At 59.7% G+C, this 43,003-nt stretch carries 36 protein-coding genes, 2 tRNA genes and 1 pseudogene; 23 read left to right on the forward strand and 16 right to left on the reverse strand.

The window, feature by feature from the left end:
• Positions 1 to 141: 141 nt before the first annotated feature.
• From HF327_RS19710 to HF327_RS19720, 3 genes are all read left to right on the forward strand, one after another.
• Positions 142 to 855 (forward strand): hypothetical protein, encoded by a 714-nt coding sequence (locus tag HF327_RS19710; protein WP_198462082.1) that lies wholly within the window; start codon positions 142 to 144, stop codon positions 853 to 855.
• Positions 856 to 1,100: 245 nt separating this feature from the next.
• A tRNA-OTHER gene (locus HF327_RS19715) sits at positions 1,101 to 1,206 on the forward strand.
• A 116-nt stretch (positions 1,207 to 1,322) separates the two neighbouring features.
• Positions 1,323 to 1,399, forward strand: a tRNA-Arg gene (locus tag HF327_RS19720).
• Positions 1,400 to 1,469: 70 nt separating this feature from the next.
• Here the strand turns inward: HF327_RS19720 and HF327_RS22215 are convergent.
• The 6 genes from HF327_RS22215 to HF327_RS19745 form a co-directional block, all read right to left on the reverse strand.
• On the reverse strand, positions 1,470 to 2,234 hold the full coding sequence (locus HF327_RS22215) for a sensor histidine kinase (RefSeq protein ID WP_236024304.1): 765 nt from the start codon (positions 2,232 to 2,234) through the stop codon (positions 1,470 to 1,472).
• The gene (locus tag HF327_RS19725) at positions 2,186 to 3,832 is read right to left on the reverse strand and encodes a CHASE2 domain-containing protein (protein WP_236024305.1); all 1,647 of its coding nucleotides are present in this window, start codon (positions 3,830 to 3,832) and stop codon (positions 2,186 to 2,188) included. The genes HF327_RS22215 and HF327_RS19725 overlap by 49 nt, the downstream gene beginning before the upstream one ends.
• 116 nt (positions 3,833 to 3,948) lie before the next feature.
• Complete coding sequence (locus HF327_RS19730; protein WP_198462083.1) at positions 3,949 to 5,712, reverse strand: FecR family protein; 1,764 nt, start codon at positions 5,710 to 5,712, stop codon at positions 3,949 to 3,951.
• Positions 5,713 to 5,748: 36 nt separating this feature from the next.
• Positions 5,749 to 6,462: a response regulator transcription factor gene (locus HF327_RS19735; protein ID WP_198462084.1), complete on the reverse strand. Its 714-nt coding sequence runs from the start codon at positions 6,460 to 6,462 to the stop codon at positions 5,749 to 5,751.
• A gap of 83 nt (positions 6,463 to 6,545) precedes the next feature.
• Positions 6,546 to 7,847 carry a tryptophan--tRNA ligase gene (locus tag HF327_RS19740; protein ID WP_198462085.1) on the reverse strand — a complete coding sequence of 434 codons (1,302 nt, stop codon included), beginning with the start codon at positions 7,845 to 7,847 and terminating at the stop codon, positions 6,546 to 6,548.
• 43 nt (positions 7,848 to 7,890) lie between these two features.
• Entirely contained in the window at positions 7,891 to 8,559 is a 669-nt protein-coding gene (locus HF327_RS19745) for a site-2 protease family protein (protein ID WP_198462086.1), read from the reverse strand.
• A gap of 231 nt (positions 8,560 to 8,790) precedes the next feature.
• Here HF327_RS19745 and HF327_RS19750 point away from each other — a divergent pair, with 231 nt between their 5' ends.
• The gene (locus HF327_RS19750; protein ID WP_198462111.1) at positions 8,791 to 10,044 is read left to right on the forward strand and encodes a methyl-accepting chemotaxis protein; all 1,254 of its coding nucleotides are present in this window, start codon (positions 8,791 to 8,793) and stop codon (positions 10,042 to 10,044) included.
• A 111-nt stretch (positions 10,045 to 10,155) separates the two neighbouring features.
• Here HF327_RS19750 and HF327_RS19755 read toward each other — a convergent pair whose 3' ends face one another.
• The gene (locus tag HF327_RS19755; protein ID WP_099738426.1) at positions 10,156 to 10,800 is read right to left on the reverse strand and encodes an L-threonylcarbamoyladenylate synthase; all 645 of its coding nucleotides are present in this window, start codon (positions 10,798 to 10,800) and stop codon (positions 10,156 to 10,158) included.
• Between the two features lie 18 nt (positions 10,801 to 10,818).
• A complete protein-coding gene (locus HF327_RS19760; RefSeq protein ID WP_198462087.1) occupies positions 10,819 to 11,721 on the reverse strand; it encodes a 3',5'-nucleoside bisphosphate phosphatase in 903 nt (300 codons plus the stop codon).
• Positions 11,722 to 11,925: 204 nt separating this feature from the next.
• Between HF327_RS19760 and HF327_RS19765 the strand changes: the two genes are divergently transcribed.
• The gene (locus HF327_RS19765; protein WP_198462088.1) at positions 11,926 to 13,662 is read left to right on the forward strand and encodes a methyl-accepting chemotaxis protein; all 1,737 of its coding nucleotides are present in this window, start codon (positions 11,926 to 11,928) and stop codon (positions 13,660 to 13,662) included.
• A gap of 309 nt (positions 13,663 to 13,971) precedes the next feature.
• The gene (locus tag HF327_RS19770) at positions 13,972 to 15,714 is read left to right on the forward strand and encodes a methyl-accepting chemotaxis protein (protein WP_198462089.1); all 1,743 of its coding nucleotides are present in this window, start codon (positions 13,972 to 13,974) and stop codon (positions 15,712 to 15,714) included.
• An 81-nt stretch (positions 15,715 to 15,795) separates the two neighbouring features.
• Here the strand turns inward: HF327_RS19770 and recJ are convergent, their stop codons facing one another.
• Complete coding sequence (gene recJ / locus HF327_RS19775) at positions 15,796 to 17,535, reverse strand: single-stranded-DNA-specific exonuclease RecJ (protein WP_198462090.1); 1,740 nt, start codon at positions 17,533 to 17,535, stop codon at positions 15,796 to 15,798.
• Positions 17,536 to 17,578: 43 nt separating this feature from the next.
• Positions 17,579 to 18,550 carry a phosphoglycerate mutase gene (locus HF327_RS19780; protein ID WP_198462091.1) on the reverse strand — a complete coding sequence of 324 codons (972 nt, stop codon included), beginning with the start codon at positions 18,548 to 18,550 and terminating at the stop codon, positions 17,579 to 17,581.
• Between the two features lie 128 nt (positions 18,551 to 18,678).
• On the opposite strand from HF327_RS19780, the gene HF327_RS19785 reads away from it, so the two are divergent.
• Both HF327_RS19785 and lolD read left to right on the forward strand, forming a co-directional pair.
• Positions 18,679 to 19,932, forward strand: a complete 1,254-nt coding sequence (locus HF327_RS19785) for a lipoprotein-releasing ABC transporter permease subunit (protein ID WP_099739083.1) — start codon at positions 18,679 to 18,681, stop codon at positions 19,930 to 19,932.
• Positions 19,925 to 20,614, forward strand: coding sequence for a lipoprotein-releasing ABC transporter ATP-binding protein LolD (gene lolD, locus HF327_RS19790; protein ID WP_198462092.1), 690 nt, complete (start codon positions 19,925 to 19,927; stop codon positions 20,612 to 20,614). The genes HF327_RS19785 and lolD overlap by 8 nt, the downstream gene beginning before the upstream one ends.
• Positions 20,615 to 20,684: 70 nt before the next feature.
• Here lolD and HF327_RS19795 read toward each other — a convergent pair whose 3' ends face one another.
• Positions 20,685 to 22,109 carry a methyl-accepting chemotaxis protein gene (locus HF327_RS19795; RefSeq protein ID WP_198462093.1) on the reverse strand — a complete coding sequence of 475 codons (1,425 nt, stop codon included), beginning with the start codon at positions 22,107 to 22,109 and terminating at the stop codon, positions 20,685 to 20,687.
• A gap of 169 nt (positions 22,110 to 22,278) precedes the next feature.
• Here HF327_RS19795 and HF327_RS19800 point away from each other — a divergent pair, with 169 nt between their 5' ends.
• The 9 genes from HF327_RS19800 to HF327_RS19840 all read left to right on the forward strand — a co-directional run bounded on the left by HF327_RS19800 (position 22,279) and on the right by HF327_RS19840 (position 31,668).
• Complete coding sequence (locus HF327_RS19800; RefSeq protein ID WP_198462094.1) at positions 22,279 to 23,100, forward strand: TatD family hydrolase; 822 nt, start codon at positions 22,279 to 22,281, stop codon at positions 23,098 to 23,100.
• A 105-nt stretch (positions 23,101 to 23,205) separates the two neighbouring features.
• Positions 23,206 to 23,736, forward strand: a complete 531-nt coding sequence (locus tag HF327_RS19805; protein WP_198462095.1) for a DNA-deoxyinosine glycosylase — start codon at positions 23,206 to 23,208, stop codon at positions 23,734 to 23,736.
• Positions 23,737 to 23,751: 15 nt separating this feature from the next.
• On the forward strand, positions 23,752 to 24,606 hold the full coding sequence (locus HF327_RS19810; protein ID WP_198462096.1) for a class I SAM-dependent methyltransferase: 855 nt from the start codon (positions 23,752 to 23,754) through the stop codon (positions 24,604 to 24,606).
• A gap of 68 nt (positions 24,607 to 24,674) precedes the next feature.
• A complete protein-coding gene (locus tag HF327_RS19815; RefSeq protein ID WP_198462097.1) occupies positions 24,675 to 25,028 on the forward strand; it encodes a FlxA-like family protein in 354 nt (117 codons plus the stop codon).
• A gap of 106 nt (positions 25,029 to 25,134) precedes the next feature.
• Positions 25,135 to 26,937 carry a GspE/PulE family protein gene (locus tag HF327_RS19820; protein ID WP_198462098.1) on the forward strand — a complete coding sequence of 601 codons (1,803 nt, stop codon included), beginning with the start codon at positions 25,135 to 25,137 and terminating at the stop codon, positions 26,935 to 26,937.
• Positions 26,938 to 27,318: 381 nt separating this feature from the next.
• Positions 27,319 to 27,807 (forward strand): tripartite tricarboxylate transporter TctB family protein, encoded by a 489-nt coding sequence (locus HF327_RS19825; protein ID WP_198462099.1) that lies wholly within the window; start codon positions 27,319 to 27,321, stop codon positions 27,805 to 27,807.
• 15 nt (positions 27,808 to 27,822) lie between these two features.
• Complete coding sequence (locus tag HF327_RS19830) at positions 27,823 to 29,334, forward strand: tripartite tricarboxylate transporter permease (protein ID WP_198462100.1); 1,512 nt, start codon at positions 27,823 to 27,825, stop codon at positions 29,332 to 29,334.
• A 126-nt stretch (positions 29,335 to 29,460) separates the two neighbouring features.
• On the forward strand, positions 29,461 to 30,768 hold the full coding sequence (locus HF327_RS19835) for a DUF3422 family protein (RefSeq protein ID WP_198462101.1): 1,308 nt from the start codon (positions 29,461 to 29,463) through the stop codon (positions 30,766 to 30,768).
• A 102-nt stretch (positions 30,769 to 30,870) separates the two neighbouring features.
• A complete protein-coding gene (locus HF327_RS19840; RefSeq protein WP_099738400.1) occupies positions 30,871 to 31,668 on the forward strand; it encodes an SDR family oxidoreductase in 798 nt (265 codons plus the stop codon).
• Between the two features lie 61 nt (positions 31,669 to 31,729).
• On the opposite strand, the gene HF327_RS19845 is transcribed toward HF327_RS19840, so the two are convergent.
• Positions 31,730 to 32,629, reverse strand: coding sequence for a DMT family transporter (locus HF327_RS19845; protein WP_198462102.1), 900 nt, complete (start codon positions 32,627 to 32,629; stop codon positions 31,730 to 31,732).
• 151 nt (positions 32,630 to 32,780) lie between these two features.
• Between HF327_RS19845 and HF327_RS19850 the strand changes: the two genes are divergently transcribed.
• The 3 genes from HF327_RS19850 (at position 32,781) to HF327_RS19860 (ending at position 34,507) form a co-directional block, all read left to right on the forward strand.
• The gene (locus HF327_RS19850; protein ID WP_198462103.1) at positions 32,781 to 33,584 is read left to right on the forward strand and encodes an NUDIX hydrolase; all 804 of its coding nucleotides are present in this window, start codon (positions 32,781 to 32,783) and stop codon (positions 33,582 to 33,584) included.
• A gap of 57 nt (positions 33,585 to 33,641) precedes the next feature.
• Complete coding sequence (locus tag HF327_RS19855) at positions 33,642 to 34,196, forward strand: DUF5672 family protein (RefSeq protein WP_198462104.1); 555 nt, start codon at positions 33,642 to 33,644, stop codon at positions 34,194 to 34,196.
• Positions 34,197 to 34,309: 113 nt separating this feature from the next.
• Positions 34,310 to 34,507, forward strand: coding sequence for a hypothetical protein (locus HF327_RS19860; protein WP_198462105.1), 198 nt, complete (start codon positions 34,310 to 34,312; stop codon positions 34,505 to 34,507).
• On the opposite strand, the gene HF327_RS19865 is transcribed toward HF327_RS19860, so the two are convergent.
• On the reverse strand, positions 34,504 to 36,168 hold the full coding sequence (locus tag HF327_RS19865; RefSeq protein WP_198462106.1) for a Na/Pi cotransporter family protein: 1,665 nt from the start codon (positions 36,166 to 36,168) through the stop codon (positions 34,504 to 34,506). The two genes, HF327_RS19860 and HF327_RS19865, sit on opposite strands and share 4 nt — an antisense overlap.
• Positions 36,169 to 36,540: 372 nt before the next feature.
• Here HF327_RS19865 and HF327_RS19870 point away from each other — a divergent pair, with 372 nt between their 5' ends.
• Positions 36,541 to 37,101 (forward strand): hypothetical protein, encoded by a 561-nt coding sequence (locus HF327_RS19870; RefSeq protein ID WP_236024306.1) that lies wholly within the window; start codon positions 36,541 to 36,543, stop codon positions 37,099 to 37,101.
• A 77-nt stretch (positions 37,102 to 37,178) separates the two neighbouring features.
• Here the strand turns inward: HF327_RS19870 and lspA are convergent, their stop codons facing one another.
• From lspA to HF327_RS19885, 3 genes are all read right to left on the reverse strand, one after another.
• Positions 37,179 to 37,691 (reverse strand): signal peptidase II, encoded by a 513-nt coding sequence (gene lspA / locus HF327_RS19875; RefSeq protein WP_198462107.1) that lies wholly within the window; start codon positions 37,689 to 37,691, stop codon positions 37,179 to 37,181.
• Positions 37,692 to 37,808: 117 nt separating this feature from the next.
• Complete coding sequence (ileS, locus tag HF327_RS19880; protein ID WP_198462108.1) at positions 37,809 to 40,664, reverse strand: isoleucine--tRNA ligase; 2,856 nt, start codon at positions 40,662 to 40,664, stop codon at positions 37,809 to 37,811.
• Between the two features lie 106 nt (positions 40,665 to 40,770).
• On the reverse strand, positions 40,771 to 41,832 hold the full coding sequence (locus tag HF327_RS19885; protein WP_198462109.1) for a bifunctional riboflavin kinase/FAD synthetase: 1,062 nt from the start codon (positions 41,830 to 41,832) through the stop codon (positions 40,771 to 40,773).
• Between the two features lie 180 nt (positions 41,833 to 42,012).
• Between HF327_RS19885 and HF327_RS19890 the strand changes: the two genes are divergently transcribed.
• The gene (locus HF327_RS19890) at positions 42,013 to 42,570 is read left to right on the forward strand and encodes an HNH endonuclease (RefSeq protein WP_198462110.1); all 558 of its coding nucleotides are present in this window, start codon (positions 42,013 to 42,015) and stop codon (positions 42,568 to 42,570) included.
• Positions 42,571 to 42,653: 83 nt separating this feature from the next.
• Positions 42,654 to 43,003: pseudogene (locus tag HF327_RS19895) on the forward strand (bestrophin family protein); the annotation flags it as partial.

The raw sequence follows: 43,003 nt of genomic DNA on the forward strand, positions 1-43,003 counted from the left end.
TGTGTAGTCTAGAGATGAGGCGGACAGGGATGATCAGTGCTGGCGAGCATGTGGTTCACAAGTCCCCTTTCTTGACACTTTTTTCCTGTAATTTCGAGTAAATAATTCCTTAGTTGCAAAAAATTACGTTTAGGAGGAAAAATGACCGCTGTCGAATTAGTTGGACTGATCGCGTCAATCGTTTCATTGGTTCTTGCGATCGGTGCAATTTGGCTATCTGTTGTCTTCTTTAATATGTCCAACGAGGCAGCAAAATCTACGACTGAGGCTGCCAAAGGGATTGATGCAAGCGTGAAGCGTCTAGAGAACTTGTTTGACAAGCTCTATTCAGACACTTTCTCCATGATGAAGGACACAGTTTCAGATATGCGGAAACACATATGGAATGGTGATGAGTCGAAGCAAACTGAAAACAAGGAATCTATTCTTGAAGAGGCAGATAAGAAAGCCGAAGAAAAGGTAGCTGAAGTTAAAGAAGCGATGGACAGGCAGCTTGCAGAAATACTAGCTACTCAAAGAGCATCGGACGGAAACCTAAGTGATGTTAAGAGGGCGATGGAACGCCTCTTGGAGAACGCTATTCAGACATCTCGTCAGATCGATAGCGAAGCGAGAGAGGAAACGCTCAGAGGGCACTTACAAATCGAACTACGTAAAGCGTTGAGGCGTAATAAGGTGGTGACAGCAGCAGAACTTGTAGATTCACTATCTGAATTTCCTCGCCATAGAGTGTTAGGTGAGTTACAGAAGATGAAGGCACGTGGTCTGGTGGTTTTTGAAGATGATGCCTTGATGCCGGATTCTGCAATTCGCCTCCCGACTATTCGAGAAAGAACCACGAAGGTTGAGGGCTAACAGTTCATGCAGGCTGACAGTGCTTTGTGGCACGGTTTGGTTTTGGCGTGAGTGTCTGTTTTTCGTAGAGCACAACTTTGCGATTGTTTATTGCAGTCGGGTTAGCAGCGGCATCGCGACGTGTGAGAGCCATAGGAGCGCCAGCCCATTCTGAGCAGAGCAGGTGTTTAGATCACTGCGTTGCTTCTGAAGTGACGACAGACTGTCAACGGTATAGCGGTCTAATGGGCATGCAAAGCGGGTTCAGAGCGTGCTAAGTGGTTGAAGTGATGGATAAAGGTGGATAAAGCGGTCTCGTTGACGATACTCATAATCCTTTGGTCGACAGTTCAAGTCTGTCACGCCCTACCAAATATGTATCAAGCCTGTCATCTTCTTCGATGACAGGCTTTTTCTTTGCTCGATTGCGAAAAAATTGCTGATTTGGTCTGAGAGGCGTTTTTTCACCGCTAGAATACAACCCTGTTGCGGCTGTAGCTCAGCTGGATAGAGTACTTGGCTACGAACCAAGGGGTCGTGGGTTCGATTCCTGCCAGCCGCACCAAAAACGTCTAGCCTCAGAACTGAAAAGTTCTGAGGCTTTTTCGTTTCTGATGCTCAGGTGTGTTCTTGCTTCAGGCCTTGGGGATATGCAGAGTGAACGTGCTGCCATCGCCCAGGCTGCTGCTGATCTGCAGGTTGCCGCCGTGGCGCTGTGCCACGGTGCGCGTAAAGGCCAGGCCCAGGCCCACTCCATCCATGCGCTCATGCTGCCGCAGGCGCTCAAAGGGCTGGCTGAGTGTGGTCAGCGAGGCTTCATCCATGCCGGGGCCGTGATCGCGCACGGCAATGCCCCAGCTCTGTGCGTCTTCCACAATGCTGCATTCGACAATGGAGCCCTGATCGCTGTCCTGCGGCTTGCCGTATTTGATGGCATTGGTCAGCAGGTTGATGACGGCGCGGTGCAGCAGGCCGGGGTCGCCGTGGACACTGGCTTCGGTCTCTGGCAGTTCAAACACCAACTGCACGTTTTGCTGCTGGGCTTGTGTCCAGCAGTCAGAAACGGCTTGATCGGCCAGCAGGCCCAGATCCAGCCGTTCGCTGCGGTAGGTTTGCTCCTGTGCTCTGGCCAAGTGTACAAAATCGTCCGCCAGTTGGAGCGATGACTGAGCGTAGCTTTCAATGCGGGAAAACAAAACCTCTTCAGACTCGATGCGCTTGCTGGTGCGCTGCATCTCCAGCAGCGTGATGATGGAGCCGACTGGCGCGCGTATGTCGTGTGAGATGAATTGCATGGCCTGATCGCGCTGGGCTTGTGCGCTGCGCAGGTCGCTGATATCGACCAGAGTGATCAGCCAGCCGGATGTGGGTGGTGCCTCGAACACCTGGCTGAGCAGCATGAGATAGCGGCCCTGTGTGTCGCGCCCTTCGCTTTGGCGCGGCAGGGTGGCTTTCTGGAGGGCGTTGCGGTTGAGCAGTGGTGCGCTGCTGGCGGGCAGGCTGAGCGATAGTCGTGGCTGGTGGCGTTGTGCAAGCCGGCCAGCAGGGTAATCAAATCATCGCCTTGCTTGAGGCGGGTGCCCAGACTTTCAATGTAGCGGTAGGCGGCGGTGTTCGCCAGCAGCACCATTCCATCGTGGTCACAGACAAAGGTGGCGGATGGTAGCTGGCGCAGGCTTTCGCTCACAAAGTGGTGCAGGGCACGCAGCTGGCGGGAGGCTTGCTCGACGGCGGCAATGCGCTGGTCGAGTGCATCACCTTTGAGAGCGCTGGTGCTGATCACCGGCAGGCCTTGACCTTGCAAGTCTTGCAGTTCCAGCGCCAGAAAGCGGGTGGCGGCTCTCAGGCGTAGCCAGCTCCACAGCGGGTAGGCGAGTGCGAGGCCCAATAGCGCCGCAGCCGGTGCAGTCTGCACATGGCCCCAGCGCGGAGCAAGCCCGGCGATCAGCAGGCTGAGCAGTGCCAGCAGCGCGCTGGCAATCAAACCACCAGAGGGGCCGCCCCATGCCAGCGCGAGCAGGCCCAGCAGCACGGTCAGGAGATTGAGAGCGCGGTTGAGGGAGGGGGAGGCCGCTTCCAGATGCGTATCGAGCAAGATGCCGTTGAGCACATGGCCCAGCATTTCTACATTGGAGATCAGGCGTGCATCAAAGCCGATCGGTGCGGTGAATTTTTCTCCGAGCCCCGTGGCGGTAGCGCCAATCAGCACGTATTTGCCGCGAAACGCTGCGGGGGGAATGTTGCCGCGCAGAACGTCGATATAGGAATAGGTGGTGAATGGAGACTGATGGCTTTGCTGCTTGTCTTGCGCTGCGCTGGCAAAGGCGATGAACCGGGGCTGCAGGCGTTGCCATGTCGTTCCGGGCTTGGCTGGGGGCTGAGTCGTTTCAGTGGGCGGGCAGGGCTGAGTGGTTTCGCCCACGCAGTGCAGGCTCAAAGTCATATGCCACCAGAGCTGGCCGGGTCGCCCTTCTTGTGCGTAAAAGCGGCGCACTACGCCATCGGCATCCATGGGCATTTGCGTGTGGCCCAAGGCTGCGGCCACGCTGGAAAGGCCCTGTAGCGGTGGTGTGGCTTCACCTTGCTCGGCGCGGGTGATGGGCAGAACCACTTTGCCGCTTTTTTGCAGCGAGAGTTGCAGCAGCAGGTCATCACCGGGATAGTCCCAGTCTTCTTCGCTGAAGACGATATCCATTCCAATGGCGCGAGGCTGGCCTTGCTGAATGCGTTCCAGTGCAGCAGAGTGCAGGGCGCGGCGCCAGGGCCAGCGGCCAATGCTGTCAATGCTGTCGTCATCAATGGCGACAATGACGATATCGGCTGATGCGGGGCGCTGGTGCAGCCAGGCCGAGGTGTCTTGAATGATGCCGTTGACGCGCACCAACTGATTGCTGCCGCTGAGCCAGTACGTCAGGCCGAGCAAAAAGGCGCTGAGCAGCAGCCAGCTGAGGCGCAGGTCTTGCAAGCGGCTTTTGCGTGTGGGGGGGGCTTCAGTCATGCCGAGAGTGCGGTGAGGCAGTCATAAAACAATAGCTGGTAGCGATTGTCAAATCACGGTTTAAGGCATGAAACCCATGAAGTTCCATTGAAATCATGGGCTGGAAGCTACTGTTTTTACTGGCGTGTCAGGCGGGAGCCATCGCCAGAGGTCAGGGTCTGGCCCTCGGCCGAAGTGACCCAGTTGCCGGTCTGGAACTGGCGTGCTGGCGAGAAATTGCTGCGCAGGCCGTTGCGGTCTTCCACCTGCATCTGCAGGTAGTAAGCGCCGGCGGGAAGGTCTTGCGTGCCCCATTGGGGTTGAGTTAGCCAGGTGTCGACCACTGGCTTGGCAAAGCTGGGCTCGCTGGCCACGATGATGTGGTAGCGCTGGCCTTCTTCACCGGCCCAGCGAATGTTGCGGCTGCCTTCACCAGCGCTGCCATCCAGTTGCAGGTCTGGCGATTTGGGGGCTTGAGCCAGTGTCATCTTCTGAGGAGCGGCGAAGGGGCCGGCATCCCGTTGACCATTGCTGAGCGTGCGAATGCTGGCAGCGCGCCACTGGTAATCGCCCACGGGCAGTTTGGCCAGGGCATCGGCGGGCAGTGTGCAATCTTTGAGGTCGTTCGCATCAAGCAGAGGTTGTGCGAAGTTGCCAGCGGCATTGGCCACCTGAATGCGATAGGCGGAGGCCTCCGTCACCTTGGTGCATTGCAGGCCGCGCTGGCCCAGACCGACGGTGGCATCCGGTTCGGGCGATTCGTAGTGCGGAGGTACGGGGTGGGCCTTGACGCGCAGAGCCTGCAGGCTGCGAGTGCCGGGAATGCCATTGGTATCAATGGCGCGAATGGCGGCGATGTAGTTGCCGTCTTCTACGCCCGTCAGGCGGGCAGGCGATTGAGTGAACATGCCGCCGCGCACGATCTGGGTGAATTCTTTGTCTTTGGCCAGTTGCACCTGATAGCGCACCGCTCCGGGCATGGTGGGCAGTGGCAGGCTGACCCAGTTGGCGTCTTCTGCCAGTGCGGGCCACGCTGCAATATCAGGCGCTGCCAGCATGGCTGAAGGCTTGCTCAACTGGCCGTTGGCGGATACGGCAAGGCCCTGGCCGGGCTTGAGCAGGACAGAGGGCTGGCCAGCCTGAACGGCGACCGAACCTTCATCCACGGCTGCAGCGGTCTGGCCTGCGGCATCGGTCAGCACCAGAAACTGGGTGCCGCGCACGCTGGTGGAGGCCGCCAGTGTGCGCACTTCAAAGCGGCGCTCACCATTGATCTGCTTGGGCACAGAGGCCTCAACCCTGCCTTCGCGCAGGTCAATGACGGACTGCAAGCTTCCGGCGCGGCCCTTGCGGCGCATCTGGCGCAGCTCTACATCAGACTCTGACTGCACGCGCACCAGCGACCCATCAGCCAGCCGCACCGACACAAAGGCGTTGGCCGGAACCTTGAGCGAGTCACCTTCCTGCAGCAACTGGCCTTTTTGCACAGCTTGCGAAGTGGCACTACCCATATTGGCGGTATCTGCGAGATGGTTCAAAGAGCGTGAGCTGCGTACATCACCCTGCACAAACTCTACCGATGCCGTGGCTGCGCGCAGCAGATGCGTCGGAATTTCAAGTACCGAGCCGGGGCGCAGCTGAAAGGGGTTATCCACGCGATTGTGGCTTTGCAGGGCGGCCCAGTGTGTGCGGTCTCCCAGAAAGCGTGCGGCCAGCATTTCCAGTGTGTCGCCAGCCACCACGCGGTGGGCGATAAAGTCGCCGCCGCGTTGCTTGGGTGTGATCTGGGCGTTGACTGCTTGGGTCCCCATCAGCCCTGCCAATGCCACCCAGAGCGCGCCTGAGCCAAGGCCATATAGCGAGGCATGGGTTGCAAAGCGGGGCAGAGTGCGAATAGGCATGCGGTGAGGGCGAGGTGTGGGGGGTGCTATTAAAAATCAGGCAGCGCTAGGCTCTTCGGCCTCGGCGGTTTCGGGGGCATCCAGGCGGTAGCCATAGCCGTAAATCGCGGAAATGGCATAGGGCTGGCCAGCACGCAGATTAAGCAGATTGCGCAGGCGCGAGACATGGGTGTCCAGTGAGCGCGATTGCACCTCGGCGTTATGACCCCAGACCACTTCACGCAAATGATCGCGCGAGAGCAGGCGGCCCCGGTTCTGGAACAGCGTCAGCGCCAGCGTGTATTCGCGGTGTGTGACTTCTACGGGCTTGCCATCCATCTCAATGCCGTTGGTGGCGGTGAGAAAGCGGTAAGGCCCGAAAGTCAGAACGCTTTGCGCAGCCAGCGGGTAGGCACGGCGCAGCAAGGAAGAGATGCGCGCGCGCAACTCACCCGCCCGGATGGGCTTGATCATGAAATCATCAGCACCGCTGGCCAGGCCTTCAATAATGTCGGCCTCTTCGCTGCGGTGGGTGATGAAGATGATGGGCACATCTTTGCTGATCTGCTCGCGCACCCAGCGCACGACATCGGGGCCTTTGGTGTCAGGCAGTTCCCAGTCGATCAGCAAGAGATCAAAGCTCTCGCGGCGCAACTCTTGCTGCAGCGCTGCGCCTTTGAGGAAGGTGTGGCAACTGTGGCCTGCTTCTGTGGCGACTTGGCGCAACATTTCTAATTGCAAAGGATCGTCATCCAGGGCGGCAATGCGCATTTCTCATCCCTTTCGTGCGAAGGATTGAAGCTCCACTGCCCGGCAATGGGCGCGGGCAGCTCTCTCCAGGATTCGAGGACAGTTTACTGCTCTGCGGCTTCTCGCAACTGCTCAAGCGCCTGAACCACTTGTTCGTCACGGATGCCGTCAAGTGGCTGCAGGCGAGGCTTGATCGCTTCCAGAGCTGCAGCGCCTTCACGCTGCAACTGGGCAATGCTCTGGCCTGCTTCCTTGGGGGCGGTAAAGCCCTGGCTTTGCAGCAGCAGCAGGCCATCGGCGGCCACCAGCTTGAAGTAGAACTGGCCATCCGCTTCGCGGTACTGCTTGAACTGGGGCAGGGCGGCTTTGGTCGTCTTGGCCTTGGCTTTGCTCGTCTGCGCCAGATTGCGAATGCCCACGGCGCTGCGCAGCTGCTGCAGCAAGGGAGTGGCCAGTTTGCGGGCCTTGATGCCACCGGCTTGCAGAATTTCTTCCAGTTCGGCGGGGTGGGCCATCAGGTATTCATAGCGCTCGCGCATGGGGGCGATCTCGCGGTCGATGCGCTCGAACAGAGCCTGCTTGGCATCGCCCCAGGCAATGCCTGCAGCGTATTGCTGGCGCAGGGCCTCGGTTTCTTCGGCGCTGGCAAAGGCCTGATAGATCTGGAACAAGGCCGAGCCTTCGACTTCCTTGGGCTCGCCGGGCGCGCGCGAGTCTGTGGTGATGCCGTTGATCAGCTTTTTGAGCTGCTCACGCGGGGCAAACAGCGGAATCGTGTTGTTGTAGCTCTTGCTCATCTTGCGGCCATCAAGGCCGGGCAAGGTGGCAACGCTTTCTTCCACCACGGCTTCGGGCAGGGAAAAGTATTCGCCGCCGTAGATGTGATTGAAGCTGGAAGCCATGTCGCGCGCCATCTCCAGATGCTGGACCTGATCGCGACCTACGGGCACTTTGTTGGCGTTGAAGACCAAGATGTCTGCGCCCATCAGCACGGGGTACATGAAGAGGCCTGCGGTCACGCCGTCATCAGGCTCGGTGCCCGCAGCGTTGTTTTTGTCTACGGATGCTTTGTAGGCATGGGCGCGGTTGAGCAGGCCTTTGCCGGTCACACAGGTCAGGAACCAGGTCAGCTCGGGAATCTCGGGGATGTCCGACTGGCGGTAGAAGGTGACGTGCTCTGGGTCCAGACCGGCGGCCAGCCAGCTGGCGGCAATCTCGATGGTGGAGCGCTGCACGCGCTCGGGGTCCTGGCACTTGATGAGGGCGTGGTAGTCGGCCAGAAAGTAGAAGTTCTCTACGTTCTTGTTCCGGCTGGCCTCGATGGCGGGGCGCATCATGCCTGCGTAGTTGCCCAGGTGGGGCGTGCCGCTGGGGGTGATGCCGGTCAGGAAACGGGTAGTGCTCATAGGAATCAACAGCAAAAATCGATAGCAGTCTGCCGCGCCTGTGTCAGCGCAGCAAGGCCATGAAGGGGGAGAGGATCAGGTCGATGGCCGAGTAGCCCAGACTCATCAGCGGACGTAACCAGTAGCTGCCGACCACGCCGAGCAGAACCAGGCCCATGACGATGAAAAAGCCATAGGGCTCAACACGGGCCACGGCCTGTGCCTGCTTCCAGGGCAGCAGGCCCACCAGGATGCGGCCGCCATCGAGCGGTGGCAACGGAAAGAGGTTGAAGGCCCACATCACAAGGTTGACCGTGATGCCGGCGCGGCACATCTCCAGAAAGAAGCGCTCGTTCTGCCCCAGTCCGACCAGCAGCACCAATACCAGTGCCCAGAAAATGGCCTGTACAAAGTTGGATGCCGGGCCAGCCAGTGCCACCCAGATCATGTCGCGCTTGGGATTGCGCAACTGGTCAAAGCGCACGGGAACCGGCTTGGCGTAGCCAAACAGAAAAGCCCCCGATGTGGCGAAGTACAGCATCAGCGGCATCAGGATGGTCCCGACGGGGTCGATGTGCTTGATGGGATTGAGTGTGATGCGCCCCATCATAGCAGCGGTGTTGTCGCCAAAATGACGCGCCGCATAGCCGTGCGCCGCCTCATGAATGGTGATGGCGAACAGCACAGGCAGTGCGTAGATTAGGACGGTTTGGATAAGTTGGGTGAGTTCCACCCGGTGATTGTCTCAGACGCCGCGCCTTGGCGCTGTTTCGCTCCCGCACAAGTCAGTTTCCGGCTCTGAAATTCGGGTTGCACATAATTGCCAGATCAAGTAAGTGTTGCAAAATGCAACCCGCATGCAGCTTCAGTTCAGCGCTTGGCCGCTGCTCAGGTCGCATGCGAGGCAGATAAATCCATCAATAACAAAGTGTTCGGCAAAGCAGGGCTGGGCAAGGGGATCAATATGACGGTGAGCAATCGACTGGTGATTGCGTTTGTCAGCATCAGCGTATTTGTGCTGGCGCTGATGGGCATTGCGTGGGTGGCTATGTCTGATGTGTTGTCGGTGCTGCAAGCGGGCTCGCTCACGGTCCAGCAGTCGCAGCAGCTGATGACTGAAGTTCAGCGCTCGCGCTGGTGGTTGCTGGCGCTGGGGGCTTGGGTGTGTATTTCTTGCGCGTGGTCGTGGTTCAGCCTGCGCCGAGGCATTGTGGCGCCTTTGCAAGAAGCGATCTTGATTGCCGAGACCGTTGCTGCTGGTGACCTGAGCAAAGAGTTTTCATCCAGCGCCACCGGTGAGTTCGGCCGCCTGCTGACAGCGTTGAGCACCATGGAAGACACGCTGACTGAGCTGGTGGGGCGCATCAAGCAGTCCACGGATTCGCTGGCTGTATCGGCCTATGAGATTGATGCGGGCAACTCCAATCTCTCCAGCCGCACCGAACAACAGGTCAGCGCGTTGACCGAAACGGCGGCCAGCATGGAGCAGCTCACCGTGACCGTGCGTCAGAACGCCGAACGCGCCCATTCGGCCAGCTCGCTGGCCGTGACGGCATCTGCCACTGCCGGGCGCGGCGGCCAGGTGGTGAGCCAAGTAGTGGACACCATGGATGCCATCAGTGGCAGCTCACGCAAGATTGTGGACATCATTCAGGTGATTGAAGGTATCGCTTTCCAGACCAATATCCTGGCGCTGAACGCAGCCGTGGAAGCCGCCCGCGCCGGGGAGCAAGGCCGTGGTTTTGCCGTGGTGGCCAGTGAGGTGCGCTCTCTGGCAGGGCGCAGTGCGGAGGCGGCCAAACAGATCAAGGAGCTGATTACCGCCAGCGTGGCGCAGGTAGAAAGTGGCTCCGGGTTGGTGGGGCAAGCCGGCAGCACCATGCAGGACATCATGCAGTCCGTAGGCCAGGTGACGGGTTTGCTGGGCGAAATCTCAGGCGCGCTGAAGGAGCAAAGCGAAGGCATTGCCCATGTGAATACGGCCGTGGCGCATATGGACAGTACCAATCAGGAAAACGCAGCGCTGGTCATGCAGGCCACGCAGGCTGCGGCCGCGCTCAATGCCCGCACTCAGGATTTGCAGCAGGCGGTGGGTGCTTTCAAGCTGGATGACGACGATGCAGCCGCGCCCATGCTGTCGCTGCACCCGGTACTGGCGCCTACGGGTCTGCGTGCGTCTGCCTTCTCAAAGCCAGCGCTGGCGTTTGAAGAATACTGATTTCAAGTCAAATAAGCCTGTAGCCCAATATTGGTAATAGCTCAATGCTATCAATATTGGGTGGTGGATGCTGCTGAGCTCAGTCGCTCAGTCGCTCAGTCGCTCAGTCGCTCAGTCGGCTTGAAGGCCTATGTCTTCCAGACTGCCTAAACCCTGGCGCACCACCACGGGCGGATTGTTCAAGGCCATGGGCGTGAGGTCGAGCACGGTGGTCGGCTGCTGCGGGCAGGCCCCGGAATCAACCACGGCGTCGAGCTCATGCGGAAAACGCTCCAGAATCGATTCCGCATCGTTGAGCGGCTCGGTCTCGCCGGGGGCAATCAAGGTTGTGGCCAGCAACGGTTCGCCCAGCTCCTCCAGCAATAGTTGCAGGCCCTTGCGATCAGGCACGCGCAGGCCGATGGTCTTGCGTGAGGGGTGGCTCAGGCGCTTGGGTACTTCCTTGCTGGCTTCCAAAATAAAGGTGTAGGGGCCGGGCGTTGCCAGCTTTAGCAGGCGGTACTGGCGGTTGTCCACCCGGGCATAGTTGGCCAGCTCGGACAGGTCGCGGCACAGCAGTGTGAGATGGTGCTTGTCGTTGATCTGGCGAATGCGGCGCAGCCGGTCTACGGCGTTCTTGTCATCAAGGTGGCAGACCAGGGCGTAGCTCGAATCTGTGGGTACCGCCAGAATGGCGCCCTTGCGCAGCATGTCTGCCGCCTGCTTGATGATGCGGGGCTGAGGGTTCTCTGGATAGACTTCAAAAACGGTGGTCATGCGGGCTTTCGTTGAGATTCAGGCACGCTGAATGCGGTCTTGCAGCAGCTTCCACACAGGGGTGAGCTGGCTGGGCAGGTAGGGAAGTTGCCCCAGGTCGATTTGTGACTCTTCAGGGCTGTGGAAGTCGCTGCCGCGCGATGCGGCGAGATCGAACTCTTTAGCCATCTCGGCATAGGTCACATATTCATGCGGGCGGTGGCTGCCGGTAATCACTTCGACGCCTTGGCCGCCCATCTGCTTGAATTCTGAAAACAGCGCGTATTCCTCAATCGCGCTGAAGTCATATCGCGCCGGGTGGGCAATGACGGCCACGCCGCCGGCGTCCACAATCCAGCGTACGGCATCGCGCAGATTGGCCCAGACATGGGAGACATAGCCGGGTTTGCCTTCGGTCAGATAGCGCCTGAAGACTTCATAGGTGTCGCTGCAAACCCCGGTCTCCACCAGAAAACGTGCAAAGTGGGTGCGCGAGACCAGCTCGGGGTTGCCCGCGTGGCGCAGCGCGCCTTCGTAGGCCCCGGGAATGCCCGCTTCTTCCAGCAGACGCCCCATTTCTCGGGCGCGCGGGCCGCGGCCATTGCGGGTGTCGTACAGGCCCTGTGTCAATTCCGCGTTGTCGGCATCAAAGCCCAGGCCCACGATATGCACGCTGCGGCCTGCGTAGCTGACGGAAATTTCAGTGCCTGTCACATAGTCCAGAGCTGCAGCCTTGGCTGCTGCGGCTGCGCGGTGTTGGCCGCCGACTTCATCGTGATCCGTCAGCGCCCACAGCTCCACCCCTCGCGCAGCGGCACGCTGGGCAAGTTGCTCGGGCGTCAAAGTGCCGTCGGAGACGACAGAGTGGCAGTGGAGATCGGCGTTCAGATAGGTTTTGGGCACGGCTTCATTGTAGGTTGCCGCATTTTCTGTGTTGCCCATCTGGGCTGATACGGCTTTACCCACAAGGTGCTGGAGTGCGGAGTGCTTGATTTGTAACAGTATTTAATATTCTCAGGGCGATGACGATGATACGGGGGACGCCGTTCCGGACTGACGCGGGCGCTGCCAAGCGCTCCTGGCGGTTGGGGTCTGTGCAGTCAGGGGGCTGCCCTTGCTCAAACGTATTGCTTAGATTGGTTTTTCATGAAGTTGAATCAGTTCACTGTGGCCCAAAAGTTGTGGGTGCTGGTGGTTGGCCTGTTGCTTGGCATGTTGGTGGTGAACGCCGGTAGCCTGGTGTATTTGCACAATGTCAACGCCACCATTGCCGACAACGTAGACCGCACTCAGACCGCTGCCACTTTGGCACGTGAGTGGCGCAACCTCACCGAGACCAGCATTGACCGTTCCATCGTTGCGGCCATCTCCAGCGAGGAAAACCTGGTTGCTCAGCAGCGCCAGCTGATGACCCAGGGTATTGAGCGCATCAATACCTTGCAGAAGCAGGTGGCAGAAACCGCTCGCTCCGAGGAGTCGCAAAAGGCGCTGGAAGGCATTGCAGAGCATCGTCGCAAGACGCTGGAAGTCAATGCAGCAGTACAGCAGGCGCGCAGCAACAGTGACTTTGCCGCGACTTACGACCTTGTGGAAAAGAAGCTGCGTCCCACCGCCAAGGCCTATATCGATGCCCAGGAAGCCTTTGTGCGCCTGCAAGAGCAGCACCGAGACCAGGTCAGGAGCAATGGCGAGCGGCTGCGCAGCAACGCCTACTGGGTCAGCGGCAGTGTGTGTGGCTTGCTGGTGTTGGTGGGCTTGGTCATGGCCGTGCTGATCGTGCGCTCCGTAACCCATCCCTTGAACGACGCCGTGGCCTTGGCCAATACCATTGCGGGGGGCGATCTCACTGTCTCTGTCAACGCGGATCGCAATGACGAACTGGGTTTGCTTCTCAAGGCCTTGAACGCCATGACCGAGCGTTTGCGCAGCGTGGTCGGTCAGGTGCGCTCGGGCGTGGAGTCTGTCTCTTCAGCCTCAGGCCAGATTGCGACGGGTAACCAGGATTTGTCAGCACGTACCGAGCAGACGGCCGCCAACCTGGAAGAAACCGCCGCCAGCATGGAAGAGCTGACCGCGACGGTGACGCAATCTGCCGATACGGCCCGCCAGGCCAATCAACTGGCATCGACTGCGGCACAGGCCGCAGAGCAGGGCGGTCAGGTGGTGCAGCGCGTGGTGCAAAGCATGGGTCAGATCACGGACAGCAGCCGCAGAATCGCCGACATCATCGGCGTGATCGATTCCATCGCCTTTCAGACCAATATCCTGGCGCTGAATGCAGCCGTGGAAGCCGCCCGCGCGGGTGAGCAAGGCCGTGGCTTTGCCGTGGTGGCTAGCGAGGTACGAGCCTTGGCCAAGCGCAGCGCCGATGCGGCCAAGGAAATCAAGCAGCTCATCACCACCAGCGTGGACAACGTGCAGTCGGGCTCTCAGCAAGTCGAGCTGGCAGGCAAGAGCATGAGCGAGATCGTGGCCAGCGTGCGTCGCGTCAGTGATCTGATTGGCGAAATCACGGCCTCGTCGACCGAGCAGCGCGACGGTATCAATCAAGTGAATCAGGCTGTCACGAATCTTGATCAGATGACTCAGCAGAACGCGGCGCTGGTGGAAGAGTCCAGTGCGGCGGCCTTGTCCATGCAAGAGCAGGCTCAGCGTCTGGCCGAGGTGGTTTCTGTCTTCAAGCTGGGCCACGAAAACGGCTATGCCAAGGTAGCTGCACCCCAGCGCGCAGCAAGTCGCGCGGTGCCAGCCATGGCCCCCGTCAAGCCGCGTGCAGCAGCGATGGCAACTCAGCCTGCCAGCAAGGTTGCTACGCCCAAGTCTCTGGCTGCCAGCAGCAAGTCCGCAGCAGCGGCTGATGACGGGGACTGGGAAACTTTTTAAGTAGCCGCATCCGCATCCCAAAAGCCCGCAGCGTCTGAAAAGAAGCTGCGGGCTTTTTCATGCCTTCTTTACGAAGTGAGGTGTTGCGGTAAGCGGGAAAGTCCTAATAACAAGAGCTATGCCCAAGATGGAAAGCAGTTGTAACAATTATTAATATTCCGGGGCAGCCTTGAGGAGCTAACTCCGCCTGGCTTGAGAGAGGACGTCAAGGGCCAGGAATTGACCGCCAGAGTCATGCATAAGCCAGCCCAGAGTTCACGATGCGTGACGTACCAGTGTTTGGATTTTCTTGTCTGGATTGGTTGGTTCATGAAGTTGTTTCAATTCACCGTAGCCCAGAAGCTATGGGTGCTGGTGATCGGTCTTTTGGCGAGCATGTTGTTGCTGGTGGCGGGCAGTCTGGCCTATTCCAACCGTGTCAATGAAAGCGTTTTCTCGGCAGTCGTACAGGCACAGACTGCGGCTGATCAAGCCAAAGAATGGCGCATCCTGACGCAGATGAGCATGGACCGCTTTACGGCGGCAGCCATGTCGACTGAGGAAAACCTGGTGGAGCATCAGTACAAGCTGATGGGGAGCCTGATCGCCAGCATTAATGCGCTGCGTGAGAAAGTGCTGGCGCAGGTGCATACCGACGAAGCCAAGAAATTGATGGCTGATGTCAACAAGCACCGCGACACCTTGTTTGCAGCAAACAAGGAGGTCGATCAAGCCCGGCGTGCACGTGATTTCGAGCACTCTCAAAAACTGATTGAAGAGCAGCTCAATCCGGGGGCTCAGAAATATTACGCAGCCCTTGAAGCTTATGTGCAACTGCAGGATCGCTATCGCGTGCAGGCGCTGGAGGATGGAGAAGTCAGCCGAACCAAAGCCTACTGGGTCATTGCCGCAGCCTGCGGCGTGATCATGCTTTTAGGGCTGCTGACCGGTGTGCTCATCATGCGATCCATTACCCGGCCGTTGATGAAGGCGGTTGAATTGGCAGATGCCATTGCAGATGCGGATTTGAGTGTCAGTACAGACCATCAGCGAGATGATGAACTTGGACACCTGCACCGCTCGCTCAACGCCATGGCTGCGCGCTTGCGCAGCGTGGTCGGTCAGGTGCGCTCGGGCGTGGAGTCTGTCTCTTCAGCTTCAGGCCAGATTGCGACGGGTAACCAGGATTTGTCAGCACGCACCGAGCAGACGGCTGCCAATCTTGAAGAAACTGCCGCCAGCATGGAAGAGCTGACCGCGACGGTGACGCAATCTGCCGATACGGCCCGCCAGGCCAATCAACTGGCATCGACTGCGGCACAGGCCGCAGAGCAGGGCGGTCAGGTGGTGCAGCGCGTGGTGCAAAGCATGGGTCAGATCACGGACAGCAGCCGCAGAATCGCCGACATCATCGGCGTGATCGATTCCATCGCCTTTCAGACCAATATCCTGGCGCTGAATGCAGCCGTGGAAGCCGCCCGCGCGGGTGAGCAAGGCCGTGGCTTTGCCGTGGTGGCTAGCGAGGTACGAGCCTTGGCCAAGCGCAGCGCCGATGCGGCCAAGGAAATCAAGCAGCTCATCACCACCAGCGTGGACAACGTGCAGTCGGGCTCTCAGCAAGTCGAGCTGGCAGGCAAGAGCATGAGCGAGATCGTGGCCAGCGTGCGTCGCGTCAGTGATCTGATTGGTGAAATCACCGCCTCGTCGACCGAGCAGCGCGATGGTATCAATCAGGTGAATCAGGCCGTCACGAATCTTGATCAGATGACCCAGCAGAACGCGGCGCTGGTGGAAGAATCCAGTGCAGCGGCCTTGTCCATGCAAGAGCAGGCAGAGCGTCTGGCCGAGGTGGTTTCTGTCTTCAATCTAGGAGCTGTGGCGGTAACTGCTGGGGCACCAGCGCTGGCTCCCGTTCGCATGTCTGCGCCGATCGCCGCGCCGCGCATGGCGGCAGCCAAGGTAGCGAAACCATCGAAACTTCAGGTCGCAGGAGCACCCAAGTTGGCGCCTGCCCTGAAGAAGCCGCAGCCGCTTGCGACGATGGCGAGTGAAGACGACTGGGAGAAGTTTTAAGCGCTGAAAAATTAGCTGCAGAGTCGCCGCAGTGCAGCCGCAGTGCAGCCGCCGTGCAGCGGCTGCATTTTTTTGTCAGCATCAAAATCCCATATTGCCTGCGCCACCTTCAAAGTCCTGAGCGGCTTCCACGAGGAATTGCACTTTGCGCTCGCCGCGCCATTCGTTGATGTCGAGGCGATAGGCCAGTGTGGTACGGGCAGGCAGCGGGTCGGTATGGTTGAACCAGATGGCATCGACTTTGGAGCCGTGGTGCAGCAGCTCCAGCTTCAGGTGTTTTTCGCCGACGAGCCGCTGGGAGGTGATCTCCAGCTCTTCGCTGAAAGTGGGCGCAGCAAAGCCCTGACCCCAAACGGCCAGCTGCATTTGCTCGATGAGTGCAGTGTCCAGCCATTGGGGCGAGAGCGGGCCGTCGGTTTCCAGCCTGCGCATCAGCGTGGCGGCATCCAGCCATTCCTGCGCGACCTGGGCCAGTGCCTGCTCAAAGTCTTTGAAGCGTGTTCTGTCAATCGTGCAGCCTGCCGCCATGGCGTGGCCGCCAAAGCGCAGCACCATGCCGGGGTGGCGTTTACTGACCAGGTCCAGTGCATCGCGCAGATGAAAGCCGGGGATGGATCGGCCTGAGCCCTTGATTTCATGCTCTTTGCCCGGCGCGCCGCTGGCGGCGAATACAAAGCTGGGGCGGTGCAGCTTGTCCTTGATGCGGGAGGCGACCACGCCCACCACGCCTTCGTGAAAGTCGGGGTCAAACACGCTGATGGCGGGCGGCGGTGTCATGCCGTCCTTGAACAGGCCTTCGGCCATCAGCAGCGCTTGCTCGCGCATGCCCACTTCAATCTCGCGGCGTTCGCGGTTGATGCTGTCCAGTATGCGGGCCAGGTTGTCGGCGCGGCTGGCGTCTTCGGTGGTCAGGCATTCGATGCCGATGGTCATGTCGGCCAGGCGGCCTGCGGCGTTGATGCGCGGACCCAGTGCAAAACCAAAGTCGATGGTGCTGGCCATGTCGAAGCGGCGGCCTGACGCTTCAAACAGCGCGCGAATGCCGGGCTGCATGATGCCTCTGCGAATTTGCTTGAGGCCCAGCGCCACCAGTCGGCGGTTATTGGCATCGAGCTTGACCACATCGGCCACGGTGCCCAGTGCCACCAGTGGCAGCAATTGCTCAAGACGGGGCTGGTTGTGGCGATCAAAGCGGCCGCGGCTGCGCAGCTCGGTGCGCAGGGCCAGCAGCACGTAGAACATGACGCCCACGCCCGCCATGGACTTGCTCTCAAACGTGCAGCCAGGCTGGTTGGGGTTGACGATGGCATCGGCCTGAGGAAGGCTGTCGCCGGGCAGGTGGTGGTCGGTGACGACGACGGACAGGCCCAGCTCTTTGGCCACGGCCACGCCTTCTACGCTGGCGATACCGTTGTCCACGGTGATCAGCATGTCGGCGCCGGTTTCTTTGACGCGGCGGGAGATGGGGGTGGTAAGACCGTAGCCATCGACCACGCGGTCGGGCACGAGGTAGTCCACATGCTGCGCGCCCAGCAGGCGCAGGCCACGCATACCCACGGCGCAGGCGGTAGCGCCATCACAGTCATAGTCGGCCACGATGCACAGGCGCTTTTGCTGGGCAATGGCATCGGCCAGCAGCTGCACAGCGTGGTCTATGCCGCGCAGGCCGGATGGTGCCAGCAGCAAGGCCGGTGCGTCATCGAGCTCATCGGCAGAGCAGACGCCACGCGCGGCGTAGAGCTGGGCCAGCAGCGGGTGAATCTGGGCCTGCAGCAGGGTCGATACGCTGTCGCTGGGAATGATGCGGGGCGTGATCTTCATGGCTGAGCGGCCTTGACCTGTAGGGTGATGTGAGATTTTATTTTCATAGCATCTCTCGCAGGTCTGGTAAGCGCTTGGTGCCAAAAAGACTTTTTATTTTGTCCGCGAAGCTGCGTGGCTGGCTTTGCCATTGCACGGCATTGCGCTCGCCGCAGAGAGTGAGCTTGATGGGCTCGCCCTTGGCGGCGCGTTGCTGCAGGTTGGCGATCAGGCCACTGTCCAGCGCTTGCCAGGCTTTTTGCCAGCTTTGCACATCGCTTTGCAGGGTGGCGTGGCGCAGGTCATCAATGCAGACCGCCTGTGGTTTGGCCACGGGCAAGCTGGGCAGACTGCCTGTGCCATGCACCCAGAAAGAGTTGATGGGGGGCAGGCGGCGCTCGGCACGCTGGTCGTTAAAGACATTGGTGTAGAGCAGCATTTGCAGCTCGGTCTGCAGGCGCTGAATGATGGCACCCTGAATCGGGTTGGGCATCCAGGGGCGGACATCACGGCCCAGGGCGCGGTCCATGGAGGCGGTGGCCAAGTCCTTGAAAGCTGCGCCGCGCGCCAGCCAGAGGTCAGGGCGCAGATATTCCAGTGTGATTCCGTCATCACTGAACCACGGCGCAATCAGCGCCAGTAACTGGCGGGATTCGTCTTCGCTCAGCGGCGCGTTGGCGGGATCGGTCTGGTGCACCTGATCGGGTGTGATATGCCAGTGGCAGGGGGTGATGAAGGCACAGGGCTGTGTAGTCTCGCCCGATGCCAGTGCGGCCCACGGGATCAGACCCGGTGCGTCGGGGAGTTGCATGGCGCGGGCCAGTGCTCGCTCGTGTGGGGGCGAGAAATCCATCTCGTCGCCTTGCACCACCGTGGTGGGCATCAGCGTTGCCAGCAGGGCTTGGAGGTGGGGGAGTTGCAGGCCGTCCCAGGCTTTGGGAATGTCGGCAGGGCCGCTGGCGTAGGCAACAATGATTTCAGAGGTGCCTGTGCCCAGGGCGTGGGCAGCAGGTAGCAAAGGCGCGGTCAAAGACATGCTGGCTATTGTCGTGCATGACACGCTGTGTATGCCCTGGCAAGGGCTGGAAGGCAGCACTGGTAAAAATTTGCACAAGGCTGGCGCAGACTGCGGGGCATCCCGGGCAATGCCACAATGCGGTCAACATGCAATTTCCCTACGAACTGGCCGTGGGCTGGCGCTACACCCGTGCAGGGCGCGCTACACGCCGCAATGGCTTCATCTCCTTTATCTCGGGTGTTTCCATGCTTGGCATTGCGCTGGGCGTGGCGGCGCTGATTATTGTGCTGAGTGTGATGAACGGCTTCCAGAAGGAAGTACGCGACCGCATGCTCAGCGTTGTCTCCCATGTGGAAATCTACGCCCCGCAAGGCGCACCTTTGCCCGATGTGGAGCGCACCATGCGCGAGGCACGTTCAAATAAAGACGTGATTGGTGCTGCACCTTTTGTAGCGGCTCAGGCACTGCTGGCGCGCGGTGAAGATATGAAAGGGGCCTTGGTGCGCGGTATTGACCCAGCGCGCGAAGGCGAAGTCACCGATCTGGCTGCAACCAGCGGCGAGGTGCTCAAGCGCCTGATCCCCGGTGAATTCAAGGTGGTGCTGGGCATTGAGCTGGCCCGCTCGCTGGGTGTGATTGAGGGCGATGTCATCACGATGATTGCCCCGAGCGGTCAGGTCACGCCTGCCGGTGTGCTGCCGCGCATGAAACAGATGACGGTGGCTGGCACGTTTGATTCGGGCCACTACGAATACGACTCGGCGCTGGTGATGATGCATTACGAAGATGCGCAGCGCCTCTTCCGCCTGGAAGGCCCGACCGGCATTCGCCTCAAGCTCAAGGACTTGCACGAAGCCCCGCGAGTGGCGCATGAGCTCGCCGATACGCTGAGCGACCGCCTGTTCATCCGCGACTGGACGCAGCAGAACAAAACCTGGTTTGCCGCCGTACAGCTTGAAAAACGCATGATGTTCATCATCCTCACGCTGATCGTGGCGGTGGCGGCGTTCAACCTGGTGTCCACGCTGGTGATGAGCGTGCAGGACAAGCGCGCCGACATTGCCATCCTGCGCACGCTGGGCGCTTCGCCCTCGTCCATCATGGGCATCTTTATGGTTCAGGGTGCCATGGTGGGCGTGATTGGAACGCTGGCCGGTCTGGTGCTGGGTCTGGGCATTGCGTTCAATATTGACGTGATCGTGCCTGCGATTGAGCAGGCGCTGCATGCCAATTTCCTGCCCAAGGACATTTATCTCATCAGCAAGATGCCTAGCGAGCCGCAGTCGACAGACATCGTGCCGATTGCCGTGATTTCTCTGATTCTTTCTTTTGTGGCCACGATTTACCCCAGCTGGCGCGCCAGCCGCGTGAACCCTGCGGAGGCACTGCGCTATGAATAATATTGTGATGGGGCAGACGGTGCTTGAAGCGCGGGGCCTGACCAAGCGCTTTGCCGAAGGCAAGCTGGATGTGACGGTGCTGCAGGGCGTGGATTTGCAGGTCAAGGCCGGCGAAACGCTGGCCGTGGTGGGCGCGTCGGGCTCGGGCAAGAGTACCTTGCTGCACCTGATGGGTGGTCTGGATGCCCCGACGACTGGCAGCGTCAGTCTGATGGGCCAGCCCTTGAACCAGCTCAGCCCACAAAAGCAAGGCACGCTGCGCAATCAGCACTTGGGTTTCATCTACCAGTTCCACCACCTGCTGGCCGAATTTACGGCGCAGGAGAACGTGGCCATGCCGCTGCGCATTCGCCGCGATGCCAAGGATGACTGCATGGAGCGTGCCGCCGAGATGCTGCGCGCTGTGGGCCTGGGCGACCGCCTAACGCACCGCCCTGCCGAACTCTCGGGCGGTGAGCGCCAGCGCGTGGCCATTGCACGTGCGCTGGTCACCCGCCCCGCCTGCGTGCTGGCCGATGAACCCACGGGCAACCTGGACCGCGGCACGGCAGACACCGTGTTTGCGCTGATGCTGGAGCTGGCACGCAACAACGGCACGGCCTTTGTGATGGTCACCCATGACGAAGCACTGGCGGCCCGCTGCGACCGCATGGTGAGACTGGGTCTTGGCCAGCTAGGCTGACAGCCGTTGCATGAACAAAAGGCCCGGAGATTTCGGGCCTTTTTTGATGAAAAAGGCGTGCAGCCTTTATTCAATAAGCAGTAGCAGCTGCGTTTTTTATAGCGATATGGGCTTGCGCACGTGCCAATTGACTGTTCGGTAGCGATGCATGGGCGCGTTCTGTGCGCTGATTGCCAGAAGCATCCTGCGCTGTCAGGTCGTCCGTCACTTCACGCAGTCTGGCCGACTGGGCCAGTGATGACTGAACCACTTCGCCCATGATCTGCGTGACCTGACGCGATGAGGTGACGATCTCGGCCATGGTGGTGCCTGCCTCACGCACCTGAGTTACTCCTTGCGTCACTTGATTGACCGATGCCTGAATCAGCTGCTTGATTTCCTTGGCCGCTTCTGCGCTGTGCTGGGCCAGTTGGCGCACCTCATTGGCCACCACGGCAAAGCCGCGCCCCTGATCACCAGCGCGCGCTGCCTCTACCGCTGCATTGAGCGCCAGCAGATTGGTCTGGAAGGCGATGGAGTCCATCATGCCGATGATGTCGCTGATCTTGCGTGAGCTGGCGCTGATGGATTCCATGGTCGTGACCACCTCTTGCACGGTGCGGCCACCGGCCTCGGCCACGCTGCAGGCGTCTTGTGCCAGCTCGTTGGCTTGGCGTGCATGGTTGGCACTTTCCGTCAGACCTTCCACCGTGGCGCGCAAGGTGTGCGCCGCCGTCACGCGCTGCGTGATGTTGGTGGCAAATTTGACGACTTTGAAAGGGCGTCCTTCAGCGTCCAGAATCGGGTTGTAGCTGGCTTCAATCCATACTTGGCGGCCATTCTTGCCTATGCGCAGGTACTGCCCTGCATCGTTGTGCCCCATGCCCAGCTTTTGCCAGAAGTGGTGGTAGGCTAGGCTCTGGCCCTCATGCGGCGGAACAAACATGCGGTGGTGCTTGCCCACGACCTCTTGAAGGTGGTAGCCCATCGTCTGTAAAAACAGGTCATTGGCCGTGATGATGGTTCCATCCAGATCAAACTCAATGATGGCCTGCACTTTGGCAATCGCTTCCAGCTGGCCGCGTGCATCGTCTTCGTTTTGCTGCTGCTCGGTAATGTCCGTGGCGTATTTGATGACTTTGCGAGGCTTGCCCTGGCTGTCCAGAATCGGGTTGTAGCTGGCTTGCAGCCACACATCCTGCCCCTGACTGTTGATGCGGCGGTAGCGCCCGCTGTCATGCACGCCAGCGGCCAGTCGCTGCCAGAACTGTGCGTATTCGGCGGATTCACGGGTTTCCTCATCCACAAATATGCGGTGGTGCTGGCCGATGATCTGCTCGGCGTCATAGCCCATGGTGCGCAGAAAGTTTTCGTTGGCTGACAGCACATGGCCTTGCAGATCAAACTCGATCACAGCCTGCACCTGATCAAGCGCGGCCAGCTTGCTTTGCATGTCATTGCGCTGCTGGTTTCGGCCCAGTCGTTGCCAGAGCGTGCCTTGCAGAAGTCCTGTCATAACGTGATCCTTTGGCCAGTCGCAGAGTGCAGAGGGTGAGGTTGCCTAATGTTTTATTTGTTTCAATGTGTTTCGTGTAGGACAAAATTGGATGTTGCCTGTGGGTTTACACCGACTCGCTTGAAGTGGCATTGCAACGCAGTCGCAAGAGCCGGTGCATGATGCGCAAATGCCGACCTGGATAGATACCCACTGCCACCTGGACGCCGCCGAATTCGCGCCCGACCGCGATGCCGTGCGCGCTGCCGCCAGCGTTGCGGGTGTGAAGCATCTGATGATTCCTGCTGTGCAGCGCAGCCACTGGCAGGAGGTGATTGCGCTGGCGCACCGACATGGTGATAGCTATGCGCTGGGCATACACCCGCTATTTACGCCGGGCGCAGATGAGTCCGATATTGCAGCGCTGCGCGAGTTGCTGATGCAGCAGCGTGATGACCCGCACCTGGTGGCTGTGGGCGAGATCGGGCTGGATTTTTTTGTTCCGGGTCTGGATGCGGACCGGCAGATCTGGTTTTACGAGCAGCAAATCAAGCTGGCACGCGAGTTTGATTTACCCGTCATCTTGCATGTGCGCAAAAGCAGCGACCGCCTGCTCAAGACCCTGCGAGCGAACAAGGTGGTGGGTGGCATTGCCCATGCTTTCAACGGCAGTGCCCAGCAGGCGCAGGCATTTATCGACTTGGGCTTCAAACTGGGCTTTGGCGGTGCTGTGACTTATGACAGAGCGCTCAAACTGCGCGAAATGGCTGCCAGCCTGCCGCTGGATGCACTGGTGCTGGAAACCGATGCGCCTGATATTCCACCGCACTGGCTCTACACCACGGCAGAGCAGCGCATTGCCGGCCAGCTGCAAGGCCCTAACAGCCCGGCGGAGCTGCCGCGCATTGCTGCGGAAGTGGCGCATCTGCGCGGCATCAGCGTTGCTGAGTTGGCGCAGGCCAGTACGGCCAATGCACGCTCGGCGCTCAAAGGTCTGCCTGCGCTGGCATAGTTCAAGCCAAAACAAGGCTTGGCCCTTACAGATCAATCGCTAGCCGCTCATCTTTTGAATAGCAGTGCGCAGCGCACGCTGATGGTGGCTGGGCGACAATAAGGCATGACTGAGGATTCTTCTGCAAGCCAGACTGGCGCGCGCTGGCAGGGGCTGGCTGCGGTGGCCGATGCGCGCACGCGTGCGCTGGTGCTGGGCAGCTTCCCCGGGCTGAAATCGCTGCAGCAGCAGCAGTATTACGCCCATCCGCAGAACCAGCTCTGGCCGCTTCTCCAGGCCTTGTGGCCGCAATATGCACAGCCGCCACGTGATGACTATGCGGGCCGCTGTGAATGGCTGCTGGCACGCGGGCTGGGCCTGTGGGATGTGTACGCCAGCTGCGAGCGAGAAGGCAGTCTGGATAGCGCGATTCGTGCCGCTCAGGTCAACGACTTTGCAGGCCTGCGTCAGCGCTGCCCGGATTTGACACTGGCATTGCACAACGGCGCAGAGAGCTACAAGCACGCGCGCCAGACCGAGGCGCTGGGGCTGACGGCTCTGAAGCTGCCATCTACCAGTCCGGCGCATGCCAGCTGGTCATTCGATAAAAAACTGCAGGCCTGGCGCGACGCGCTGGCGGCCCATGGACTGCTTTGAAGATTGGTGTGAAACGTGATTCGTAAAACCCGTGGCGGCGCCAAGCCCGCGCAAGACAAAAATGCTGCCGGCGTGCAGGAACTGCCCGAAGTCAGTGTCTCTGACGACGGCGATGTGCGCTATCTGCATCTGGGCACGCCCTGGGTGCAGGGCTCCATGCGCATCCGTGACCCGTTTGATATCGATCTGGAATATGTGCAGCGCATGATGGGCTGGCTGCTGTTCACCGACCCGGCAAGCGTGCCTGAAAAGCACGCCATGCAGCTGGGTTTGGGCGCGGCGGCCATTACCAAGTTCTGCCACAAAAAGTTGCGCATGAAGACCACGGCCATTGAGCTGAACCCGCAGGTGCTGGCCGTGTGCCGCAGCTGGTTCAAACTGCCGCCCGACAGCAGCACTTTGAAGGTGGTACTGGCCGATGCCGCGCTGGAGATCCAAAAGAGCGAATGGCATGGCACCGTAGACGCGCTGGCCGTGGACTTGTATGACCACGAGGCCGCAGCCCCAGTGCTCGATAGTGCTGAGTTCTATGCCGATTGCCGCAATTTGCTGACTGAAGACGGCATCATGACGGTTAACCTGTTCGGTCGCTCGTCGAGTTTTGACAAGAGTCTGGACCAGATGGCGCAGGCTTTTGGTGAAGATTCGCTCTGGGCTTTTCGCCCAACGCGTGAGGGCAACACCGTGGTGCTGGCCCAGCGCACGCCGCGCATGCTGGATAGCGCAGAGCTGGAAGCGGCCTGCGATCAGGTTCAGGCCCGCTGGGACCTGCCAACCCTGCGCTGGTCCAAAGTGTTTGTGACTGCACGCGATGCAGAGGCCGGAAGCAAGTCCGTCAAGGCCAAGCTCAGTCGGGTCAAAGAGGGCTGATTGCAAAGCCTGAGTAAAGCTGGAATGCAAGGGGTTGAGTCGAGCGGATTTCTGCCGATCATTGAAGGATGACGATCAGTGCCATCTCTTCCAGTTCCTCCAGTTCCGTTTCTTCGGGGGCGAGTGCGGCATCGCGTATCCAGCAGCTGCAAAAGCAGCTCAAGGAAGCGAACAACGAACTCAAACAGCTTGCCAATAGCGACTCTGATGCTGAAACCAAGCAGAAGACGTTGCAACTGCTGCAGGCCAAGATCCAGATGCTGCAGGCACAGATAGAAGCCTTGCAGAATCAACAGACGCTGGAGGCGCAGAAGTCTGCGCAGCGCGGGCTGGAGCCAATCAAGCCGACGCAGGATGTGCAGCCTCAGAGCAAAGGCCGGAGCGATGGCAGTCTTGGCAGTCTGCTTGACGAGTACGCCTGAGCTGAATCAGAGAAGTCGCATGGATAGGGGCGGCCTAGAGAAGGCGCGCTGAAGCGACTCTCTCGATCGGGGTACATTCAAGGCAGTTCTATCGCCGCAGCCTGCCATGTCATTGACTGAATCCATTTTTCCCCAGCCCATCAAGCCAGCCCGCTACGAAGGTCCTCTGGACTGGCGCATGCTGGTGCGCTGGCTGCAGGATGATGGTGTCATCACTGCGCAGGAGGCTGAGCGCACAGTGATGCGTTGTTCTGCCGCTGAAAGTGCGCAACTGCCACTGGTGCGACTGGCCAATGTGGGCGTAGTCAGCGCGCAGACGCTTAAGCCGCTGGATCTTGAAACCCTGACTCAGTACCTGGCCCAGCGCAGTGGTCTGGCGTATCTGCGCATTGATCCGCTGCGGGTGGATGTGGGCCGCGTGGGTGAGGCCATGAGCGCCAGCTATGCGGAGCGCCACAAGGTGCTGCCTGTGCAGGTCACGTCCAAGGAAGTGGTGATCGCCACAGCTGAGCCCTTTATTACCGACTGGATGGGCGAGGTGGAGCGCCAGGCCCGCCGCAGCGTGCGCTGCGTGGTGGCCAATCCGCTGGATATCAAACGCTATACGGCTGAATTTTTTGCACTGGCCAAGTCAGTGCGTGCGGCTGAAAAAGCCGGTGGTGCCACAGGCGGCGCGAGCTTTGAGCAATTGGTAGAGCTTGGCAAGAGCAGCAAGCAGCTGGATGCGAATGACCAAGGCGTGGTCAAGGTGGTGGACTGGCTGTGGCAATACGCATTTGATCAGCGTGCCAGCGATATTCACCTCGAGCCGCGGCGCGAGCAGGGTGTGATTCGTTTTCGTATTGATGGCGTGCTGCACCCCGTTTATCAAATGCCCATGGGGGTGCTGAATGCCATGGTGGCGCGCGTCAAACTGCTGGGCCGCATGGATGTGGTGGAAAAGCGCCGCCCGCTGGATGGCCGCATCAAGACCCGCAACCCGCGCGGCGAAGAAGTGGAGATGCGCCTTTCCACGCTGCCCACAGCCTTTGGAGAGAAGATGGTGATGCGCATCTTTGACCCTGAAAACACGGTCAAGAACCTCGATGCTCTGGGCTTTAGTGCCCATGATGCGCAGCGCTGGGAAGAACTGGTCAAGCGCCCGCACGGCATTATTTTGGTGACTGGGCCTACAGGCTCGGGCAAGACTACCACGCTGTACTCGACGCTCAAGCGCGTGGCGACTGAAGAGGTCAACGTCAGCACAGTGGAAGACCCCATCGAAATGATCGAGCCCAGTTTCAACCAGACGCAGGTTCAGCCCCAGCTCGATTTCACTTTTACCGAAGGCCTGCGTGCGCTGATGCGCCAGGACCCGGACATCATCATGGTGGGTGAAATTCGTGACCTGGCTACGGCGGAGATGGCCGTGCAGGCGGCGTTGACGGGGCATCTGGTGTTCTCCACCCTGCACACCAACGATGCTCCCAGTGCCGTTAGCCGCTTGATGGAGCTGGGCGTGCCCTCTTACCTGATTAACGCCACGTTGCTGGGCGTGCTGGCCCAGCGGCTGGTGCGCACGCTCTGCGTCAGCTGCAAGGTGCGCGATGAAGCAGCGGCCCCCGATGAGCTGGCCGAAAGCATCAAACCGTGGAAGCTGACCGGTAGCTACCAGCCTTTCAAGCCCGTGGGCTGTGAAGACTGCCGCATGACTGGCTATCGCGGCCGTATGGGCTTGTATGAGCTGCTGATTGTGAGCGAAGGTCTGAAAAAGCAGATTCACGACGCGCCATCCATGGACGTTTTACGCCGTCAGGCCGTGCAGGACGGCATGCGCCCGCTGCGTCTGGCCGGTGCTTTGCGCGTTGCCGAAGGCATCACCACCTTGCCCGAAGTGCTGGCCTGTACGCCGCTGATGAGCGAAATCTGATGACGATTCAACAGCGTGCTTTCGCATCTCTGCGATGCCGCGTTGAGTCGCAATCGGTATGAGTTCGCGGCGATGGGTGCCGCTTTCGCGGGGGGTGAAAGCAAGCCGTTGCGCGAAAAAATCCCCCGAATTTCTCTCCATTCTTAGTGCCCGTGCATTTGCAGGATCGGCACCGAGGAGCGCGTAAATATGTTGCGGGTGTGAGTGCGTGCTTTTTGTATTGTGCAGGCTAATCAAATAGCGCTTTTAAGCCACGCGTGCCGTTAACGCGTACAAAGCGCCTGTCATAGGGTAAGCCCTTTGTAGGTGGAATCCACATCAATTTGGCATTTGTAAGAAACGAGAATCGCCAAGTCGTGATTTCCGTAAGGGGACATTTTTGTGAAAATCAAGAGCCAAAAAGACTTTTTTTCCGGTCTGATGTTCTTGGTCGTCGGACTCGCATTTGCGATCGGCGCATCCAACTACACCATTGGTACTGGCGCACGTATGGGCCCCGGTTACTTTCCGTTGATCCTGGGTGTGCTAATGGCCATCCTGGGTGCAGCCATCTGCTTAGGCGGCCTGACAAAGGGCCCCTCTGATGGCGACAAGATCGGAAAGTGGGCCTGGAAGCCTGTGTTCTTCGTACTGGCTGCCAACTTTGCCTTCGGCATCTTGTTGGTGGGCGTGCCTGCTGTGGGTATCCCTCAGTTCGGTCTGATCATCGCTATCTACGCGCTGGTCTTCATCGCCAGCATGGCCGGACAGACTTTCAATCTCAAGGAAACAGCTGTTCTGGCCACCGTTCTGGCCGTGGGTAGCTATTTCGCTTTCGTGTGGGCGCTGAATCTGCAGTTCCCCGTGTGGCCTAGCTTCATCGCTGGCTAATCAGGAGCAACGTCCATGGATCTGATTAATAACTTGTCGATAGGTTTTGGCGTGGCTTTCACGTTCCAGAACCTGATCTACTGCTTTGTGGGTTGTCTGCTCGGTACGCTGATCGGTGTGCTGCCAGGTATTGGCCCTGTGGCGACGATCGCCATGTTGCTGCCCGCAACCTACGCTCTGCCCCCTGTGGCGGCGCTGATCATGCTGGCCGGTATTTACTACGGCGCCCAGTACGGTGGCTCGACCACCGCCATTCTGGTGAACTTGCCCGGTGAGTCTTCGTCTGTGGTGACCGTGATTGACGGCTACCAGATGGCCCGAAAAGGTCGTGCTGGTCCCGCGCTTGCGGCGGCCGGTATCGGCTCCTTCTTCGCGGGTTGCGTGGGTACCGTCATCTTGGCTGCCTTCGCTCCTCCTCTGACTGAAGTGGCTTTCAAGTTCGGCCCTGCCGAGTACTTCTCGCTGATGACTCTGGGTCTGATCGGTGCCGTGGTGCTGGCTTCCGGCTCGCTGCTCAAGGCGATCGCCATGATCGTGCTGGGTCTGCTGCTGGGCATGGTCGGTACGGACGTGAACTCCGGCGTGGCTCGTTACAGCTTTGATATTCCTGAGCTGACCGACGGTATCGACTTTGTCGTGATCGCCATGGGTGTGTTCGGTTACGGTGAAATTATTGCCAACCTGTCCAAGCCCGACGACGAGCGCGAAGTGTTCGCCGCCAAGGTGACGGGTCTGATGCCTACGGCTGAAGACTTCAAGCGCATGATTCCTGCCATGCTGCGCGGCACGGCTCTGGGTTCGGCTCTGGGCATCTTGCCCGGTGGTGGTGCCATGCTGTCGGCCTTTGCTGCTTACACCATTGAAAAGAAGACCAAGCTGAAGCCCGGGGAAGTTCCTTTCGGTCAAGGCAATATCCGTGGTGTGTGCGCTCCTGAGTCGGCCAACAACGCCGGTTCGCAGACTTCGTTCATTCCGCTGCTGACTCTGGGTATCCCCCCCAACGCCGTGATGGCGCTGATGGTGGGTGCCATGACGATTCACAACATCCAGCCCGGCCCTCAGGTGATGACCAGCAACCCAGAACTGTTCTGGGGTCTGATCGCCTCCATGTGGATTGGTAACCTGATGCTGATCATCTTGAACCTGCCGCTGATCGGCGTCTGGATCAAGCTGCTCACGGTGCCTTACCGCTGGTTGTTCCCTTCCATCGTGTTGTTCTGCGCTATCGGCGTGTACGGTACCAACAACAATGCATGGGACGTGTGGATGGTTGGTATCTTCGGTTTCATCGGCTATGTGTTCCACAAGCTGGGTACCGAACCTGCACCACTGCTGCTGGGCTTCATTCTGGGCCCGATGATGGAAGAAAACCTGCGCCGCGCTCTGCTGCTGTCGCGTGGTGACTGGTCCGTGTTTGTGACACGTCCTATCTCCGCCTGCTTGCTGGCCGCTGCGGTGGTTCTGCTGGTCATCGTTCTGATGCCTGCAGTGAAGAACAAGCGTGAAGAAGCTTTCGTGGAAGACTAAGGTCTTGCCTGACTGCTGAATCAAGTTTGAAGCGGCCCGAAAGGGCCGCTTTTTTTATCTGGGGACTTTTGCTCGGGAAAATACGGATTCGGGCTGCAAAATAGATGCAGTTACTGGAAAGATTGCATGGCCTTGTCTTTATTGCCCGCGCAGCACCCTCAGCGGGTCTTGCTGCACAACGAAATCCACGCCCGTCCTGCGGAAATCATGCAGGCGCCGCTGGCCATCACGCATATCGTGATGTTGACCGATGCTGCCCAGCGCGAGGCCAGCCGCGAGCATGTGGCGGCGCTGCTGCGAAACCATCATCGCCCCTTGCCCGATGCGGCCACCACCCATGTACTGATCGACCTGGGGGCATTTCACCTGCGCTGGGAGCAGCACACCGAATTTGTGGCCTGGACCTTCACCACGCCCATGGCGCAAGCCGCCGTGGCCGATGTGCGCGAGCCCGAAACCGCCATTGATGCCGTGCCGCAAGACTGGGTGGCGAGTTTGCCCGGCCATTGCCTGAGCAGTCTGCACCTGTGGGCGCTGAATGAGCAGGATGTGGATGCGCCGCACCTGATCCGCCACATGCTGCATGCCGATACCCTTGTCGGCTCGCGCGTGTCGGGCGATGCAGGTTCTATCTATACCGACTTTGCCATTCACCCCGATGGCTTCTCGCGCATGCTGCTGCTGGCGGGCGCCAGCCTGACGCCACGCCGTCTGGGGCGGCTGGTGCAGCGTGTGCTGGAGATTGAAACCTACCGCATGGCCGCGCTGCTGGGTCTGCCCGCTGCGCGCAAGGCTGCTGCAGTGCTGGCGACGGCAGAGCGGGAATTGGCCGAGCTGGCGCATGCCATCCGCGCTGCAGACCGCGATGCCGAGCCTGCTTTGCTGGATCGGCTGACGCGCCTGGCCGGTCAGGTCGAGAGCGAATATGCGGCCACGCATTCGCGTTTTTCGGCCAGCTCGGCCTATTTTGAGCTGGTCGACCGCCGCATTCAGGAGATTCAGGAAACCCGGCTGAGTGGCATTCAGACCATTCGCGAGTTCATGGATAGGCGGCTGACTCCTGCCCGCGCCACCTGTGAGTGGGCCACGCGTCGCCAGAATGCGCTGTCTGAACGGGTCTCCCGTGTCAGCAGTCTGCTGCGCACGCGCGTCGAGATTGAGCAGCAGCAAAGCAGCCAGGAGCTGCTGGGTACCATGAATGACCGCCAGGGCACGCAGCTCAAGCTGCAGTCCACGGTGGAGGGCTTGTCCGTCGCTGCAATTACCTACTACATCACCGGTCTCATCAGCTATCTGGCCAAGGGAGCTCAGAAGCTGGGCTGGCCCTGGTCGCCTGAATCGACTGCGGCCGTGGCCATTCCGGTGGTGGCTTTTTGCGTCTGGTGGTCGCTGCGCAGGCTGCACCACAAGCTGTTTCATGGACGTCAGTCATGAAATTGATCGCTAGCGCTTATCAATAAAGCGCTGGAAGCTATAAATTTTGATACTTCCGGGCTGGCATGGCCCGGTCTGATAACTGTGTGAAAGGACTTTGAAATGGACTTTGGTATCACCGGCCGCTGGGCATTGGTCTGCGGCGCCAGCAAGGGCTTGGGTTTTGGCTGCGCCAAGGCGTTGGCTGAAGAGGGCGTGAATCTGGTCATCAACGGCAGAAATCCCGAAGCACTGCAGACTGCCGTGCAAAAGCTGCAAGCCATTGCTCCGCAGATCAAGGTGATCGGCGTGGCAGCGGATATCACCACGCCCGAAGGGCGCACGGCCGTGTTTGAAGCCGCTGGCGGTCCGGGCAAGGACTACGACATTGTCGTGACCAATGCCGGTGGCCCGCCCACAGGCGACTTCCGCACCTGGGACCGCGAAGCATGGATCAAGGCGGTGGACGCGAACATGCTGACCCCCATTGAGCTGATCAAGGCCACGGTGGACGGCATGGCCGAGCGCGGCTTTGGCCGCATCGTCAACATTACCTCCAGCGCGGTGAAGGCACCCATCGACATTCTGGGCCTGTCCAACGGTGCACGCAGCGGGCTGACGGGCTTTGTGGCGGGTCTGGCTCGCTCTGGCATTGCCGCCAAGGGCGTGACCATCAACAACATCCTGCCCGGCAAGTTTGATACCGACCGTCTGGTGGCCACCCATCAGGCGGCGGCGACCAAAACGGGCCAGGCGCTGGACGCGGTGCGTCAGGCTCAGGCCGCGCAAATTCCGGCCAAGCGCTTTGGCACGGCTGAAGAATTCGGTGCGATCTGCGCCTTCCTCTGCAGCCGTCAGGCTGGTTACATGACGGGTCAGAACCTGCTGCCCGACGGTGGTCTGTACCCTGGCACTTATTGATCGTTCATTGAGCGCATCTGAAAAGCCTCGCATTGCGAGGCTTTTTTATGGCTCTCTCTGCTTATTTGCGGGACGAAACCACGATGCCGGCCACGATCAAGGCAAAGGCCATGCCGTGATACAGGTGCGGCGTCTCGCCCAGCACGGGAATGGAGAGCAGTGCTGTAAACAGCGGGATGAGATTGCCAAAGAATCCTGCAATGGCCGGTGTGGAGCGCTGCACGCCCATGCCCCAGAAACGGTAGGCCAGAATGGCCGGGCCTATGGCAATGAAGAGCAAAGTGCCCAGCAGCGGCCAGCCCGCCACAAAGCGAAAACCACCCAGAGCCGCTTCAGCCCCCGTAAACAGGCCCGACCACAGCAGTCCAAACAGAATCTGCGCCAACAGAAAGCTCGCCCAGTGCGACTTCACTTGCTGCGGCCCGGTGCTGCGCGAGAGCAGCCAGGTGTAGAACGCCCAGGCAATCGTCGCCAGCACCATGAATAAGTCGCCCGCCACAAAGCGCAGGTTCAGCAGCGTTTGCAGATCACCACGTGACATGACCATCACAACGCCCAGCACGGACAGCAGGGCGCCGCTCATCTGCTTGCGGCTGACAGGAGTTCTCCAGCACAGGCGGCCAATCGCCAGCATCCACACCGGCATGCTGGAGCCGACCAGCGTCACGTTGAGTGGCGTAGAAGTCTTGAGCGCCAGATACAGCAAGGCGTTGTAGCAGCCAATGCCCAGCAGACCCAGCAACATGTACTGGCGCCACAGCGGCCAGATGGGGCTGTCTTTGCGCAGCACTCTCCAGGCCAGTGGCAGCAGCAGGACAAAGGCGATGCACCAGCGAAAGAAGTTCAGCGCAAATGGCGAGATCAGGTCTTGGGCAAGGCGGCCCACAATCGCATTACCAGCCCACAGCGCAGGAGCCAGGCTGAGCATGGCGACCGTGGAGGGTTTCAGGGAAGAATTCATGGAGTGCCACTTTAATGCGGTGGTCACGGGTGCTGATACCTATACATGCCCAGATGGTGCTTGGCAGGGGATGGATATCAGTCATCAATGGTGATGCAAGCCATGACGCTTTGCGAAAGCTGGTGACAATGAGCAGCATTGGAGATTGGCAATGAAGCAACAAACATCGGCTTGGCTGCAGACGCAGCGCCTGCTGGCTCATCAGCAGCCTGAGAGGCCCAGACATGGGTTGTCTGTAGAGGGTGAGCTGATTGGCAGCATCGAGGAGTCATTGGTCGGGCAACTGGGCGCTGATGCGCTCAAGCAGTACGGCTTGGAACTTCACTGGCGCAACGACACCTGGGTTCTGGATGGGCAGGCTGATTGCACGCTCAGGCTCAATCAACTGGCGAAGCTCATGCGTGCGCAAGGCCTGGCCGGAGCCTGGCGTGATGAGCAATTGCTGGTTTGCAATGCGGCTGGGCTGAAGATGGCCACGATTGAGCGCGGTGCCGTGCGGCCGCTGGGCATTGCCACGCACGCGGTGCATCTGGTTGGCTACGGTGAGGACGGCGCGCTCTGGGTGCAGCAGCGCTCAGAAGACAAGGCCAACAACCCCGGCATGTGGGACACCTTGATGGGGGGAATGGTCTCTGCCCAAGACAGCCTGCCCGAGGCGCTGGCGCGGGAGACCTGGGAAGAGGCGGGCCTGCACCTGACCGAGCTGGCGCAGGTCGCACATGGCGGATCCATCGAATTTTCCAGACCCAGTGATGAGGCCGAAGGCCAAGGCTATATGGTCGAGCGCATAGATTGGTTTTCTGCGCTGGTGCCCGATGTGCTGCAGCCTGTGAATCAGGATGGGGAGGTACAGCGCTTTGAGAGGCTGACTTTAAGTGCGCTGGAAGACTGGCTGGTGCAGGGGCGCTTTACGCCCGAGGCATCGCTGGTGCTGGCGAGCTATATGGGCTGGTAGCCACGGCCGCAGTTTTCGGGTTTCCGGCGAGGGGGGAACTGGTCACAATGGATGTCCATGCCAGAACCCACCCACATCTCCGCAGAATCTGCGCGTCGCATCACGATTGTCTCCGTCACAGGCTTGGCTGATGCAAAGGCCGCAGGCTGGGCACTGGCCTTGAGCCAGGCGCAAATGCCCGGCTGCAGGGCACTGCTGTGCAGTCCCGCCAGGCCCACAGACTTGCCGCCCTCCGTGGAGCATCGCGCTATCGCTCCTATGGACTATCAAGGCTATAGCTGGTTCATGCTGTTCATGCTCTGGCGCGTGATCGAGACCGAATTTGCGCTGGTCGTGCAAGACGATGGCTGGGTGCTGGATGGCCGCCTCTGGCGCGATGACTATCTGCATTACGACTACATTGGCGCGCCTGTGCATCTGGCACGTGTCTATAGCCGTGATGGCGACTACTGGAGCCGTCGCTTTGAGTGGACATATGGCGTGCCAGACGGGCATCAGGCTGTGCCTGTGCTCAATGGGGGGTTCAGTCTGCGCAGCCGCAAGCTGATGCGCGTGTTTGCTGAGAATCCAGCGCTGCGGGTGGAGGTTTCTGCGCCAGACTGGTTTTCCTAGTCGCGGTTGCAGTTTGGCTGGGCTGGCGATGTGCTCAATGAGGACGTGCAGCTCAGCGGTGTTTTACGCCCCTTGAGGTTGCGCTTGGTTTTGCGATTGAGCATGCAAGCCCCTTGCACTCAGGTGCCGATGCATTGGGGATTTTTGGGCATCATTCGCGTAACCGGCAACTGGCCTCGCTGCACCCGCTGACAGTTCGCAGCCATTGCTCACGTGCAGACATCGAAGCCATGTATGGCGAGCCTGACCTGATGCGGATGATGGAAGCGCGTGGCTACCAGATTCGCTATGCCGATCCAGGCAACGCTTAACGCTGAGTGTCCGTAATCACAGGCTTCAAGCGATTCGGTGCCAGCGCCCCGGCCTGCTCCAGAATGGGATAGGCGACCGAGCACAGCAGGGAGTTGATGCGCTTCAAGTCGCTGATCATGTCGATATGCAGCGAGCTGGTTTCGATGCTGTTGACGGTGTGTTGCGACAGACGCTCCAGGTGGGTGGCGGAGTAGGCCAGCTCCAGGTCGCGAAAGCGTGCTTTTTCTTCCAGCAGCTTCTGCGCTTCACGCACATTGCCGTTGAGGAAGACGCTCATGGCCAAGCGCAGGTTATCCAGCAGGTGCTGAGTCAGCTCGTGAATTTCCTGCATACCGGCTTGAGAGAACTTGCGGCCCTTTTTGATCTTTTTATCTTCCAGGTCCAGCAGCACGCGCTCGATGATGTCGCCGATCTGCTCCATATTGATGGTGAAGCTGATGATTTCCGTCCAGCGCTGACCTTCTCGCTCGTCCAGTTCGGCACGCGAGATCTTGGTCATGTAGTACTTGATGGCAGAGTACAAATCGTCCACCGTACCTTCCAGGTTGCGCACTTCTTCGGAGAGTTTGACGTCATCGGTCTCGGCCACTTTTTGCAGGCCGATCAGCATGGACTCGATCACGTCAGCCTGATGCAGTGACTCACGCACAGCGCAGGTAATGGCCAGTGATGGCGTGGAGAGCGCCGAAGGGTCCAGGTGGCGGGGCCGCAGCAGCGTAGAGGTGCTTTCATCCTCCGGTTTGGGCAGGATGGCCGTGACCCAGCGGGCAACGACCTGGGTCAGCCCAATAAAGCACAGGCTGTTGAAGATATTAAAGGCCAGGTGGAACATCACCACGTTCTGGCCGCCGTTGGGCAGGTAGACCTGCACGTATTGCGTCCATAGCCCGATGAAGGGCGCAACAATGGCTACGCCCATGATCTTGAACAGCAGATTACCGATGGTGACCTGGCGCTCCTCGACGGCAGACTTGGCCGTGGTGATCGCTGCGACCAGTCCGCTGCCCAGGTTGGCACCCAGTGTCAGGCCCAGCGCCACATCAATGGGAATGGCACCTGAGCTTGCCATGGCGGCAATCAGCAGCACCACGGCCAGGCTGGAATAGGACACCACGGCCAGCACGGCTCCTAGCAGCAGCTCCATGAAGAGATCGCTGCTAACGGAGGCCAGCAAGGTGCGAACGGCAGGCGCTTGCAGCAAGGGCTCGGTCGCCTCGACCACCAGACGCAGGGCCAGCAGCATCAGGCCCAGACCAATCAACACGCGGCCGATGCGACCGGGTTTCGAGTCTTTGCGCGTGATGTAGAGCAGCACGCCGACAAAAATAAACAGGGGGGACAGCCACGACAGATCGGCCGAGAACAGCACGGCCATCATGGCGGTGCCTACGTCTGCGCCGCGCATGACAGCAAGCGCTGATGGCAAGGAAATCAGGCCCTGACCCACGAAGGACGAGGTCATGAGCGATGTGGCTGTGCTGGACTGCACCAGAGCGGTGACACCCATGCCCGAGAGCGCTGCCGAAAAGCGGTTGCTCATGCTGCGAGCAAGAATGTTGCGCAGGTTTGCGCCAAAGACCTGCAGAACGCCGGTGCGAACCATCTGAGAGCCCCAGATCAACAGGGCAATGGCTGCTAAAAGATTCAATAAATGCTTCATGTTCTGCCCGCGGAGGAGCGATCTAATATACCCCTGAGAAGGGGTAGTCTGCTTGGATTGACTTGTGTTAACGCACAAACAAGTGCGAAATAAAGAACACAATAGAACAAAAGCGAACGGTTTCAAACATCGTTTTCACGGATGAAGCAGACTGAATCTCTCCCGAGTCTTGTGACATTGCTTGTATAAGCCGCTACGAAAAGGTGCTTCATGATTCCTGGTGCAGGGGGCGCAGCAGCCGCAGGTTTTTTGTTGATGGTTCTGGCTGCGCTATTAGGCGCTTTCTTGCTGTCATAGTGGGGCTGGCGGCTGTGGCACGCGCGGCGCGGTACGCCCAGGCCGCCGCTGGCGGTGTGGCAATGGATTGCGGCCGTGGTCTTGTCCGTGCTACCCATATCGACAGGGGTGATGCTGGTGCAGATGGAGTTGAGCCAGCGCTATGGCGATGCGCAGATAGCCGAGCAGGAGCGGCTGATGCACATCACGCTGACTCGCGCTGTGGTCTGGGGTGATATCACCTTGCCGGCGGGCAGTCATGTGTATCGCGATATGCCGGCAGGCGGTGTGGAGCGTGCTGACGGTCAGCCCGATCTGCGCACGGTGCAGGACATTCGCTTTCCCGTGCCGGTAGAACTGGGCGGGCTATGGGTCAATGCCCTGAGCCTGACGGGCCAGCTGACTCTGGAGTTGTCCAGGCCGCAGCAGTTTGCGGCGCATAAGGGGCGACCTGCCGAGGATTGTGCGGCGGGGTATATGGTGCAGTTCAATGCCAGGCAGGAGCGTGACCCCTTCGTCATCCCTGAGAAAGCACAGACGCTGGCGCTGGCCGATTGGGTGCTGGATACCTGCTATCAAACCCATCCCATTTCGGTGCGCTGCTGGAAGGATGGACAACTGGTCTGGGCCGATGTCCCTGAGTATGAACCTCAGTAAAAAAGCCGCAGACCCAGAGGTTTGCGGCTTTTAAAAAGATAGCGGTTTGCGCTTATTGGGCGCTGGCTTGGCCTTTCTCAGGCTTGATTCTTGGCGCGTCTGGCGCGCAAGATTTCATCCAGAATCAGCAAAACAGCGCCTAGCGTGATGGCCATATCTGCCACATTGAAGGCCGGAAAGTGACTGCGGCCCCAGAAGAAGTCCAGAAAGTCCACCACATAGCCGTGCTGCAGGCGGTCCACCACGTTGCCAATGGCACCGCCCAGAATGCTGGACAGCGACAGGCAGAACATTTTTTCATTGGGGTTCTTGCGCAACTGCCAGACGATGAGCACGGTAGCGACGACGCCAATGCCCACAAACAACCAGCGCTGCCAGCCGCTGCCATCGGCCAGAAAGGAGAAGGCTGCGCCCGTGTTGTGCGCACGCACGATGTTGAAGAAGCTGGTGATGGGCGTCCAGTCCCCCAGCTGGTAATGGGCCAGGATGATCTGCTTGGTGATCTGGTCCACGCCGATGATGACAAGCGCCCACAAAAGCCAGGGCCAGATTCGGCCAAAGCCTGCGGAAGATGTCTGGGTGTTGCTCATGACAGCTCTTTGCTAATGATTTTTGATAGCGGATGGCGCCTGATTTAAAAAGGTTTCAGCGTTATTTGATGCTGAAAGATTCTGCCAGCAGGCGCTGGCAGCTCACTTTTTAAAGGCTTAGGCCTTGGTGCGCACTTCACCATCGCCATGCAGATTGCTGTCGCAACGGCCGCACAGGGTGGGGTGCTCGGGGTTCACACCCACGTCTTCGCGGTAGTGCCAGCAGCGCTCGCATTTGGCGTTCTCGCTCACCTTCACCGTAGTCTGCAATGCATCGCCAGCCACCGCGTTGGCGGCGGAGGTGATGAAGACAAACTTCAGGTCATCCGCCAGCGATTGCAGCAAAGCCAGGTCTTCGGGCTGTGCGGACAGCGTGATTTCGGCCTGCAGGGACGAGCCCAGCTTGCCATCGGCGCGCACGTTCTCGATGTCCTTGTTGACCACGTTGCGGATTTCGCACAGACGCGTCCACTTGGCCAGCAGGGCTTCGTCGCCTTCGGGCAGGTCGGTGAACTTCTCCAGAAAGATGGTTTCGCCGGTGCCAAAAATCTTCCATGCCTCTTCGGCGGTGAAGGACAGGAATGGTGCCATCCAGCGCAGCAGCGCGTGGGTGATCTGGTGCAGCGCGGTCTGGGCCGAGCGGCGGGCCAGGCTCTTGGGCGCGCTGGTGTACAGACGATCCTTGAGCACGTCCAGGTAGAAGCCGCCCAGATCTTCCGAGCAGAACAGCTGAATCTTGGCCACCACGGGGTGGAACTCATAGACCTGATAGTGGCCGATGATTTCCTTTTGCAGTTGCGCCGCACGAGCCAGCGCGTACTGGTCGATTTCCAGCATGTCGCCATAGGCCACGGCATCGGTGGTCACGTCAAAGTCGCTGACGTTGGCCAGCAAGAAACGCAGCGTGTTGCGGATGCGGCGGTAGCCGTCCACCACGCGGGCCAGGATCTTGTCGTCGATGCCCAGATCGCCCGAGTAATCGGTGGCCGCCACCCACAGGCGGATGATTTCAGCGCCCATCTTGTTGCTGACGTCTTGCGGTGCCACGGTGTTGCCCACGGACTTGGACATCTTCTTGCCCTGACCGTCCACCGTGAAACCATGGGTCAGCAGGCCCTTGTACGGGGCGCGGCCAAAGATGGCCGAGGCCAGCAGCAGCGAAGAGTGGAACCAGCCGCGGTGCTGATCGTGACCTTCCAGGTACAGGTCGGCTTCGGGGCCCTGGTCGTGGTGCATGTCGTTGTGCGTGCCGCGCATCACATGCCAGAAAGTGCTGCCAGAGTCGAACCAGACCTCCAGAATGTCGGTGCTCTTGGTGTATTGCTTGGCTTCTTCAGCGCCCAGGATTTCTTCGGTGGTCACGCGGCTCCAGGCCTCGATGCCGCCTTGCTCGATCATGTCGGCCGCCTGGTCGATGATCTCCATGGTGCGCGGGTGCAGCGCGCCCGTGTCCACATGCAGGAAGAAGGGGATGGGCACGCCCCACGAGCGCTGGCGCGAGATGCACCAGTCGGGACGACCGGCGATCATGGCGCGCAGGCGGTCCTGACCGTTTTCAGGGTAGAAGCTGGTCTGCTCGATGGCTTCCAGCGCGATCTGGCGCAGAGTCTTTTCGGGCTTCTGGGCGGGATCGGTGAACACGCCTTCGCCTTCATCCATGCGGATGAACCACTGCGCTGCAGCGCGGTAGATGACGGGCGTCTTGTGGCGCCAGCAATGGGGGTAGCTGTGCTCCAGGCTGGTGGTGTCCATCAGGCGGTTGGCGACCTTCAGCGCATCCAGAATGACGGGCACAGCTTTCCAGATGTACTGGCCGCCGAACATGGGCAGATCGGCTGCGTACACGCCGTTGCCCTGCACGGGGTTCAGGATGTCCTTGTAGTCCATGCCGTTGCTGATGCAGGAGTTGAAGTCATCCACGCCATAGGCAGGAGCCGAGTGCACGATACCGGTACCGTCGTCGGCCGTGGCGTAGTCGGCCAGGTACACGGGCGAGATACGGTCAAAACCCTTGTCCACATGGGCCAGCGGGTGCTTGAAGGGCATGTGATCCAGCGCCTTGCCTTGGGCGGTGGCGACCACGGTGCCTTCCAGCTTCCAGCGGGCCAGGCATTTTTCGACCAGAGCGGAAGCCACGATCAGCAGGCCGCGCTCGGTATCGACCAGACTGTATTCCAGATCGGGGTTGACGTTCAGCGCCTGATTGGCGGGGATGGTCCAGGCCGTGGTCGTCCAGATGACGATGAAGGCTTGCTTGTTCAGCTGGGGCAGGCCAAAGGCTGCGGCCAGCTTGGCAGGCTCGGCAGCGGGGAACATCACGTCCAGAGTCTGGCTTTGCTTGTCCTGGTATTCGATTTCGAATTCGGCCAGTGACGAGGCGCAGTCAAAGCACCAGTACACGGGCTTCAGGCCGCGGTAGACAAAGCCACGCTCCATCACCTTCTTCAAGGCGCGCAACTCCAGCGCCTCGTTGGCGTAGTTCATGGTCTTGTAGGGGTTGTTCCAGTCGCCCAGCACGCCCAGACGCTTGAAGTCCACCATTTGCTGCTCGATTTGCTCGGTGGCAAAGGCGCGGCTCTTGGCCTGCATCTCGTCGCGGGGCAGGTTGCGGCCATGCAGTTTTTCGATGGCGTTTTCGATGGGCAGGCCGTGGCAGTCCCAGCCGGGCACATAGCGTGCATCAAAACCTTCCAGTTGGCGGCTCTTGACGATCATGTCCTTCAAGATCTTGTTCACGGCATGGCCGATGTGGATCTTGCCGTTGGCGTAGGGAGGGCCGTCATGCAAGATGAACATAGGCGTGCCCTTGCGTGCCACGCGAAGCTTTTGATAGGTGCCTTGCTCGTCCCATTCCTTGGCCCACGCCGGCTCGCGCTTGGGCAGGTCGCCGCGCATGGGGAAAGGGGTGTCGGGCATGTTCAGCGTGCTGCGATAGACAGACGCTTCGGGCTTGTTGGACTTCGAATCAGACATGGGAAACCTTGAGAGCAATACTGGGCCCGGGCAGGGTTGCCTGGGCGTGAATGATGAGGTGAGCGCCAGATGCGCTGCCGCGCCTATGGCGTGCGAGCAGCGAGCGTCAAATTCGGTCGCGCGTGGTCTGGCGACGAGTCTCTGTGTGTGCAGAAGTATGAGACGGCGTGTGGCCGGAGGCGAAAAACGCGTGCGCGTCATCGCAGTCCTTGGCGATGCCTGCCGTCAGGGCATCGAGACTGTCATACTTCAGCTCGTCGTGCAGTTTGTGCAGAAGTTCCACGCGGATGATTTTACCGTAGGCACCTTCCCCTCCCAGCTGTGCGGGCCAATCAAAACAGTGGGTCTCCAGCAGCACGCGTCCGCCGTTGATGTCATTGGGGTCCAGAGAAGGGCGCACGCCCAGGTTGGCGACACCGCGCAGCGGCTGGTCCGACAGTCCATGCACCAGCACCGCAAAAATACCGCTGGCCGCGGGTTTCCAGTGGTCAAAGCGCAGGTTCAGGGTGCGAAAACCGTCATTGGCACCGTCTTGGGATTCGGCCAGTTTGCGGCCCAGTTTGCGGCCGTGAACCACATGGCCCGATATTCTGTACGGGTGGCCCAGCAACTTGGCGGCCTGCTGCATATCTCCGGCAGCCAGGGCTGCCCGCACCTCGGTGCTGGAGACGCGCAGGCCGTGGACTTCATAGCTGTTCATGCGCGCCACATCAAAGCCCAGAGCCTGCCCAGCGTTGTCCAGCATGGCGTAGTCGCCGGCACGCTTGTTGCCAAAGCGGAAATCATCGCCCACGAGTACGTATCTGGCACCCAGACCAGAAATCAGTACATCCTGAATAAAGTCTTCGGGGCGCTGGCTGGCCAGAGACTCGTTGAAGGGCAGGATCACGACCTGATCGACGCCGCAAATCTCCAGCTGACTGAGCTTGTCGCGCAGCGTGCCCACGCGCGCCGGTGCCAGATCGGGCTTGCCCAGTTTTTGTGCAAAGTAGTCACGCGGGTGCGGCTCAAAGGTCATCGCGCAGCTGGGAATACCACGCTGGGCGGCTTCTGCCTTGAGCAGGCCGAGCATGGCTTGATGTCCCCGGTGCACACCATCAAAATTGCCAATGGTCACGGCGCAGGCGGGGGCCAGTCCGGGATGATTTATACCGCGAAAAATCTTCATGGGCTGCTTTGTTATTTGTAGCAGCTAGCGCCTATGCGTGCGGCGCAAGCCGTCTATTTGACATAATTTCAGAGTATATTGCTTCAATGAATGCAGCTGGGGAGGCTGCATAGCTCTGCTGAAAAGCGCCAAGACGCTTGTCCGTTTTCTGTGGTCGATCTGACTGACTGGAGGCGTGTTGTGAAAGTCTTGAAGCTGACAGCCCAGGGGCTGCCGCAGTCCTGGGTAACGCTGGAGCAAGCGGCGCTGCACTATGCAGCTGAAGATGTGCGCTGGGAAGCCGGTGCCGAAATCGCCTGCTTTCGGGGTGGCCACAATGCGGTGACCGGCAAGCAGTCAGTCATTCACATCAACTCCATCATTGGCACCAAGGGCATGCCGAATATCAACCCGCACGAGTTGCTGCCGGGTCTGACCAACGGCAAGCTCTTTACGCGTGACCACTGCGTCTGCGCCTATTGCGGGCGCCAGTTCCATGAGGGCGACCTGACGCGCGAGCATATTCTTCCCGCCAGTGCCGGCGGCCAGAACACTTGGATGAATCTGGTCACTGCCTGCCGTTCCTGTAATCACCGCAAGGGTGCTAGAACGCCCGAGCAGGCGCGCATGCCGCTGCTCTACACTCCCTACACCCCGACGTTGTGGGAAGACTTCATTTTGAGAAACCGCCGCATTCTGGCCGACCAGATGGAATTCCTCGTCGCCCACGTGCCGCGCGGATCACGCTGGCGCAGTTGAGCAAGATAGTGGGAGTTTGCTGCGCTGGCTGAAAGCTCCCGGGGTCTGTGATTGAATTGGGGTTTATACCTATCTAGGTTTTCATGATCGTCAGAGATCGCCCATCGGGCTTCAGGCTGTTTTGGATTGTCCGGGGCTCGGTGCTGCAACGCATCAAAAGTGTGCTGGCCGTGAACGTCGTGCTTGCCGTCATCGTCACGGTGGCCCACGGCACCCTTTTTCATACCAAGATTCCCATCACGCCAATCCCGTTCACACTGATCGGTCTGCCTCTGGCGATTTTTCTGGGCTTTCGCAACAACACTGCCTACTCACGCTACTGGGAAGGGCGCAAGCTCTGGGGTGAAATCGTTATCTACGCACGCACTCTGTCGCGCCAGTGCCAGAGCCTGATTGAAGCCGATCACCCCATTGTGAATCGCACCGGCTTCCG

The organism is Comamonas suwonensis, assembly GCF_012844455.2.
In the GTDB taxonomy this organism is placed as follows: Bacteria; Pseudomonadota; Gammaproteobacteria; order Burkholderiales; family Burkholderiaceae_C; genus Comamonas; species Comamonas suwonensis.

What these genes read in the sequence shown, in the direction of transcription:
- ileS (WP_198462108.1), bottom strand. Translation starts at nt 40,664, where the DNA reads ATGTCTGATTCGAAGTCCAACAAGCCCGAAGCGTCTGTCTATCGCAGC.
- HF327_RS19865 (WP_198462106.1), bottom strand. Translation starts at nt 36,168, where the DNA reads ATGAAGCATTTATTGAATCTTTTAGCAGCCATTGCCCTGTTGATCTGG.
- HF327_RS19740 (WP_198462085.1), bottom strand. Translation starts at nt 7,847, where the DNA reads ATGAGCACTACCCGTTTCCTGACCGGCATCACCCCCAGCGGCACGCCC.
- HF327_RS19800 (WP_198462094.1), top strand. Translation starts at nt 22,279, where the DNA reads ATGCCGACCTGGATAGATACCCACTGCCACCTGGACGCCGCCGAATTC.
- lspA (WP_198462107.1), bottom strand. Translation starts at nt 37,691, where the DNA reads ATGAGCAACACCCAGACATCTTCCGCAGGCTTTGGCCGAATCTGGCCC.
- HF327_RS19725 (WP_236024305.1), bottom strand. Translation starts at nt 3,832, where the DNA reads ATGACTGAAGCCCCCCCCACACGCAAAAGCCGCTTGCAAGACCTGCGC.
- HF327_RS19730 (WP_198462083.1), bottom strand. Translation starts at nt 5,712, where the DNA reads ATGCCTATTCGCACTCTGCCCCGCTTTGCAACCCATGCCTCGCTATAT.
- recJ (WP_198462090.1), bottom strand. Translation starts at nt 17,535, where the DNA reads ATGAAGATCACGCCCCGCATCATTCCCAGCGACAGCGTATCGACCCTG.
- HF327_RS19765 (WP_198462088.1), top strand. Translation starts at nt 11,926, where the DNA reads ATGAAGTTGAATCAGTTCACTGTGGCCCAAAAGTTGTGGGTGCTGGTG.
- HF327_RS19755 (WP_099738426.1), bottom strand. Translation starts at nt 10,800, where the DNA reads ATGACCACCGTTTTTGAAGTCTATCCAGAGAACCCTCAGCCCCGCATC.
- HF327_RS22215 (WP_236024304.1), bottom strand. Translation starts at nt 2,234, where the DNA reads ATGCTGCTCAGCCAGGTGTTCGAGGCACCACCCACATCCGGCTGGCTG.
- HF327_RS19735 (WP_198462084.1), bottom strand. Translation starts at nt 6,462, where the DNA reads ATGCGCATTGCCGCCCTGGATGACGATCCTTTGCAATTAGAAATGTTG.
- HF327_RS19805 (WP_198462095.1), top strand. Translation starts at nt 23,206, where the DNA reads ATGACTGAGGATTCTTCTGCAAGCCAGACTGGCGCGCGCTGGCAGGGG.
- HF327_RS19750 (WP_198462111.1), top strand. Translation starts at nt 8,791, where the DNA reads ATGACGGTGAGCAATCGACTGGTGATTGCGTTTGTCAGCATCAGCGTA.
- HF327_RS19850 (WP_198462103.1), top strand. Translation starts at nt 32,781, where the DNA reads ATGAAGCAACAAACATCGGCTTGGCTGCAGACGCAGCGCCTGCTGGCT.
- HF327_RS19785 (WP_099739083.1), top strand. Translation starts at nt 18,679, where the DNA reads ATGCAATTTCCCTACGAACTGGCCGTGGGCTGGCGCTACACCCGTGCA.
- HF327_RS19760 (WP_198462087.1), bottom strand. Translation starts at nt 11,721, where the DNA reads ATGGGCAACACAGAAAATGCGGCAACCTACAATGAAGCCGTGCCCAAA.
- HF327_RS19770 (WP_198462089.1), top strand. Translation starts at nt 13,972, where the DNA reads ATGAAGTTGTTTCAATTCACCGTAGCCCAGAAGCTATGGGTGCTGGTG.
- lolD (WP_198462092.1), top strand. Translation starts at nt 19,925, where the DNA reads ATGAATAATATTGTGATGGGGCAGACGGTGCTTGAAGCGCGGGGCCTG.
- HF327_RS19780 (WP_198462091.1), bottom strand. Translation starts at nt 18,550, where the DNA reads ATGTCTTTGACCGCGCCTTTGCTACCTGCTGCCCACGCCCTGGGCACA.
- HF327_RS19855 (WP_198462104.1), top strand. Translation starts at nt 33,642, where the DNA reads ATGCCAGAACCCACCCACATCTCCGCAGAATCTGCGCGTCGCATCACG.
- HF327_RS19710 (WP_198462082.1), top strand. Translation starts at nt 142, where the DNA reads ATGACCGCTGTCGAATTAGTTGGACTGATCGCGTCAATCGTTTCATTG.
- HF327_RS19815 (WP_198462097.1), top strand. Translation starts at nt 24,675, where the DNA reads ATGACGATCAGTGCCATCTCTTCCAGTTCCTCCAGTTCCGTTTCTTCG.
- HF327_RS19820 (WP_198462098.1), top strand. Translation starts at nt 25,135, where the DNA reads ATGTCATTGACTGAATCCATTTTTCCCCAGCCCATCAAGCCAGCCCGC.
- HF327_RS19795 (WP_198462093.1), bottom strand. Translation starts at nt 22,109, where the DNA reads ATGACAGGACTTCTGCAAGGCACGCTCTGGCAACGACTGGGCCGAAAC.
- HF327_RS19885 (WP_198462109.1), bottom strand. Translation starts at nt 41,832, where the DNA reads ATGAAGATTTTTCGCGGTATAAATCATCCCGGACTGGCCCCCGCCTGC.
- HF327_RS19830 (WP_198462100.1), top strand. Translation starts at nt 27,823, where the DNA reads ATGGATCTGATTAATAACTTGTCGATAGGTTTTGGCGTGGCTTTCACG.
- HF327_RS19835 (WP_198462101.1), top strand. Translation starts at nt 29,461, where the DNA reads ATGGCCTTGTCTTTATTGCCCGCGCAGCACCCTCAGCGGGTCTTGCTG.
- HF327_RS19840 (WP_099738400.1), top strand. Translation starts at nt 30,871, where the DNA reads ATGGACTTTGGTATCACCGGCCGCTGGGCATTGGTCTGCGGCGCCAGC.
- HF327_RS19845 (WP_198462102.1), bottom strand. Translation starts at nt 32,629, where the DNA reads ATGAATTCTTCCCTGAAACCCTCCACGGTCGCCATGCTCAGCCTGGCT.